This is a genomic window from Spirochaetia bacterium 38H-sp, assembly GCA_039023545.1.
GTDB lineage: Bacteria > Spirochaetota > Spirochaetia > Winmispirales > Winmispiraceae > Rarispira > Rarispira pelagica.
Genome location: JBCHKQ010000001.1, coordinates 576,713 through 634,383 on the forward strand (window position 1 = coordinate 576,713; position 57,671 = coordinate 634,383).

The 57,671-nt window shown below is 40.7% G+C and carries 51 protein-coding genes (2 of these 51 running past the window's edge); 33 read left to right on the forward strand and 18 right to left on the reverse strand.

Going from position 1 to position 57,671, the window contains the following annotated elements; genetic code table 11:
- Together fmt and WKV44_02495 are read left to right on the forward strand one after the other, a co-directional pair.
- Nucleotides 1-502, forward strand: the 3' portion of a protein-coding gene (gene fmt / locus WKV44_02490) for a methionyl-tRNA formyltransferase (protein ID MEM5947403.1). Its footprint begins 452 nt before the window's first position; the window shows 502 of its 954 coding nt (coding positions 453-954); its start codon lies beyond the left edge, outside the window; its stop codon occupies nt 500-502.
- A complete protein-coding gene (locus WKV44_02495; GenBank protein MEM5947404.1) occupies nt 483-1,511 on the forward strand; it encodes a PASTA domain-containing protein in 1,029 nt (342 codons plus the stop codon). Before fmt ends, WKV44_02495 begins: the two co-directional genes overlap by 20 nt.
- Before the next feature lie 143 nt (nt 1,512-1,654).
- Here the strand turns inward: WKV44_02495 and WKV44_02500 are convergent, their stop codons facing one another.
- Nucleotides 1,655-2,362, reverse strand: a complete 708-nt coding sequence (locus WKV44_02500) for a Bax inhibitor-1/YccA family protein (GenBank protein MEM5947405.1) — start codon at nt 2,360-2,362, stop codon at nt 1,655-1,657.
- Between the two features lie 592 nt (nt 2,363-2,954).
- On the opposite strand from WKV44_02500, the gene WKV44_02505 reads away from it, so the two are divergent.
- Genes WKV44_02505 through WKV44_02530 form a run of 6 tightly spaced genes read left to right on the forward strand, consistent with a single transcriptional unit; the run spans nt 2,955 to nt 10,206 of the window.
- A complete protein-coding gene (locus WKV44_02505; protein MEM5947406.1) occupies nt 2,955-5,237 on the forward strand; it encodes a polysaccharide deacetylase family protein in 2,283 nt (760 codons plus the stop codon).
- A 57-nt stretch (nt 5,238-5,294) separates the two neighbouring features.
- Nucleotides 5,295-5,669, forward strand: a complete 375-nt coding sequence (gene fliS, locus WKV44_02510; protein ID MEM5947407.1) for a flagellar export chaperone FliS — start codon at nt 5,295-5,297, stop codon at nt 5,667-5,669.
- Nucleotides 5,670-5,691: 22 nt separating this feature from the next.
- The gene (flgN, locus tag WKV44_02515; GenBank protein ID MEM5947408.1) at nt 5,692-6,165 is read left to right on the forward strand and encodes a flagellar export chaperone FlgN; all 474 of its coding nucleotides are present in this window, start codon (nt 5,692-5,694) and stop codon (nt 6,163-6,165) included.
- Nucleotides 6,165-8,885, forward strand: a complete 2,721-nt coding sequence (gene polA, locus WKV44_02520; protein MEM5947409.1) for a DNA polymerase I — start codon at nt 6,165-6,167, stop codon at nt 8,883-8,885. The genes flgN and polA overlap by 1 nt, the downstream gene beginning before the upstream one ends.
- A complete protein-coding gene (gene coaE / locus WKV44_02525; GenBank protein ID MEM5947410.1) occupies nt 8,885-9,484 on the forward strand; it encodes a dephospho-CoA kinase in 600 nt (199 codons plus the stop codon). Before polA ends, coaE begins: the two co-directional genes overlap by 1 nt.
- Nucleotides 9,485-9,501: 17 nt before the next feature.
- Nucleotides 9,502-10,206 carry an SPOR domain-containing protein gene (locus tag WKV44_02530; GenBank protein ID MEM5947411.1) on the forward strand — a complete coding sequence of 235 codons (705 nt, stop codon included), beginning with the start codon at nt 9,502-9,504 and terminating at the stop codon, nt 10,204-10,206.
- An 85-nt stretch (nt 10,207-10,291) separates the two neighbouring features.
- Here WKV44_02530 and epsC read toward each other — a convergent pair whose 3' ends face one another.
- From epsC to WKV44_02545, 3 genes are all read right to left on the reverse strand, one after another.
- Complete coding sequence (gene epsC / locus WKV44_02535; GenBank protein MEM5947412.1) at nt 10,292-11,218, reverse strand: serine O-acetyltransferase EpsC; 927 nt, start codon at nt 11,216-11,218, stop codon at nt 10,292-10,294.
- Complete coding sequence (locus WKV44_02540; GenBank protein ID MEM5947413.1) at nt 11,194-12,108, reverse strand: patatin-like phospholipase family protein; 915 nt, start codon at nt 12,106-12,108, stop codon at nt 11,194-11,196. The genes epsC and WKV44_02540 overlap by 25 nt, the downstream gene beginning before the upstream one ends.
- Before the next feature lie 262 nt (nt 12,109-12,370).
- Nucleotides 12,371-13,222, reverse strand: a complete 852-nt coding sequence (locus WKV44_02545; GenBank protein ID MEM5947414.1) for an FTR1 family protein — start codon at nt 13,220-13,222, stop codon at nt 12,371-12,373.
- A gap of 239 nt (nt 13,223-13,461) precedes the next feature.
- Here WKV44_02545 and thiS point away from each other — a divergent pair, with 239 nt between their 5' ends.
- The 16 genes from thiS to WKV44_02625 all read left to right on the forward strand — a co-directional run bounded on the left by thiS (nt 13,462) and on the right by WKV44_02625 (nt 28,303).
- Entirely contained in the window at nt 13,462-13,668 is a 207-nt protein-coding gene (gene thiS / locus WKV44_02550; protein ID MEM5947415.1) for a sulfur carrier protein ThiS, read from the forward strand.
- Nucleotides 13,668-14,909: a PLP-dependent transferase gene (locus WKV44_02555; GenBank protein ID MEM5947416.1), complete on the forward strand. Its 1,242-nt coding sequence runs from the start codon at nt 13,668-13,670 to the stop codon at nt 14,907-14,909. The genes thiS and WKV44_02555 overlap by 1 nt, the downstream gene beginning before the upstream one ends.
- A gap of 13 nt (nt 14,910-14,922) precedes the next feature.
- Nucleotides 14,923-15,732, forward strand: a complete 810-nt coding sequence (locus WKV44_02560) for a HesA/MoeB/ThiF family protein (protein ID MEM5947417.1) — start codon at nt 14,923-14,925, stop codon at nt 15,730-15,732.
- Nucleotides 15,733-15,734: 2 nt separating this feature from the next.
- Nucleotides 15,735-16,214, forward strand: coding sequence for a DsrE/DsrF/DrsH-like family protein (locus WKV44_02565; GenBank protein MEM5947418.1), 480 nt, complete (start codon nt 15,735-15,737; stop codon nt 16,212-16,214).
- A complete protein-coding gene (locus WKV44_02570; GenBank protein ID MEM5947419.1) occupies nt 16,211-16,432 on the forward strand; it encodes a sulfurtransferase TusA family protein in 222 nt (73 codons plus the stop codon). The genes WKV44_02565 and WKV44_02570 overlap by 4 nt, the downstream gene beginning before the upstream one ends.
- Before the next feature lie 13 nt (nt 16,433-16,445).
- Entirely contained in the window at nt 16,446-16,841 is a 396-nt protein-coding gene (locus WKV44_02575; GenBank protein MEM5947420.1) for a M67 family metallopeptidase, read from the forward strand.
- 1 nt (nt 16,842) lies between these two features.
- Nucleotides 16,843-19,035 carry a sulfurtransferase TusA family protein gene (locus WKV44_02580; protein ID MEM5947421.1) on the forward strand — a complete coding sequence of 731 codons (2,193 nt, stop codon included), beginning with the start codon at nt 16,843-16,845 and terminating at the stop codon, nt 19,033-19,035.
- Between the two features lies 1 nt (nt 19,036).
- Nucleotides 19,037-19,264, forward strand: coding sequence for a DUF2061 domain-containing protein (locus WKV44_02585; GenBank protein ID MEM5947422.1), 228 nt, complete (start codon nt 19,037-19,039; stop codon nt 19,262-19,264).
- A 92-nt stretch (nt 19,265-19,356) separates the two neighbouring features.
- Complete coding sequence (locus tag WKV44_02590) at nt 19,357-20,100, forward strand: phosphoadenylyl-sulfate reductase (GenBank protein ID MEM5947423.1); 744 nt, start codon at nt 19,357-19,359, stop codon at nt 20,098-20,100.
- Nucleotides 20,072-20,953 (forward strand): sulfate adenylyltransferase subunit CysD, encoded by an 882-nt coding sequence (cysD, locus tag WKV44_02595; GenBank protein MEM5947424.1) that lies wholly within the window; start codon nt 20,072-20,074, stop codon nt 20,951-20,953. Before WKV44_02590 ends, cysD begins: the two co-directional genes overlap by 29 nt.
- An 8-nt stretch (nt 20,954-20,961) precedes the next feature.
- Nucleotides 20,962-22,746: a GTP-binding protein gene (locus tag WKV44_02600; GenBank protein ID MEM5947425.1), complete on the forward strand. Its 1,785-nt coding sequence runs from the start codon at nt 20,962-20,964 to the stop codon at nt 22,744-22,746.
- Nucleotides 22,743-23,198 (forward strand): NAD(P)-dependent oxidoreductase, encoded by a 456-nt coding sequence (locus WKV44_02605; protein ID MEM5947426.1) that lies wholly within the window; start codon nt 22,743-22,745, stop codon nt 23,196-23,198. The genes WKV44_02600 and WKV44_02605 overlap by 4 nt, the downstream gene beginning before the upstream one ends.
- Entirely contained in the window at nt 23,155-24,159 is a 1,005-nt protein-coding gene (locus tag WKV44_02610; GenBank protein MEM5947427.1) for an NAD(P)-binding domain-containing protein, read from the forward strand. The genes WKV44_02605 and WKV44_02610 overlap by 44 nt, the downstream gene beginning before the upstream one ends.
- On the forward strand, nt 24,074-26,122 hold the full coding sequence (gene hemC, locus WKV44_02615; protein ID MEM5947428.1) for a hydroxymethylbilane synthase: 2,049 nt from the start codon (nt 24,074-24,076) through the stop codon (nt 26,120-26,122). Before WKV44_02610 ends, hemC begins: the two co-directional genes overlap by 86 nt.
- Entirely contained in the window at nt 26,094-27,065 is a 972-nt protein-coding gene (hemB, locus tag WKV44_02620; protein ID MEM5947429.1) for a porphobilinogen synthase, read from the forward strand. The genes hemC and hemB overlap by 29 nt, the downstream gene beginning before the upstream one ends.
- Complete coding sequence (locus WKV44_02625; protein MEM5947430.1) at nt 27,062-28,303, forward strand: glutamate-1-semialdehyde 2,1-aminomutase; 1,242 nt, start codon at nt 27,062-27,064, stop codon at nt 28,301-28,303. The genes hemB and WKV44_02625 overlap by 4 nt, the downstream gene beginning before the upstream one ends.
- Nucleotides 28,304-28,455: 152 nt before the next feature.
- Here the strand turns inward: WKV44_02625 and WKV44_02630 are convergent, their stop codons facing one another.
- Nucleotides 28,456-30,570, reverse strand: a complete 2,115-nt coding sequence (locus tag WKV44_02630; protein MEM5947431.1) for a methyl-accepting chemotaxis protein — start codon at nt 30,568-30,570, stop codon at nt 28,456-28,458.
- A 163-nt stretch (nt 30,571-30,733) separates the two neighbouring features.
- Between WKV44_02630 and ugpC the strand changes: the two genes are divergently transcribed.
- Nucleotides 30,734-31,831 carry a sn-glycerol-3-phosphate ABC transporter ATP-binding protein UgpC gene (ugpC, locus tag WKV44_02635; GenBank protein ID MEM5947432.1) on the forward strand — a complete coding sequence of 366 codons (1,098 nt, stop codon included), beginning with the start codon at nt 30,734-30,736 and terminating at the stop codon, nt 31,829-31,831.
- Nucleotides 31,832-31,906: 75 nt separating this feature from the next.
- Here the strand turns inward: ugpC and WKV44_02640 are convergent, their stop codons facing one another.
- From WKV44_02640 to WKV44_02655, 4 genes are all read right to left on the reverse strand, one after another.
- The gene (locus WKV44_02640; GenBank protein ID MEM5947433.1) at nt 31,907-32,968 is read right to left on the reverse strand and encodes a FecR family protein; all 1,062 of its coding nucleotides are present in this window, start codon (nt 32,966-32,968) and stop codon (nt 31,907-31,909) included.
- Nucleotides 32,968-34,056: a radical SAM protein gene (locus tag WKV44_02645; GenBank protein ID MEM5947434.1), complete on the reverse strand. Its 1,089-nt coding sequence runs from the start codon at nt 34,054-34,056 to the stop codon at nt 32,968-32,970. Before WKV44_02645 ends, WKV44_02640 begins: the two co-directional genes overlap by 1 nt.
- Nucleotides 34,031-34,906 (reverse strand): hypothetical protein, encoded by an 876-nt coding sequence (locus WKV44_02650; GenBank protein ID MEM5947435.1) that lies wholly within the window; start codon nt 34,904-34,906, stop codon nt 34,031-34,033. The genes WKV44_02645 and WKV44_02650 overlap by 26 nt, the downstream gene beginning before the upstream one ends.
- Nucleotides 34,907-35,051: 145 nt before the next feature.
- On the reverse strand, nt 35,052-37,124 hold the full coding sequence (locus tag WKV44_02655; GenBank protein MEM5947436.1) for a cache domain-containing protein: 2,073 nt from the start codon (nt 37,122-37,124) through the stop codon (nt 35,052-35,054).
- A gap of 92 nt (nt 37,125-37,216) precedes the next feature.
- On the opposite strand from WKV44_02655, the gene WKV44_02660 reads away from it, so the two are divergent.
- Nucleotides 37,217-39,973: an ATP-binding protein gene (locus tag WKV44_02660; GenBank protein MEM5947437.1), complete on the forward strand. Its 2,757-nt coding sequence runs from the start codon at nt 37,217-37,219 to the stop codon at nt 39,971-39,973.
- A 150-nt stretch (nt 39,974-40,123) separates the two neighbouring features.
- Here WKV44_02660 and WKV44_02665 read toward each other — a convergent pair whose 3' ends face one another.
- The 6 genes from WKV44_02665 to WKV44_02690 form a co-directional block, all read right to left on the reverse strand.
- A complete protein-coding gene (locus WKV44_02665; GenBank protein ID MEM5947438.1) occupies nt 40,124-40,711 on the reverse strand; it encodes a DUF6657 family protein in 588 nt (195 codons plus the stop codon).
- A gap of 43 nt (nt 40,712-40,754) precedes the next feature.
- On the reverse strand, nt 40,755-41,288 hold the full coding sequence (locus WKV44_02670; protein ID MEM5947439.1) for a 5-formyltetrahydrofolate cyclo-ligase: 534 nt from the start codon (nt 41,286-41,288) through the stop codon (nt 40,755-40,757).
- Complete coding sequence (locus WKV44_02675) at nt 41,281-41,658, reverse strand: RidA family protein (GenBank protein ID MEM5947440.1); 378 nt, start codon at nt 41,656-41,658, stop codon at nt 41,281-41,283. Before WKV44_02675 ends, WKV44_02670 begins: the two co-directional genes overlap by 8 nt.
- 30 nt (nt 41,659-41,688) lie before the next feature.
- Nucleotides 41,689-42,324: a lactate utilization protein gene (locus WKV44_02680; GenBank protein MEM5947441.1), complete on the reverse strand. Its 636-nt coding sequence runs from the start codon at nt 42,322-42,324 to the stop codon at nt 41,689-41,691.
- Nucleotides 42,325-42,364: 40 nt separating this feature from the next.
- Nucleotides 42,365-42,889: an STAS domain-containing protein gene (locus WKV44_02685; GenBank protein ID MEM5947442.1), complete on the reverse strand. Its 525-nt coding sequence runs from the start codon at nt 42,887-42,889 to the stop codon at nt 42,365-42,367.
- 174 nt (nt 42,890-43,063) lie between these two features.
- Nucleotides 43,064-43,624 (reverse strand): hypothetical protein, encoded by a 561-nt coding sequence (locus tag WKV44_02690; protein MEM5947443.1) that lies wholly within the window; start codon nt 43,622-43,624, stop codon nt 43,064-43,066.
- Nucleotides 43,625-43,694: 70 nt separating this feature from the next.
- On the opposite strand from WKV44_02690, the gene WKV44_02695 reads away from it, so the two are divergent.
- The 3 genes from WKV44_02695 to WKV44_02705 all read left to right on the forward strand — a co-directional run bounded on the left by WKV44_02695 (nt 43,695) and on the right by WKV44_02705 (nt 46,764).
- Nucleotides 43,695-44,495: a hypothetical protein gene (locus WKV44_02695; protein MEM5947444.1), complete on the forward strand. Its 801-nt coding sequence runs from the start codon at nt 43,695-43,697 to the stop codon at nt 44,493-44,495.
- A gap of 1 nt (nt 44,496) precedes the next feature.
- Nucleotides 44,497-45,609, forward strand: coding sequence for a hypothetical protein (locus WKV44_02700; protein ID MEM5947445.1), 1,113 nt, complete (start codon nt 44,497-44,499; stop codon nt 45,607-45,609).
- Nucleotides 45,610-45,849: 240 nt separating this feature from the next.
- Entirely contained in the window at nt 45,850-46,764 is a 915-nt protein-coding gene (locus WKV44_02705; protein MEM5947446.1) for an AEC family transporter, read from the forward strand.
- Between the two features lie 37 nt (nt 46,765-46,801).
- Here WKV44_02705 and metH read toward each other — a convergent pair whose 3' ends face one another.
- Complete coding sequence (gene metH, locus WKV44_02710) at nt 46,802-50,479, reverse strand: methionine synthase (GenBank protein ID MEM5947447.1); 3,678 nt, start codon at nt 50,477-50,479, stop codon at nt 46,802-46,804.
- Nucleotides 50,480-50,750: 271 nt separating this feature from the next.
- Here metH and WKV44_02715 point away from each other — a divergent pair, with 271 nt between their 5' ends.
- On the forward strand, nt 50,751-51,926 hold the full coding sequence (locus WKV44_02715; GenBank protein MEM5947448.1) for a class I SAM-dependent rRNA methyltransferase: 1,176 nt from the start codon (nt 50,751-50,753) through the stop codon (nt 51,924-51,926).
- A 155-nt stretch (nt 51,927-52,081) separates the two neighbouring features.
- Here the strand turns inward: WKV44_02715 and WKV44_02720 are convergent, their stop codons facing one another.
- Entirely contained in the window at nt 52,082-53,482 is a 1,401-nt protein-coding gene (locus tag WKV44_02720; GenBank protein ID MEM5947449.1) for a sigma-54 dependent transcriptional regulator, read from the reverse strand.
- Between the two features lie 302 nt (nt 53,483-53,784).
- Here WKV44_02720 and WKV44_02725 point away from each other — a divergent pair, with 302 nt between their 5' ends.
- From WKV44_02725 to WKV44_02735, 3 genes are all read left to right on the forward strand, one after another.
- On the forward strand, nt 53,785-55,086 hold the full coding sequence (locus WKV44_02725) for a glutamate-5-semialdehyde dehydrogenase (GenBank protein ID MEM5947450.1): 1,302 nt from the start codon (nt 53,785-53,787) through the stop codon (nt 55,084-55,086).
- A gap of 104 nt (nt 55,087-55,190) precedes the next feature.
- Nucleotides 55,191-56,288, forward strand: a complete 1,098-nt coding sequence (proB, locus tag WKV44_02730) for a glutamate 5-kinase (GenBank protein MEM5947451.1) — start codon at nt 55,191-55,193, stop codon at nt 56,286-56,288.
- 268 nt (nt 56,289-56,556) lie between these two features.
- Nucleotides 56,557-57,573: a LacI family DNA-binding transcriptional regulator gene (locus tag WKV44_02735; protein MEM5947452.1), complete on the forward strand. Its 1,017-nt coding sequence runs from the start codon at nt 56,557-56,559 to the stop codon at nt 57,571-57,573.
- 91 nt (nt 57,574-57,664) lie between these two features.
- Here the strand turns inward: WKV44_02735 and acnA are convergent, their stop codons facing one another.
- A protein-coding gene (gene acnA, locus WKV44_02740) for an aconitate hydratase AcnA (protein MEM5947453.1) crosses the window boundary here: on the reverse strand, nt 57,665-57,671 show its final stretch. 2,606 nt of this gene lie beyond the right edge of the window; only the last 7 of its 2,613 coding nucleotides appear in the window; its start codon lies off the right edge, out of view — the gene reads right to left on this strand; the stop codon is at nt 57,665-57,667.

The window sequence follows — 57,671 nt, forward strand, 5'->3', positions numbered from 1 at the left end:
AAAGCTTGATTTTACTGAGACTACGGCTGAGCTTACTGAGTGGGCATCATTCAGGGGAGCAGAGCTTCTTGCGGATGCTTTGAGGCTTATGGAAGATGGCAAGGCAAAGAGTGTTGCTCAGGACGAGAGCAAGGCTACATATTGCAGGCTGCTTAGCAAAGAGGATGGCCTAATAGATTGGAATGAGTCTTCTCTCATGATAGATGCCATGGTTAGAGCCTTTATTCCCTGGCCACGAGCCTATACTTTTTTGGATAAAGAAGAACTCCAGATACTTGAGGCTAGACCTCTTCCAGAAGAAGATACGGATTATGAGCCTGGCACCATAGTGGGTATGGACAGAAAACAGGGAATTCTGGTACAAACCGGAAAAGGCCTTTTATCTCTTCTTAAGCTGCAGCGCAGAGCAAAAAAACCGCTGGTATATAAGGACTTTATAAACGGCATGCCTGACCTTACAGGGAAAAAACTTGGAGGCCCCGATGAAACAAATAATAGATAAAGTAAAAAACTCTATTCCAAAATCTGCAGATGAGCCTGCAAAAAAATGGTTCTCTTTTTTTATTTATGGTAGTTTATTTCTCGTGTTCCTTATGGGAATAGTTGCTCTTTCTGTTTTTTTTCTTCTTATACAATCCCCGGAGGAAATACTGGTTCCAGAACTGGAAGGAAAAGATTTTATAGAAGCAGTTGTCACGCTTCAGAAATATCAGCTTTATCCGCATGTGGAGCTCAGATACTCTTCTGATCCCGAAACAAAAGGCAAAGTTCTAGAACAATCACCTGCTCCCGGGGCTACTGTGCAGGCAAAGAAGGAAATAAGGCTTGTTGTCAGCCTTGGAGCTGTTGTCGATAAAGTTAAGGATTTTAGGGGCAAAACCTTGGATGAGGTGGCTCTGGAGTTAAAGAGCATGTTTGCTCCGTATGAGCCTCTCATAAGCATAAAAGAACCTATTACCTATGTTTATAGCGACCAACCTCCTGATACCGTAATAGAGCAGAAGCCGGAGCCTGGTACTCCCGTAACAGGCAAAATGGAACTCGAGCTTGTACTGAGCCGGGGCAATGCTCCACAAACAGTAGAGATTCCCAATCTTGTGGGAAAAAGCTACAGTTATGCCATATCTGAGCTTTCAGTGCTCAACCTTCCTTTTATATTTACTGAGGCTGAGTCCGGAGGTGAGGCTGATGTGGAGCCTGGAATAATAACGGAGCAAAGCCCTGAGCCGGGTAAAAAACTTGCAGTTGGAAGCAGAGTTAATCTCAAGTTTGTCATGCCAAAGAGAAAAGGCTCGCTGTATCCCGGATTTTTTGACTACACACTACCTTCCTATCCTGTAGCTGTGGATTTGCGGGTAGATGTGGAATCCTCCAACGGACTTGTAAGCACACTATTTGAACTCAAACATCCGGGAGGAAGAATATCCTTTCCATATCTGTTAAAAGCAGGGGACAAAATTATCCTGTATGTCTACGAACAGAAAATGACAGAGCAAGTAGTAACAAAATAAAAACATTATACCGAACGCGCAGTGCCAAGGCACTGCGCTTTTTTATAAGCAAAAATGTTATACTGAGTTTCTGCTGTAAGGGGAAAGTAAAAAGGTATGGAATATAGCTCCGTACCTCGATTATATTGCAATAATTGCAATTCTTATCTGCGTCTTCCCATTATTCTTAGAAGCATAAGAAACAAGTTGATAAAATCAAGATAAAGTTTGAGTGCTCCAATTATGGAGAACTTAACAAAGGTGGATTCATCAGACATATCCATTTCTTCTGCCATTCGTTTGAGAGCCTGTGTGTCATATGCTGTGAGTGCAACAAAAATTACAACACCCACATAGGAAGTTATAAGCATCAATGTAGAGCTTCTGAGAAAAAGGTTGACAATGCTGGCAAGTATCAGCCCCCATAGAGCCATACCAGCAATTGCTCCCACACCTGTAAGATCTTTTTTGGTAACATAACCGAATAGACTTACACCGGCAAATGTGCCTGCTGTGACAAAGAATGTAGTTGCTATACTCTCTCCTGTGTATATCAGAAATATGGGGCTGAGAGTGATACCATTGAGCACGGAATATGCTGCAAAAGCTATGGTTGCTCCCATAGGGGTCATTTTATGTATGCTTGTGCTAAGTATCACTACCACTGCAAGTTCTGCAATAATCAGTCCAAAGAAAAGAAACTGGTTGGTTAATATGGTTCTTAATAGAGGCTCATTGTTGAGTACTGCAAAGGAAACCACACCGGTAAGCGCAAGTCCTGCTGCCATAAACAGGTATATGTTGGACATAGTCTTTGACAGCATATTGCCTTTTGCTTCACTTGTCGTTAGCAAATTATTGTTTTCTATCATAGTTCCTCCTGTACTATTTTTTTATATAATATACATATTTTTTGAAAAAAGTTACATAGTGCTGTAACCTTTATAGTGTAAGGTGGTTTTTTATATAGACATAAAAAAAGGAGAGCTGTTTGCTCTCCTACCCTCCTTGCTCTTTTGGAAGCTTCCGGTAGGTTACCTCCTCTCTATCGGAAGCTTTTTTTATTGTATCCCTGTTTTGTCCTCAGGTCAAATGTTTTTTAAGAAAAGTATTGGTTTTTTTATAAAAAAAAATGGTTTTGTATTTATATGGCATGTTTTTTTATCTATTTTATACAGTTTTTTTGTTTTATATAAAAACCATTGTTGATTTCATTTTTATTTTTGCAAAAATAGAGATATTAGAGTTTTTTGACTTTGTTTGTGCCGTAGGCAGGCAAAACTGCATCTGCTATAGTTTGGCTTTGTAATTGCAGTTTTGCCGTTCAGTTTTTAATCTGTTGTTTTGCTTTATTGTGTTGTAATATGTTTTTATTGTTTTTATGTTAGGGGTGTTTTTATGGCTTGCAAAAACTATCTGTCCTCCTGCTCAATCTCTGAGTCTGTTTTGCCGAAACTAGGACTGATGCGCAAATTATTGTCTTTTTTTGTATTGTTTGGGCTCACTTTTTTTGTTTTTGCGGGTGAGGTTGAGTTTTCTGAGCTTTTGCTCTCTCCGGTTAATACTGTCCTTTTTACTGCTATTCTGGATGTTCCATCTTATGGTACTTATAGGACTGCTTTTTATGCAGAGCTTGATAGTAAAAAGCTGACTCAGCTTACTTTTTTTCCTGAGTCACTGCTGTATCTAAAAGAAGCAGGTATGCTGCAGGTTTATAATCGTTTTGGTATGTTTAGGACGCGCTTGGACAGTCCTGATATGCAGCCTGTTCCCGGTTTTGATTCCTTTGTTAGCGGTGCTGATATTTATACGACGGCTGTTCTGCCTGTGTCGGTATCTCCCGATGGTAAGTTTCTTGTGCGTTTTCGGCCTATCAGTCCTGCTTTTGCCAATCTTGTTCTTCTTGATGTTTCCTCAGGTAGTGAGCTTGTTGTTGCAGAAAAGGTTGAGCTTTCTTATAAGGAGATTCCGGTTGTATGGTCACCGGACAGCTCCATGTTTATATATCATGCGGATAATAATCTTTATTATTTCCCCATATCACAGTGGAAGGATGGTAGGCTCCTTGATACTGCCAGAAGACGTATAGGCAAGGGGACTATCAGAAATATTTTTTGGGGTTCTAACGGGCTTTTATATTATGTGGAAGGAACTGTTGTGACTTCTTTTCTGCCAGAAGAGCTTTATACTCATGCTTTTTATTACGGAGTTGTCAAGGTTGGCAGAATAGCAGGCAAAATCCCTTTTCACTTTGACGGTAATTTTGATCGTTTTTGGATTGGTCCTGAGCAAAAATATATTCTCATATCAAGAAGTGGAAGGAATATTTTTATGTATCCGCTTAGTGACGAGGATTTTTCTTCTTCCGAGTTGCAGCAGCCATATCTTCTCCTTCCCAGGAGTGAGTATCTAGCAGATATTATCTGGGGGGATGATGGTAAGTTGAGTATATTTATAAGGGGTATATCGGACGGTAAGATTAATACGCGTATTATGTGGATGCTTGCAGGGACAGATTCTGCTTTTAAGAGCAGGGAGGAACAGCCTGATGTGTGGGCGGTTTCTTCTGATGATAAATATCTAGCTTATTCCACGGGGTCTATTGTGCATATTCTCTCTTATGATGAATGGCGGGAGCTTGCTTCTTTTGAACATGATTCTCCTGTATCAATGGTATGGGCCGGTGATGAGCTTGTTGTAGGTGGCGCTTATACTACCGTACTTTATGATAGAAAAGGCAATCTTAAGCAGGTGTTATGTTTTTCTCAACCGGAGAAAATGGGTTTTTACATAAGCGATTACAGGCCTCTTCTTTCTTCTTCCGATTATGTTTGGGGTTGGGACAAGGCGACTTCTACCTGGCGTTCTTTTTCTGCCTTTGATACTGCTTTGCCTGTAAAGTCTACAGATGCATACAGAGTATATTTGGAAGATTTGCCGGCGGGTCCGTATAAAAATATTATAAAGATGAGAAATATGAGAGGGGTGGGGACTGAGCTTCTTTTCTCCGGGCCTTCCGGAGAATATGAGGATTTTCCGTCTCAAGACGAGCCTATAGATTTTTCTCACTTTACTCATGGGTCTAGATTGAGAGGAGGCAGGGAGGTTGCTCTTGTGTTTAATGCAGTATCTTCTGCGGAGGGCCTCACGGAGATTCTTGAAGTTTTAAAGAAGTATAATATAACGGCTACTTTTTTTGTTAACGGCGATTTTATCAGGGAAAATCCCGGAGCTTGCAGAGAGATTGCGGCAGCTTCTGTGGAGGTTGGGTCTCTTTTTTATACCAACTTTGATATGTCCGATACTAGGTTCTCCGTATCGGAGGGGTTTATACAGCAAGGGCTTGCCAGAAATGAGGATGAATATTTTTCTGTAACAGGCAAAGAGCTTGCCTTATTGTGGCATGCACCTTATTATTTTGTTAGAGAGGATATTCTCTCTGCTGCTTCTGAGATGAATTATACTTATGTTGGAGCTGATGTTGATAGTCTGGACTGGGTGCCGCGTTTTAGTTCTGATGGGATTTCCAGATTGTATGCTCCGGCTGCAAATCTTGTAGAGAGGATAATACGTATAAAAAGGCCTGGTTCCATAATTGCTATGACAGTAGGAAGACCAGATGAGAAGGATATAATGAGGCGGAGGGAAGATTTTCTTTTTACACGACTTGAGGTGCTTATCAATGCACTTATTGAGCGTGGCTACCGTTTTGCTACTGTTTCTGAATTGCTGGAACATGCACGCTGATTTTTCTTTAGAAAAATCAGTTGGATACCGATATTTTATTAATAGAGGGGTGTTGCCTTGAAAGCCAATAACGCTATTAATGCGTATAAGCAGACATCAATCAAGACTGCAAGTCAGGGAAAACTGATTATTATGCTCTATGATGGGGCCATAAGAAATATTGATAGTGCCATAGAGCTTCTTGAGCAGAAGACACGACAGCTTGATAAGGTTCATAATGCTATTATCAAGGCACAGGATATTGTAACCGAGCTTGCTGCTTCTTTGGATATGGAGAAGGGCGGTGAGCTGGCGAGTAATCTCCTGAGCCTGTATCTGTTTTTTGACGAGCAACTTACAGATGCCAATGTCAGAAAAGATATTGAGCCGCTAAGAAAGGTGCGTGATATGCTTGCATCTCTCAGAGGAGCTTGGGCGCAGGTTATAAAGTAATACTTGGTTACAGGAGTTTGAGGTGAATACGGCTTATGTTCCAGTATCTGATGAAGAAATAAAACACAGAGTTGCAGTTCTAAAGAAATTGCGATCTTATCTTGTAAAGCAGAGAGAGCATTTTATGGCTTATCTCAGTTTGCTTGACAGAGAAGAGGATGCCATAACTTCTGGTGATGTTGAAAGACTAGAGCTGCATGTTGAAATGGAACATAAGCTTCTGAAAGATATTTTTGCATTTCAAAAGGTGATAAGTCCTCTTAAGGATATGTATAAGGCTGCTTTCCCTGCGGGCAATATGGAGATAGAGCAGCTTGATGAGTCCATAGAAAGTCTCAAGGAAAAGGCTCTTGCACATAACCATGAGAACAGAAGATTGCTTAGATTACAGATGGATGTTCTCAAGGAAAAAATAGCAAATCTTAATATTCCTAGGTTTAGAAAGAATGTTTTCAGTGCTTCACAAAAGAGCGGAATGGTTGATATTCTTACTTGATGAAAAAAGAACCGGTTTTTCTTATAGATGCCTACGGGCTTATATATCGTGCTTATTTTGCGTTTATACGCAATCCGCTTAGGACCAGAGACGGTAGAAATACTTCTGCTATCTTTGGTTTCTTTAAGATGTTATTTCGGTTTATCAGAGAATATTCTCCTGTGTATTGCGGTATCATACTTGATTCTAAAACGCCTACTTTCAGAGAACAGATTTTTGCTCAATATAAGGCCACAAGACAGAAGACTCCCGAGGATTTGCATGCTCAGATTCCTCTGATAGAGGATATTTTGGCAGAGATGGGTTTCTCCTGTGTACGTCTTGATGGCTATGAAGCTGATGATATAATGGGAACTCTGTCCGTGAGAGCAGAAGAAGCGGGGCACGATTGTTATGTGGTTTCCAGTGATAAAGACCTTGCACAGCTTGTTACAAGAGGTGTCAGGATTATCCGCATGGAAAAAGATAATTTTAGGCTTATGGATTCAGATGCTGTCAAAGAAAAATGGGGAGTAAGTCCTGAGCAGATTATAGATTATCTTGCACTTGTTGGGGATGTTTCTGATAATATCCCCGGAGTGGAAGGGATAGGAGAGAAAGGGGCTGCAAGGCTTTTGTCTTTATACAGGGACATGGATGATATATATGCGCATCTTGATGAGATGAGTCCCTCAATAGAAAAAAAGCTTTCTCAGGGTAAGGAACGAGCATATCTTAGCAGGGAGTTGGCTACCATAAAAACGGATGTTGATATAGATGTTGGAATAGAAGATCTTAAGATAGGTAAAGGCAGGCCTGATAGGGTTGAGGCTCTTTTTGAGTCTCATGAGCTTAAGAGTCTTATTCTTGATTACAGAGAGCTTTTTGGGGTTTCTTCCGGTACAGATAAGGCTGATAAGGAAACTGCTTCTTTAATTTCCAATGAAGAAGATGTAAGAGGTTCTTATGTCTCTGTTATAAGCGGGGTGGAGTTTGATACACTTTGTGAGAAGATAAAGTCAGTCTCTTTGCTGGCTCTTGATACCGAGACAGATTCTGCCGATCCTTTTTCTGCCAATATCGTGGGTATTTCTTTTGCGTTTTCTCCAGGGGATGCCTATTATCTTCCTATTGTTTCACCCGATACGGATTGTCTTGATAATTCTTTTGTGCTTGCCGGCTTGAGGAAGGCTTTTTCCTCTTGTGATGCACTTATTATAGGCCAAAATATCAAGTTTGATCTGCATGTTTTAAGAAGATGGGGGTTGGATTTGTCCGGGCCTTTTTTTGATACTATGGTTGCTGCATGGGTGCTTGATGCGGAGAGCGGAAATTTTGGCATGGATTTCCTTGCAGAACGTTATCTCGGTTGGAAAACGCTTCATTATACGGATGTTGTGGAGAAAGGAAGCGATTTCTCTTCTGTACCACTTGATATTGCTACATCTTATGCCGCGGAGGATGCGGATGTAACTTTTAGGCTGTATGAGGTACTGGAAAAGGAGCTGCTCAAGGAAGGTCTTGTTGACATCTTTTATGATATAGAGATGCCTATCCTCAAGTTGCTCACAGATATGGAGAGTAGAGGTATACGTCTTGATGCGGACAGCTTGAGAAAATTTTCTGTAGAATTGGATGAAAAGCTAAAGGATATTGAGAAAACTATATATGCTTGTGCTGGCCATGAGTTTAATATCAACTCCACAAAACAACTCCAGATTGTGCTTTTTGAGGAAAGAGGACTTACTCCTACCAAAAAAACTAAGACCGGTTATTCTACGGATATATCGGTGTTGGAAGAACTGGCAGGCATTGATGAGCTCCCACGTCTTATTCTGGAATACAGGAGTCTGTTTAAGCTTAAGAATACTTATGTTGATGTTCTTCCTTCTCTGATAAATCCTGTTACTGGTCGCATACATACCTGGTATGGCCAGACAGGTACTGCCACAGGGCGTATATCAAGTAAGGATCCCAATTTACAGAATATTCCAATCAAGACGGAGGAGGGACGTAGGATACGTGAGGCTTTTGTTCCCGATGATGGTTTTGTTTTTATAAGTGCTGATTATTCTCAAATAGAGCTTGTTATACTTGCTCATCTGTCACAGGATCAAGGATTATGCAGGTCTTTTATTGATGGGGAGGATGTCCACAGGGCAACGGCTTCTCTACTTTTTTCTGTTCCTGTAGAGGAAGTCAGTGTGGAACAGCGTCGTATAGCCAAGAGTATAAATTTTGGTGTTATGTATGGGATGTCTGCTTTTCGCTTGGCACGGGAGCTTGGGATTCCTAGAAAGGATGCTGCTGATTTTATAAGTGCATATTTTGAAAAATACAGCGGTATCAAGGCTTTTATAGAAAAGGTTATCAGAGAGGCAGAGGAACAGGGGTATTCTCAAACCATAATGGGTAGAAGAAGAAGAATCCCATATATCAATAGCAAGAATAAGACACAGAAGATGGCAGCAGAGAGAATGGCTGTAAATACTGCCATACAGGGGTCCGGTGCGGATATCATAAAAAAAGCCATGATAGAGATAGAGAAGCTCCTAAAGGAGAAGGGTTTGTCTGCCAGAATGCTTTTGCAGGTGCATGACGAACTAGTTTTTGAGGTCCCAGAAGAAGAGTGCGATGTCACAATGAGGGCTATAAAATCCTGTATGGAGTCCGTAGTAAAGCTGTCGGTGCCTCTTAGGGTTAATGTAGAATCAGGTAAAAATTGGGGACAGATGCACTAATGAAGTCTGTATTTACCCGTCCTGTAATAGGTATCACGGGACCTGCCGGATGCGGGAAGAGCACTATAGCACGCTTTTTGGCAGAGAGGCTTGGATATGTCTATATCGATGTGGACGGTCTGGGGCATGAGGCTCTTGAAAAGAAAGCAAAGGATATAGAGAATGCTTTTGGAAATGGTGTTGTCTGCGATGGCATTGTAGACAGAAGAAAATTGGGTAAAATTGTTTTTTCTTCTGTTCATGAACTTGCCAAACTGGAATCCATTGTACATCCCTATATAAGTAAAAGAGCTATAGCTATTGTTTCTAAAAATAACGGTGGGGTCGTTTTGGATGCTGCGCTTTTAATCAAACTGGGGCTTGCTGATGTTTGTTCTCATCTTCTGATCGTAAAAGCTGTAGTTCCGATTCGTTTTTTTAGGCTTATAAGGCGAGATGGTTTTTCTCTATCCCGAATATTGGGGATTTTTAAATCTCAGCGAAATTTATATTCTCAATTTTTTTTACCTGATGTCGATACAAAGTATATAAGCAATAACTGGGGTAAAAAGAGGCTGGTTGAAAAGCTTGATAGGGTTATTGCTCTATGGGGATTGTAAGTTAGGAGCTTGGTTTTATGGATAAAGAGAAGATTCTTGTTGTACTTGTCGGTGTCAGTGTTTTTTTGCTTGTGATAGTTGTTGTTGCTGTGTTATGGCTTTATCCTGCAAAAGACGATTCTTCTGTAAGTGTTGTTTCTGCGGGTGCTAAGGCAGAGGATAGTAGGGCTAGTGTTGACTTGTTTTCTACTATAAAGAAGGGTGAGGAACTGCCTGGGCTTTTGGAAGGAGAAGAGCCTGTTGGTGATGGTTTTATTGCTGTGGATACTATATACGGTGAGACAGCTGATAATAAGACCGGCATTTCTTCCGATGTTAAGGTTTCTGCGGATTCTGCTTCTTCTTCCGAAAGGGAAAAGCCAAGCAACAATGTGGATGGTAATAAGGCTGTTGCGTCCAAGCCATCTCCTACTCCCCGTCCTACGGTAAAGGCTGCAGTAAAGCCTGCTCCTACCGTTGCTCCGGCAACTGTATCCAAGGAATATTGGATACAGATCGCATCTTTCACTTCTCGCTCCAAAGCTGAGACTGTTGTGGAAGAGTTGCGGGCAAAGGGTATAGTTTGCAGGATTCTTACTAAAACCGTGGATAATACGGTTTATTATAGAGTAAGACTGGGGCCTTACAGCAATAAGAGTGAGGCAGAAAAGTTTCTTGCTGTTGTTCATAATATAAAGGGATATGAAAAGAGTTATGTTTCTCTTGTTTACAAGAAATCATAGTTTCTGATTGTTTTGGGGGTTACAGGGCCGCTAGAGTCCTGTTTTAAAAAGGGCTGTCCAGTAGGACAGCCCGTTCGGTTTGTTGTTATATTTGAAAATCGTGTGGATCTTCTTTTCCCGGTTTTATGATATATTTTGATGGCTGGTTGTATATCTTACTGTGAGGCGGAACGGAGCTTGTAAGCCAGACGTTTCCTCCTATTATCGAGTCATGGCCTATTACTGTGGTTCCTCCTAGTATGGTTGCTCCTGCATATATTGTTACGTTGTCTTCTATTGTAGGGTGTCTCTTGGTGTCTGCTTCTGTTTTTTTTACGCTGAGTGCACCAAGTGTTACACCCTGGTAAATCTTTACGTTATCTCCTATTATTGTTGTTTCTCCTATTACTACGCCTGTCCCGTGGTCTATGCAGAGCCTTTTTCCTATTGTGGCTCCTGGATGTATGTCTATACCGGTTTTTCCGTGTATGTATTCTGACATCATCCTGGGAATGAGCGGGATTTGTCTGTTCCATAGATAGTTGGCTACTCTATGAACCGCAAGGGCTTCTACTCCCGGATACGACAGGATTACTTCTTCTTGTGACTTGGCGGCTGGGTCTCCTTCCTGTGTTGCAGCGACATCTTCTAGTATGAGCTGTCTTATTTCTGGCAGAGCTTCCAGAAAAGCGTATGCCAGTTCTTCTGCTTTCTCCATGTGTTCTGCAGGACTTGTACATATATTATCCGATTGGTTTTCAAGTCTTTCTTTAAAGGCGAGGCTTTTTGCTGTTTCTGTTATGAGGTTTTTTAATAGCCTTGCTGAGTGTTCCTGTATGGAAAAACGCAGACTTCTGTGTTCTATTTCTGACTCCAGTCGAAACCCGGGAAAAATGAGATTTTCTATATCCTGTAAAATCCTTATGACACTACTTCTAGATGGAAGATTACAGTCATCTTTGTAGTTTATACCTCTCTGATTTTTATAGCTTTCTCTCAGTTTATTTATTATTTTTTCCAGTCTGGTTCCCATAGTTTCTTCCTTATATATCTTGTGATGGTATTAGGTCCGCTTAGGAGTCTACCCAACCCTGGTCTTACAAGCATCCTGATTTCCTTTTTCTTCTCCATTGTTTTCTCGTAACCAAGCTTTATAAGCTTATCGGGATTACCAAAGTCAAATTGAGAAGTCGCATCAGAAGCAACGATCTCAAGATCCGCGACATTAAAAATATGTCTAGGTATGCGCGTACTTACAAGTACCAGGGAGCGCATTATGACATCAAGCCCCTTTTTTATATGTTCTCTGTCTATTCCTTCGTGAGGAGAAACATTTACACCGATGACATGTGTGTGCCCCTTTTTACGGGCAGCCCAGACAGGCATATTATCCACAATACCTCCATCCACAAAAAGCCCGCCATCTATCTCCCATGGAGAAAAAATTCCCGGGAAAGACATACTTGCCCTCATTGCATCCGCAAGAGAGCCGGAGTCAAAAATTCTCTGCTCACCTGAAACAAGGTCCAGAGCATTACAGCAGAAAGAAGGCTTAAGCTCCTCAATTTTTGCATCATGCGTAAGCTTTTTAAAAAGCTCATAGAGCTTTCTGCCACCATCCATACCAGTGGAAGTCATAAGATTCTTGATTGCTTCACCGGCACGCACAATATTGATAAAGGGTATAGTGTCCGGCACATGGTATGCAAAACCCTCCAGATAAGCATCTATATCAAAGTTCCGTGCAAACTCCTCAAGCTCATTTACACTCATGCCGCTGCAATACAACCCCCCTACAATAGCTCCCATAGATGTTCCCACAATCAAGTTGGGACGCATACCAAGTTCTTCTAGAGCCTTAAGCACGCCAATATGTGCAAACCCCTTTGCGCCACCGCCGGATAAAACAAGAGCCCATCTCATAAAGCCTCCTTCTACTAAGCTAGTTAAGAAGAAAAATACTGTCAAGCAATCCTCTGAAACAAAAGTCCCTTATACCGAACGCCTGATACGCAAAGCGTATCAGGCTGCCTCTGGCACAAAAAGTACTAAACTCTGACTATAAAAATACCACGGTTGGATATGGATACAGAACAAAAAATAATAAAAACTGGCAAAGTGCGATTTCTCATACATTACCGGTATATTATCCATTGGCTTACAAGTATAAAAATAATATAAACACCTAGTTTGCAGTCACCTTCTTATTATCATTTTTTTCGTGGGTACTTCTCTTCCAGTAAAATCCTACGGAAATAAGATAGATTACATATGTCAGACTTTCTATTAAGGACGGATTACCATTATAACCAAAGAGACTTTTTGCAATGCTTCCCAAAGCCCCTTTCTCATGCAATAACGGATATACCCCCTCTGTAACTACAGGAGGATTGATATCATACACATGCTCTATTACCGTAGGAATAATTCCAGCTTCCTGTAACTCATGAACGCCGTAAGACAGCATACCTGCTGCAAAAAGAATTAGTATAATGTTGGTTACCATAAAAAAGCCGTAAAGACCGATTCTTTTACCAGCTATATTTATAATTATTCCTGCTGCTATTGCAAGAATCGTACCCAAAACAGCTCCGATAATCATACCACCTTGGGCTTTTGCTGCAACACCGTACATAAAGAAAACAATTTCTATGCCCTCCCTAAGTACAGCAATAAGGGTTATAGAAAATATCCCCATAACAGCCTTTTTATCAATTGCCCTCTCTATCTGCGATGTAAGTTTTTTTGCATAATTCCCTTCCCTGATCATCCAGAGAATCAGACTTGTTACGAGTATAGCACCTGCTATCATTAAAATGCCCTCATAAATCTGCTCTGATTTACCTGTAAAACCACCCGCAAGAACATCAAACCCCATGGCAAGCAGTATGCTCAGTGCTATTCCCATTGCTATTGCAGACCAGACTAGATTTTTATACTGCCCTGCACCCTTTCTATCCAGATATGTGATTAGGATACCAGAAAGAAGAGCAATTTCCAGAACCTCTCTAAACATGACAATAAAAGAAGCTAACATGATTCCTCCATGATATGTATATTATGTTTGTATTATGTTTGTATTATGTTTGTATTATGTTTAATATATAAAACATTGTTTTTTATATCAATATTTATGGCTAATTATGATAAAAATTCCCGATATATTTTGATGTTTTTTTCTGTTAAAAGATTACTTTTTTGCTTGACAAAAAGGGTAAGTCTTAGTATTATTTTTTTAAATAAATCCTATATGTTTAATAGGTTTAAGAGGTGCATATGACAGTAAAAATAAATGGCAAGGATGAGTCTTTCTCCGTGGCACATATGACAGTGGAGGAGCTTCTTGAGGCTCATAATGTCAAAATGCCTGACACGGTTACAGTAGAACTCAATGGTACAATCATAAGACGTAATCTTTATTCTGAGACCAGTGTACAGGATGGTGATTCTGTTGAGTTTTTGTACTTTATGGGAGGCGGTTGATGCGCTTTTTGACCAGAGCTGTGAGGAGTCTTAGAGATGCAGATCCTGCATGGGGAGCTAGTGTTCCACCTGTATATTTTTCTGCTGGTTTTGAAAAAGAAGATCCGGAAGAACTTGCAAGACTTTTTGCTGGAAAAGATGCAGGGTTTATCTATTCTCGAATTGGCAACCCTACAGTTTCTGCCTTTGAGAGAGCATTTTCTTCTTTTGTTTCTGCACGAGGTGCTGTGGCCGTATCCTCTGGAATGGCAGCCATAACAGCTCTGGTCTTTGCCCTTTCTTCTTCTGGAAGTAAAGTTGCTCTATCGCGTGGCCTTTTTAGTGGTACCATTGCTCTTTTTAGGGGTGTACTTAGAAGAGCAGGAATTGTACCGGTGTTCTTTGATCCCCTTGATTTTCCTTCTGTAGAAAAAGCATTGTCAGAGGGTGTGGACTTTGTTTTTCTTGAGGTTATAAGTAACCCTGGCATGGGGGTTCCCCATATGGATTCTATAGCTGTTCTTTCTCATGAGAAGGGCGTGCCTCTTGTTGCAGACTGTACTCTTACTCCTCCTGGAGTATTTTCTCCGCAAAAGCATGGAGTTGATATAGCAGTGCATTCTCTTACCAAGTATATAAGTGGTAATGGAACCGTTGTTGGAGGTCTTATAGTTGATACAGGGCTTTTTGATTGGACTAAGTATAAGTCTGAGCCAATTGTCTCTGCTGCCTCTAAAGCTGGGGAGTTTGCATTGCTGTATGTTTTGAGAAAAGATGTTGTACAGAATATGGGTTTTTCTATTTCTCCCATGCATGCGTTTTTGCATTATTTGGGAATGGAAACTCTGCCTCTCAGAATCAAGCAGCACTGCCATAATGCCCTGGCATTGGCCGAGTTTCTTGCCGAGCGTGATGAGATAGTTTCTGTAAGATATCCTGGGCTTAAAAGTGATCCATCGTATTCTCATGCTTGCAACACTCTGGATGGCCTTTTTGGCGGACTTTTTACTTTTGAGCTTAAAAGCAAAGAAGAGTGTTATGCCTTTGTTGGGGCTCTTAAGCTAGCTAGAAATATTGTCAATATTGGGGATTCTTCGACACTTATTATTCATCCTGCTTCTACAATATATGCAGATGCCTCTGAGGAGGAAAAGCGTGGAGCAGGAATTACCGAGGGGCTATTAAGAGTTTCCGTAGGTATTGAAGACTCAGAGGATTTAATAGAAGATTTTGAAAATGCATTTATAAAAATTTATGGATAAAAGAGGTGTTAATATGAGTTTACGAGAAGATCAGATATACAGATACAGTAGGCATATCCTTCTTCCGGAGGTAGGGGGGGATGGACAAAAAAAAATACTCAATGCCAGAGTTCTTGTTATAGGTACTGGTGGGTTGGGTTCTCCTGTTGCTTATTATCTTGCTGCTGCCGGAGTAGGAACAATAGGAATAGCAGATGGAGATAATGTTGATTTATCCAATCTGCAGCGGCAAATACTGCATTTTACAGAAGATCTGGGGAAACCCAAGGTAGAATCAGCAAAGAAAAAACTTATGGCGCTCAACCCCGATGTCAACATAGATGTGCTTAATTACAGAATAACAGAGGATAACATCCGGTCGATTATAAAGGATTATGACTTTATAATCGATGCTACCGATAATTTCCCTGCAAAATTTCTCATCAATGATGCTTGTGTTCTTGAGAAAAAACCCTTTTCTCATGCTGGTGTTTTGAGATTTGATGGTCAGACCTTTACACATATCCCTGGTCACATGTGTTATCGCTGTATTTTTAGAGAACTCCCACCGGCAGGAGCAGTCCCAACATGCTCGGAGGCCGGGGTTTTGGGTGCTGTGGTAGGTGTGTTGGGAACAATACAAGCTACTGAAGCAATAAAATATATCTTGGGGGTAGGAGAGCTTCTCAAGGACAGGTTGCTTGTATTTGATGCACTTGCAATGCGTTTCAGAGAAGTTTCTCTATCAAGGCAAAAAGATTGTCCTGTGTGTGGGGATAATCCGGTAATTACAGAAATAAAAGAATACGAGCAGCCTGTGTGTGACATTAGAGAAAGGAGATAGGTATGAGTGATAATAAAAAGCTTTCGTTGATTGTTTTTAACGGCAATTTTGACAATGCTGTTGCAGCTTTCACACTGGCATCGGGTGCTGCAGCCTCCGGTTATGATGTAAAGATGTTTTTTACATTCTGGGGGCTTAATGTAATCAAGAAAAAAAGAGGAAGAGCTTTTATAGGACGGGGAATCCTTGCCAGGATATTTGGATTTTTACAAGGAGGCAGAAAAAATCTTCCTCTCAGTAGGCTCAATTTTCTGGGAGTAAGTCCAAAACTGATGACGAGCATGATGAAGAAAAGAAATGTTGCAACCTTAGAAGAGCTTTTACAAGCTTCCATAGAGCTAGGGGTCGAATTTTATGCCTGTGAGATGTCCATGCATATTCTTGGGCTTAAAAAAGAAGATTTTATATTACAGGTTAAAAAAGTACTGGGTGTTCCCGGCTTTTTGGACTTATCTGATGGAGGGGAGGTCCTGTTTATATGAGAAAAATAGACATAACAAGGGAGCATTGTCCTATGACATTTGTAAAGGCAAAACTTGAGTTGGAAAAGCTGTCTCATGGAGAAGAGCTTGAGATACTTCTTACGGACGGAGAGCCTCTGGATAATGTTCCAAGAAATGCAGAGCAACAGGGATATATAGTCGTCAGCAAAGAGCAGATAGAAGGCAGTGTTTATAAAGTGGTCATAAAGAGACCGTAACAGGGAAGTTTATATGAAGATTAGTAGAGAGATATACCAAGGTATAGCAGAACATTCCATATCAGAGCTTCCTAATGAGGCTTGCGGATATATTGCAGGCAAGGGTGATACTGCAGAAAAGCAATATAGATTGACCAATGCGGATGCATCTTGCGAACACTTTTCTTTTATACCAGAAGAGCAGTTTGCAACTCTAAAGGATGCAAGAAAACACGGCCTGGCACTCATTGCCGTATACCACTCACATCCTAGTACCCCTGCTAGAATGTCAGATGAGGACATAAGATTGGCAAACGATACGGAAATGCGATATCTCATATACTCTGTTAAAGAAAAAAGTCTCAAGTGCTTTAGAATAGACGACAACAAAAATGTAACAGAGGAAGAACTTATTATTTTGGAGATGTAATATGCCTGTGACATTGCCTAAAACAGTAGTAGAAGACATAGCTACATATAAAGTCAGGGTAGATGCATATCTCAAGGGAAAACTTGGGGAAGAAGAATTTAAAACCATCCGAGTCCCCATGGGGGTGTATGAGCAGAGGAAATCAGGCTCATACATGGTAAGAATAAGAGTCCCTGCAGGTGATATAACTCCGGACCAGCTTATTGCTGTATCAGATATTTCCTCCAGATATACTCTGGGACCAATACATATAACTACTAGGCAGGAACTGCAGATCCATAATGTTTCGATAGAATCAACACCTAATATCATGGAAGAGTTGATTCCTAATGGATTATCTTCTAGGGGTGGTGGTGGAAATACGGTTAGGAACATAATAGCCGATCCGTTCTCTTGGGCATATGCTGCCTTTGATATATTACCATATGCAAATAGTCTTTCAGAAAGGCTTCTGTCAGAAAAAGATTCATGGACTTTGCCAAGGAAATTTAAGATATGTTTTGGCTCTTCTCTGGAGAGGCCCTTTTTGAGTCTTATAGCAGATATCGGAATTATACCTGTTATAAGGGATTCTAAAAAAGGCTTTGCAATATATTTGGCAGGTGGATTGGGAACAGGTGCCAGAATAGCAACAAAGTTTTCGGATTTTATACCAACAGATAATCTTTATGCTATTGTCAGAGCTGTTAAAGAAATATTCGATCAGTATGGCAATAGAAGAAACAAACATAGAGCTAGATTGAGATTTCTTGTGAAAGAATGGGGAGAATCGAAATTTATAAAGAAAATTGAGAAAAAGTATGAAGAGCTGCTTGCAAATAATTTACAACCTCTTTCTGTAGAATCCACAACATCTATGTATACTGATGCATTTTTGGAGTTAAACGTAGACCACGGATATCTCAAACCAGAGGATTTGTTCTTACTAGGTACGACAATTAAAAAATACGAAGGTAGCAGGATACGGTTATCTCATAGGCAAAATGTTATTCTGTATAACATAAAAAAGACTGATTTAAATAATCTTCTATTAGATCTAAAGGATGTTGGGTTTAAGCCCTTATCAGGTTCTGTTTGGGAGTCTGCTGTTGCATGTGCCGGAGCTAGTACCTGCCGACTAGGTGTGTGCTTGTCTGGGAATTTGCTCACATTATTGCAAAGAAGACTCAGAGAGCAAGGGCGTTGGGATAAGATAAAAGATCTTGTTATCAATATATCGGGGTGTCCCAACAACTGTGCACATACCTTGGTTGCTGATATAGGGCTTGCCGGTGCTGTCAAGAGAAAGAATGATGTTGTGCTCCCGGCCTATACTGTTTATGCAGGAGCTAATTTGAGCCCTGATGAAGCCGTATTGGCTGATAGATTGGGGACTGTCCCTGCGGAAAGCTTACCGGATTTACTTGAGGAAGTTTTTGTAGAGACAAATAAAAATAGAAAAAATGAAACATTTTATGCCTATTACATTAGGGAAGGTAGAAATACTATAAAAAAACTTGTGGAAAAGTATGAGAGCATGGATGCACAAGTCTATACAGGTAGAGATATATATGAGACTTCTAAGTTTTCCTTATTAGAAAAGCTGGAAGGAGAATGTTCTGCTGGTCTTTTTGATCTTATCGAGATGGATATAAGAGAAGCAGAAGAAAAATATAAAACAGGAGACTATGAGTCCGCTGTCGTATCGGCATCACGTGCCCTATTGATTACAAAAGGAATAGAAGAAAGGGACAGGGAATCTGCTCTCAAGCTGTTTCTCAAGTATTTTGCTGGAAAACATGTGGATTCATATGTATCAAAAAGTGTAGAAAAAGTGTTGAATGGTTGTGAAGTAGGTGAAAAAGAAGCAAAAGTCCTAATAGATGATATAAAAAGATTATATAATAGCATGGATAACAGTTTAAAATTACCGGAACTCACAGAAAAACAGTTTAGGAGTTCAAAAGAAGAGGGCTCGGAAGATAGGGCAGGAGGAGTCCCTCTTTATGACTACAGAGGAGTTCCCTGTCCTATAAATTTTGTAAAAGCTAAGCTTGCTTTAGACCCCCTTGAACCCAATACTATCGTAGAATTCTTGCTTGATGATGGGCAGCCCATAGAAAATGTACCGGCCTCTCTAATCCAGGAAGGACATCAAGTATTGAGCAAGGAAAATAATATAACTTATTGGAAAATAAGAGTTAAGAGAGGATGATATGGGTAGAGATTCGCACCTTCGGTCACTTATAAAAGCTCTATCTTGGCGTATTATTGCTACTCTTACTACGACACTAATAGCTTACATTATAACTAGAAGGGTAGATACAGCCTTATTTATTGGCGGTTGGGAAGCTATCATAAAAATAGGAGTGTATACACTTCATGAGCGTATATGGGAAAGAATAAAATTTGGGAGAAAGACCGAACCCGAATACTACATCTAAACAGCATACAGCTTGCAAAATAAATATATTTTTAGCCAAACACTTGGCGATTATATCGCCAAGTGTTCGAAAATAAAGCACAGGACATAAATATGGACATATGCAAAAAAACAAAATATGAAGAAAAACTGAAAAATGCATCGCCTAAGGAAATAATCAAAACAGCTATGGAAGAATGGGGTGATTCTCTTACTTTTGCTTCTAGTCTTGGAGCAGAAGACCAGGTTATAACTCATATATTATGTCAGCTGACAGATGACCCTGATATTTTTATTATAGATACCGGCAGATTGCATCCTCAGACATATGCTTTGATTGATAAAACCAGAGAATACTATAATATCTCTCTTAAAATATATTTTCCTGATTATAGCATGTTACAGGGATTCTATAACAAAAATGGTGTTAACTCTTTTTACAAAAGCGTAGAGATGAGAAAGGCTTGTTGTCTCATAAGAAAGGTGGAACCCCTATCCAGAGCATTAGCTGGAAAAAAAGCATGGATTACCGGATTACGAAGAGAACAAAGCAGCGATAGAAAAAGTATAAGTATAATAGAATGGGATGAACTCCATTCGATATACAAAATTAATCCTCTTGCCAACATGAGTACCAAAGATCTTTGGCTTTATATAAAAGAGAATAATATCCCTTATAATCCTCTGCACGACAGAGGATATGCCAGCATAGGTTGCGAACCATGTACCAGAGCAATAGTGGAAGGAGAATCTCCCAGAGCCGGTAGATGGTGGTGGGAAGATGGCAAAAAAGAATGCGGTCTTCACACAGAAAGATTAGGAGGAGACAATGGACAGGCTGCAGAAACTGGAATCTAATGGAATATATATTCTTAGAGAAGCATACAAAAGTTTTGGGAGTTTATGTATGCTGTGGTCCATTGGAAAAGACAGTACTGTGCTTTTGCATCTTGCACGTAAGGCTTTTTTCGGCCATGTTCCATTTCCTCTTGTTCATATAGATACCAGCTTTAAAATTCCAGAGATGATAAGTTATAGGGATAAAATGGTAAAAGAATGGCACCTCGACATGATAGTTGGTCAGAATAAAGAGGCCATCAGAGAAAAAGAAACATACCCTGATGGAAAGCTAAATAGAATTCAATGTTGTATGAAATTAAAGAGTGAAGCTTTAAGGCATACAATATCAGGGGATTGGCCAAGGTTAAGATTTGATCATAAACAGAGCAAATATATAGAAGAAAAGGATGCAAAACCTTTCTCAGGAGTTATTGTAGGAGTGAGGGCAGATGAAGAAGGGACACGTTCCAAAGAGAGAGTATTCTCTCCCAGAAATACTGAGGGTAATTGGAATATCGTAGGACAACCGCCAGAACTCTGGAACTACTATAATACTGATTTTGCTCCAGGTACGCATGTAAGAATACATCCGATATTGGAATGGACAGAATTGGATATATGGGAATATATAGAAAGAGAAAAAATACCTGTTGTTTCCCTCTATTTTGATAATGGTTGTGGTAAACGTTATCGTTCTCTAGGCTGTGCCCCGTGTACTTCTCCTATTATTTCTTCTGCAAAAAATGTATCAGAAATAGTAAAGGAACTTTCCTCCGGTTCCCTTAAGGGGATTGCCGAAAGAACTGGCAGGGAACAGGACAAAGAAGACGGAGGAACATTGGAAACCTTAAGAAAAGATGGATATATGTAGGGGCTAAGATGAAAAAGGACATGAAAAACAATAAACAAAGGTTATCCATAGTTATGGTTGGCCATGTGGACCATGGAAAAAGCACTATTCTGGGTAGGCTCCTTTCTGAAGCAGGAGCGTTACCAAAGGGTAAGTTAGAACAAATAAAAGAGTATTGCAGAACCAATGCAAGAGAATTCGAATATGCATATCTTCTGGATGCTTTAAAAGAAGAACAAGCACAGGGAATAACAATAGATAGTGCCAGAATTTTTTTTAAGCTAGAAGATAAAGAGTTTATATGCATAGATGCTCCAGGGCATGTCGAATTTATCAAAAACATGGTAACCGGAGCATCCAGAGCCGATGCTGCCTTTATAGTAATAGATGCCAAGGAAGGAATAAAGGAAAATTCCAGAAGACACGGATACCTGTTGTCATTTCTAGGAGTAAAACAGGTCGTTGTTCTTATCAATAAAATGGATATTATTGACTACAGTGAAGAACAGTACAGGAATATAGCAGAAAATTTTGATAGTTTTCTTTCTGGATTAGGAATAAAACCCTTGGAATATATACCTGTATCAGGAAGGAACGGAGATAATCTTGTAAGTCTTTCGGATATGACTCCATGGTATTCCGGACCTTCTGTAAAAGAAGCTTTTCTTGCTTTTTCCAATTATTCTACGAGGTTGGAATATCCTTTTAGGCTCCCTGTCCAAGATGTATATAAGTTTACTAGGCTGGGAGATAACAGACGTATAATAGCAGGAACCGTTGAAACGGGAACACTTAAGAAAGGAGACCATGTAAAAGTATTTCCTTCTGGGGCAGAAAGTACAGTAGCTAATATCGAGACCTTGTATCCTCCTGGTCCTGATGAGGTATCTGCAGGGATAGCGACAGGTATAACTCTTACTGACAGTATTTATGTAAAAAGAGGGGAGTTGCTAGCAAAAGAAGAAGATCCCCCTTCTGTTGCATATTCCTTTAGAGTTTCTCTTTTTTGGCTTGCCCCGCAGCCGCTGATCAAAGAAAAAAAATATATCTTAAGATTAAATGCTTCCAGGGAAGCAGTATATCTCACCGATATAATTTCTGTAGTGGATTCGTCGGAACTTTCTACGGAGTCCAATAGGGATTATATAGGGCAATATGATATATCGGAATGTATTCTTTCTACGGTAAAACCAGTTGCTTTTGACCTTTATTCTTCCAATCCCTATACAGGGCGATTTGTTATAATTGATCAATATGAGATATCAGGTGGAGGTGTTATTCTTGAGACTATAGGCAGCTCACATATTGATAAACATGTAGATATGAGAGAGTCTGCATGGAGAAAGAATCAGATATCTCCCATATGCAGAGGTCAGCGTTTTTCTCAAAAACCACAGGTAATCTTGTTTACAGGAAAAAATTTAGAAGAGCTTGATAGATATGCAAAGGAGCTTGGGAAAAGGCTTTTTAACAAAGGCTGGAATTCTTATTATCTGGCTATGGATAATTTGTTGAGAGGTATTGATTATGATATACTTTCATCCGACAGAGAAGAACATCTTCTGAGACTGGGAGAACTGTTAAGACTGTTATATGATACGGGATTGGTTGTCCTTACCGTGATAGTAGACGCTGATATATATGAGATAGAGTTACTTAAAAAAATATCTCAACCTGCAAAATTAATGATTATAGATACTGATTCCAATTTACCCGCAAATATGAGTGACTTTAAGCTGGAAAGAAATGCTGATATCTCTGTCTTGGATGGATTATTACGTAAGAAGAGCATAATAGAGGAATATAATATATGATTCTTCCTTTTGCCATTGATGTAAAAGATATTCCAATACTTATAGTAGGAGCTGGCTGTGTTGGAATGAGAAAAATAAAAACTCTATATAGGGCAGGAGCCAGCCTCACTGTAGTAGACCCTGTGGTAAGAGTACCAGAATGGTTCACCGGAGTATGGGAAGAATTGGAATATAATCCGTCTTTTTTAAAAGACAAGGTTTTAGTTTTTGCATGTACGGATAATCCTGATATAAATGCATTGATATGCAAACAAGCATACAAAAAAGGAATCTTGTCCTGCAATGTCAGCGACAGCAGATATAGAACATTATCCTCCATGGGTTACTTTATACATGATTCTGTTATGGTTGCTACGTTAGCAATCAACTCTTCTGTGAAGCAGTCTATAAAAATAAAGGAAAGGCTTAATGATTGTATTAAGAAGTTTCCATCTTCTGAGGGATGGGCGTGATACTCTTTCCTCACTGTATATATCTCCCCAGAGGCAGGATGAATTTATCAAGAGTATTTTTGCCGACGAAGTCCTTCTTCTTCAAACCTGCAATAGATGGGAGTTGTTGCAGATAAACTCACATAAGGACATAGATTTTCTACCTGGAGGTGGACTAGAGCTTTATGATTATGATGCTTTTTTACATCTTGCCCGGGTTTGTGCGGGGTTGGATTCCGCTATTCCTGGTGATACTGAGATAGTGCATCAGGTAAAACAATCTTTTTTGCTTTCTGAAAGGTTGGGTAAAGCTGGGCCTGTGCTAAAAAACATCTTTCCCAAGATAATGCATATATCAAAGAAAATAAGAAGTTCTTATAGAATTTCGGAAGGATATCGCTCTATTGCTGGTCTTTCTGCTTTTTATCTTATGAAAAGAAGAACTGATAGAAATATAAAAAATATTGCTATACTGGGAGCAGGTGCAATGGCTGCTAAATTTGCTTCTTACACAAGTGATATGGATCTTGATATATCTATTATAGCAAATCGGACAATTGATAAGGCACGTGTGCTCGCTCAAAAATATAATGCTGAGGTCTTGAATTATAAAGAACTGTCCAAGTATATCTGCTGTATGGACGTACTATTCTGTGCAACTTCTGCGCCTCATCCCATTATCACTAAAGATCTTTATGAGGATATACTAGAAAGACTGGATAAAAAGTTAGTAATAATAGACGTTGCTATTCCTCCGGATGTAGATAAAGCCTTATACTCCAATAAAAATGTGGATTATTTGGATATCAACAGGCTTGCTCGATGGCAGGCTTCTATTTTTTCTCAAAGAATTAAATATAAAAATGAAGCAGAAAAAGATATAAAGGAATTGGCAAATGAATGCTATAAAAAGATTAAAGCTTGGTACAAGAGAAAGCAAATTAGCTGTTTTACAGGCTCAAGAATGGATACAACTTTTTAAAAAAAATACAAAAGCAGCCCATGGTATCATTTTCGAGATAGTAACATATAAAACTAGCGGTGATATAGACAAGACCACGCCTCTTGCTGACATGGAGAATTCTGATTTTTTTACTGATTCTCTGGATAAAGCTCTGCTTTTGGGAGAAGTAGACCTTGTTGTTCATAGTGCAAAGGATTTGCCTCAAAATATAAATGCTGACATAGAAATTGCTGCCATAACAAGACCAGGAGGCAGACAGGGTGATGTTCTTGTTCTTTCTAAAGAATATAAGGCATCTTTGATAGATGAGCTTCCTTCCGGTATGATAATAGGAACTAGCAGTATCAGGCGTAAGAAGCAAATAAGCTCAATCAGGCCGGATTGGATTCTCAGAGATATCCGAGGAAACATAGAAGAAAGGCTTGCTGCTCTTCATGATGGTTATTACGATGCCATTGTAATGGCTGATATAGCATTGTATCGGCTGAAATTAAAAGAACATTGTATTCCATTAGACTTCCCTCATCATCCTCTGCAGGCGAGGCTTGCTGTTACATGCAGAAAAAGCAACAAAGAAATAATAGAACTGTGTTCTTCTACTGATGACAGAAAAAATTGGGGAGAGCTGATAATTGCAGGGGCTGGTGCGGGTACAAAAGACTTGCTTCCGGTAATCACACTCAGAGAATTGGAAAGATGCGATAGTGTGTTTTATGATCAGCTAATATCTCCTGATATCCTTACCGGGCTAGAAGCAGAACTTATCCCCTGTGGCAGAAGAAAAGGCAAGGAAATTCTGTCTACTGACATTATGGCAGACAAGATCCTAAAAAGAGTGTTTTCTGGAAAAAAAGTAGTAAGATTAAAAGGTGGAGATCCTATGCTTTTTTCTAGGATTGCAGATGAGTTAGATATTCTAAGAGAAGCTCGGATAAGTTATAAAATAATACCAGGGATAAGTGCATACCAAGCAGCAAGTGCCTTTGCAGAATTACCTCTTACTTCCAGATATTCTTCCGCAGGGCTTTTTATTTCTACTGCGTATCCTATAGATAGAGCTATAATTCCCAATTACAACAGCAGGTTGCTCCTTGTATATTATATGGTTACAGATGTTTATAAAAGTATAGCTATTAGACTTTTGGAGCAAGGGTGGCCATCCTCTACGCCTTTTTTATTTGTATCCAATGCAGGAAGAGTCGGTCAGAAGTTGTGGCAAGGAAAATTGCAAGAACTCATATCTTCTGATAGAAAAGTATTGCAACCGGCTGTTCTGTTTGTAGGTCAATCTCTGCTTGACGGTTATAAATCTTGGTGGGATAAAGAAAAAAAGATTTTAGTAACAGGTACTGATCCTGATAAGTGGAGAGATACAGGAACTGTTGTTCATATTCCATGTATTAATTTAAAAAAAATTGAAAGTTCTGAGGTAAACAAGGCTTATGAAAAACTTAAGTCCTATGACACTATAATCTTTACTTCCAAGCATGCAGTATGCTTTTTTATGGAAGGTCTTCTGGAAAGGGGGAAAGACAGTAGGGCATTATACGATAAAAAAATAATAGCCATAGGAAAAGTTACAGAAAAAGAATTGTTAAAGTATGCTTTGCTTTCTGATTTTATTCCTGATAAAGATAGTGCGGAGGGGCTCCTTCTTATGGCAAAAACAAAAAAATGGAAAGGTAAAAATATTCTTATCCCTTCATCCACTCTATCGTATCCTACTCTGAGAGATGGGTTGTTAAATCTTGGCAATATAGTTGATGCTCCTGCTTTTTATGATAATGTAAAAAGCCCTTATCCAGAGGGATTACTGCTAAATGTGGAAGATTTTGATATGTTGGTTTTTACTTCTCCATCATGTGTATACAGGTTTATAGAAAGGTTTAAGGCTATCCCGCCGGGAAAAGATATTCTTACTCCGGGGGAAACGACTAGGAGGGCTGTGCAAGATGCTACCGCTAAGACAATACAGGATTGATAGTAGGACCAGGGATAAATTTGCTGATACCAAGGTTACTGCTGCAAATTTTATAGAAGCTCTTTTTATAACTGATAGCAAAAATGAAAAAACAGAAATAACAGGTTTTCCCGATGTGTATAGATATGGATATGACACGGTTATAGACAGGATAGATTCTCTTCTTGATAGAGGAATAGATAAGGTTCTTCTTTTTGCAGTTCCTGATAAAAATAAGAAAGATGATAGTGCGAGTTATGCTATGTCTTCCGATTCTATAATTCCCAGAGCAATAAAAAAAATAAAGAAGATTTTTCCTTCTCTTACCATCTTTACTGATATCTGTGTATGTTCTTATACAAGACACGGGCATTGCGGTATTGTTATGGATAGAGACGTAGACAATAATGCTACTTTAACTATACTTGCCAGAATGGCAAGGCTTCATGCTGAGGCCGGAGCGGACTGGGTTTGTCCGTCTGCTATGATGGATGGTCAGGTAGAGGCAATAAGAAAAGAACTGGATAGCAGGAACCTACAGAAGACTTCTATTCTATCTTATTCCGCAAAATATGCTTCTGGATTATATGGGCCGTTTAGAAATGCAGCCGACTCTTCTCCTTCCTTTGGAGACAGAAAGACGTACCAGATGGATATAAGAAACTCAGGAGAAGCTATTATCGAATGTTGGTCTGATATCAAAGAAGGTGCGGATGCAATAATGGTAAAACCTGCTCTTTTTTATCTGGATATAATAGCAAAAATAAGAAGAGAGTTTTATAACACTGTACTTGCCGCTTACCTCGTCTCGGGAGAATATAGTATGCTAAGTCAAGCCATAAGGGAAAACACAGTTCCCTCTGCTTATCGGGAAGCTGTTATTGCTATAGCGCGTGCAGGTGCGGATTGGATAATAAGCTACAATACCGATATATTGCTGATGCACATGGAGAAAGAGCTATGAAAAGAACTCTTCTTGTAGGAGGTGTTAATTCTCCTGTTAGAACCTTTGCAGCTGTTTCAGAACCTCCCTTGATATGCTCTTATGCTCGAGGATCTTTCCTGTATGATACGCAAGGAAACAAGTATCTGGACTTTATTGGAGGATGGGGTGCATTAATACACGGTCATTCTAATCCACGAATACGAAGAGCGTTGAAAAAGGTACAGACATCAGGGATATTGTATGGACTTACTCATGACGGGGAAGAAAAACTAGCAAATAAAATAAAATCATTTATACCGTTTATAGAAAAAATAAGATTTCTCAATTCTGGTACAGAGGCTGCTATGACTGCGATAAGAGTAGCAAGGGCAGCTACAAAAAGAGAGAAAATATTGATGTTTTCTGGTTGCTACCATGGCCATGCAGATAGTTTTTTGACTAAGATGGGGTCAGGAGGAGCAACTCTTTCTTTGCCTTTATCAGAAGGTATTCCCCATGGTGTTTTGAATAAGACGATAGTTATCAGGTACAATGATACAGAAGGTCTCAGAAAAGCCTTTCATGATAACCCTGATATAGCTGCTCTTATAATCGAGCCTGTAGCCGGCAATATGGGACTTGTCCCTGCAAAAAAGGATTTTCTTACTGAAGCAAGAAAGCTTTGTGATAAGTTTGGTACTATTCTTATATTTGATGAGATAATGTGTGGATTCAGAGCTTCTTATGGTTCTGTTGCAGAACTGTATAACATATTCCCTGATATTATTCTCCTTGGGAAAGTCATAGGAGGTGGTGCTCCAGTAGGTGCCATAGCCGGAAAAGAAAATCTAATGTCTCTACTGTCTCCAGAAGGACCTGTGTATCAAGCAGGCACTTTTTCTGGTAATCCTCTTACCTGTAATCTGGGACTTGCTGCCCTCATAGAGATTGAGAAGAACAGAAACATAAATCACCTGGAAAATCTCGGATTCATTATGGACAGTATACTCTCCGATACAAAAAGAATCACTTTTGTTAGGCTAGGCAGTATGTGTTGCCTGTTTTTTCTTTCGGAAGCACCGGAGAATAGGGAAGATGTGGACAGGCAAAACCGTGATGTCTTTTCTAATTTTCATAAAAAACTCAGAGCAAAAGGGATACTTATTCCACCTTCTCCATATGAGACTTGGTTTTTAAACACAGCTATGAAAGAACGAGATATCAAAAATGCTGCATTGATCATAAGGAATACAGCAGAAGAAGTGTTAAACACATGATACCGAACGCACAGCAGCTGCCGCTGTCTGTGCTGCCTCTGGCGGTATAGAAAACAGTGAATGTTCTCCGCTTTTGTCTGCCGAAGGCAGGAGGGACTGCGTCGTCTTATTTATTCTTCTTTGCAGACGCAGTCCCGACGTTCGGTATATTGTTATTCTCTTATTTTAAAGAGCTTTACTTCATTGTAGAGAAATTTTGTCACTTCCTGATTTTTGTCGGTAAGCTCGGATACATTGAGCATTGCGTTTCTTATCTCTGTAGCACCTTGCGACATCTCCTGGATGCTTTGTCTAATCTCAATCATGGCATTTCTTAGGGCTTCCATCTCCGTGAGCACCTGCTTGCTGCTCGTGTTGATTTCATTGCCGCTCGTCTGGACAATACTGGTTATGTTGCGCATGCTCTCCAATGCTGTAAGCACTTCTGAGCCACCAGCTGCTTGCTCGTCCATGGCCTGCTGGATTTCTGATTCTCTGTTGCTTACAACGTTGACGGTCTCTACAATCTGGGCAAAAATTTCCTGAGAAGAGTTGGATGCCTGTTTTATGCTCTGGATGCTTTCCAGAACTTCCTTTAGGTTATTTCCTATGCTCTTGGATTGTTCTGCTGAGCTTTCTGCTAATTTCCTTATCTCATCTGCAACCACGGCAAATCCGCGACCATGTTCTCCTGCATGTGCAGCTTCTATTGCTGCGTTCATAGCCAGAAGGTTTGTCTGGCTGGCTATTGTCTGTATTATCCTATTGGCTTCCAACAGGCTTTGAGAACGGCCCACTATACTGTCGACCTTATCCGCAACACCTGCTATGCTACTTTGGCCCTGATTTATCACCTGGAGAAGCATGTTTACGTTGTTTGTATTTTGATCAAGATTTTTGGATACAGATTGTATATTGGAAACCATTTCTTCTATTGCAGCGGAGGACTCTGCCACACTTGCGGCTTGCTCATCTATTGCCTTTTTTAATTCTTCTATGCTCTTTGAAATTTGTTCTACAGCAGCTGTAGATTCTTCCACACCGCTAGACTGTTCCACTACCTGGTTTTCTATGTTTTCTATATTGCCTGCTATTTGCACTATTGCAGAGGATGTCTCGGTAGCATTTGCTCTGAGATCTATACTAAGAGCATCCAGTTTGCCTGCATAATCCCTTATGTTTTTTACGATACTTTCCAGTTTATCCACAAAGGAGTCAAAACTCTTTGCCATCTGTCCCAGCTCATCGTTTCTTTTTATCTTGAGCCTCATTGTGAGATCACCTTCTCCTTTGGCTATTTCTTCCAGGAGATTTCTCACTCTTTTTAAGGGTCTTACTATTATCCTGGCATTAAAGAATGCAATTGCAGTAAATATTATAAGCCCAAGCACGGACCAGAATATAAATGCTGCTATAATACCTGTCAAAAAACCGTAGAGCTTCTTGTCTGGTATTTGTGCGATAAGATTCCAGCCTGGAGAGCCAGGAATTCTTGTAAAAAGCATAGTATGAGGGATATTATTTATCCGCATTTTTACTGTTCCAGAATCTTTGCTTGTTATACTGTTTCTTAAAGTTTTAAGCTCTTTATCCGGATAGCCTTTTGCTGTCAAATCCACCAGAAACTTGGCATATATCATATCTTTATCTGGGTAAGCTATAAGTCTGCCTATCTCATCCGTAGCAAAATGGAAAATTTCTTTGTCTGTTTCCAGTTTTTCTATGAGATTATAAAAACTTTCCAGTGCAATACTTGCAGCAATTATTCCTTTTTTATTGCCATTTTTGTCCAGAACCTCGTGTGCTGCAACAAAAATAGGCTTACCCGTAGAGCGGGATACTATAGGTGAGCTTATCACTTCTTTTTTCCCGTCCTCCATAATGGCTTTAAAATATTCTCTGTCTCCTATATATCCCTGTGTTTCTCCCTTTGTGTTAGTGTTCCAGTAATTACCGCTACTATCCGCATAAAAAAGTAAAAGCCAGTGTTCACTTTTCCTATCTGCCCACCAGTCCATCTGTTTTCTTATATCATCCGTTGTGCCTTCTATAAAAATCTGACTCTTTGCTATCACAGAAAGAGTTTCCAGTTCTTCTTCCAGAAGAGACCCTGCTCTTTCTGAAATAGCAGAAAGTATTTGTCCCTCTTTTTCCAGAACAGTATTTGATACTTTCGATGTTATCCTTTGCATGAGGATGCCTGCTACTGTCAATAAAATCACAGCAAACGATATACCAAAAAGCAGGCTTATCTTTGTTATGAGACTTGTCTTTTTTATATCCAGCATATTTCTCTCCGTGGCTTATAACATAATACAATTATAGTTATATGTTACCTGTATTTCAAACTCTTTTCCATATCATCGATATATTGTGAGAGATATTTTTATTTGACAAATACTGGATTATACCGTATCATGTGCACATAAGATAATATTTTTGGAGGTCTCTATGGCAACTGTAGAGCTTAAAAACATTAACAAAATCTATGGAGGTAAGGTGCATGCTGTAAAGAATGCTAATATCTCCATAGAAGACGGCGAGTTTGTAGTGCTCGTAGGTCCTTCCGGTTGTGGTAAGACAACCACTCTTAGAATGATTGCCGGTCTTGAAGATATCACAGAGGGTGATCTCTTTATCGACGGCGTGAGGATGAACGATGTTCCTCCCAAGGACAGGGACATAGCAATGGTTTTCCAGAACTATGCTCTTTATCCTCACATGACAGTTTATGATAACATGGCATTCGGTCTTAAGATCCGTAAGTTCCCTAAGGAAGAAATCGATGAACGAGTACAGAAGGCTGCCAAGATCCTTGACATAGAAGAGCTTCTCAACAGAAAGCCCAAGGAGCTATCCGGTGGTCAGAGACAGCGTGTCGCTGTAGGTCGTGCTATAGTTAGAGAACCCAAGGTATTCCTCTTTGACGAGCCTCTTTCCAACCTTGATGCCAAGCTCAGAGTACAGATGAGAGCCGAGCTTTCTGCTCTCCACAACCGCCTGGGCAAAACTATGATTTACGTTACACACGACCAGGTAGAAGCCATGACAATGGCAGATAAGATTGTTGTAATGAGAGACGGTATAATCCAGCAGATTGGTTCTCCTCTCCATCTTTACAATAATCCTGCCAATCTCTTTGTTGCAGGATTCATAGGTTCTCCGCCGATGAACTTCCTCTCTTCCACTCTTTCTGAGGAAAACGGTCGTCTTGTTGCAGATGAGGGTGATTTTAAGGTTATGGTTCCTGCTGAGTTTGAGTCTGTTCTTAAAGAATATGTTGGTAAGCCTGTAGTATTTGGTATACGTCCGGAGGATATGGAATTTGACGAGTCTGGAAAAGGTGAGATACAGGCAACTGTTGATGTTGTTGAGCCTTTGGGTGCAGAAATCCATCTCTATCTTTCTACTGGTAACAACCAGATAATAGTAAGAACTCCTCCTCAGCATGATTTTAAGGTTGGTGAAAAGGTTACTTTTAGACCTAACCTTGAGAGAGCTCATTTCTTTGATCCCGAGACAGAGCGCTGTCTTACTGTAAAAGAATAAGAGAATGAAATCACATACAGGAAGAGGCTGCATGCATTAGCATGCAGCCTCTTTTTTATTCTTGATACACATGTCTTAAAAAAGCGATTCTCCCAGGAAACCTGCTCCTTTTTGCTTAAAAAGAAACATAGCACGGTGTACGTATTTTAGATTCTCCTTTAGGATTTTAGAATCTTTTTCCACCTCTTTTATAAAGTTTTCTGCTCTTTCTCCACCTTCAATCACGCCTACTTTTACTCCCTTATAGTAATAGTTTCTAAGCTCAAGTACGCGGTAATAAACACGAGAAAAAAGAAACATCTCCTTCTTGAGCTTTAGAATAACTGGCACAAGCTCTTTTTTCTCTTTGAGAGTTTCTACCCCCCCACCTTTAATGGTGCCCTGCTTGTATTCCCTTGCCCATTTTTCTATTATGTCATGTTTTTTTACAAGCTCTTTATATGCTTCAAGAAATGCTTTTTTCCTTTCTCGATATAGTTTTGCATAGTGTCCAAATGCCTTGGCTGCATTTGCCTTAAATGCTTCCATTCTACCTGTCATCCACTCTTCTTTAAAACGTTTTGCATCCGCAAGCTTAAAAAAAGTTGTTCTTAGTCTTTCTTCCAGTCTCTTTTCCACGGCCTTCCCAGGTTCTGCAAATGCCTTTTCCCCCTCGTCATCCACGCACTCCACCTTTCCTTCCGTACATACCACCAGTATATCACCTGCCGGGCTTGTGCTTACTGTAAACTGCGTACCTCTTACACCCATTGCAGCCGATTGCGTATGCACGCTCAAGTCTTGGCTTCCGGCAAGCTTGTTTATCTTAAGAAATATCTCCCCTGATAACAGCTCCATACTTGCAAGTTCTTTGTTATCTTCTTTGTCAATCACTATCTGAGATATTGTGGACGGCTCAAGCTGTATCTCTCCTGAAAATCCGCTTTCTTCTGTAAACTCCCATATAAGATACCCATCCTCTCCCGTGCTTATCACATCATACTCTTCCAAAAAAAGGCCAAAATCCGCTTTTTCTTCTGTACCATCAGCTCTGCTCACATAGGCCTCTCCCTCCACATAGGTTATTATGCCAACGGTCTGTGCCGTGAGCGAGCTTGCAATTATCAACAAAAGAAAAAGCATAGAAGTTTTTTTCATCAGTGTTCCTCCCTGTATATATCTGTTTTTACCCTTTTAAATATATTGCAAAGTTCCTGCTGTTTCTGTGGCAAACTGCCAAAAACTTTTTTCCATACAGCAGAACTCTCCATACACATATATACAGGTGCACCTGGCAGAGCCTTATTAAGTTCCTCTTTTATGCGGCTATATATCTCCACTCTTCTTTTCTGTAAGTACCTAAACTTACCATCCTTTGATGGAATAAACTCGTCATACAGATACGGCCTGTCTGCCATTTTTTTTCTGAGGGCAGCAGGATAACGTATAGTACCCATACTTATCCAGGCAATCCTGCTTGCGTCAAATCTGCCAAGCATATCTATAACCTGCCCGTACTCTTTTTGCCATTCGCCTATTGCTATAATAGGATCAAAATGAAAAGCCAACCTATAACCAGCCTTTATTGCTTTTTCTGCTGCAGTAAGACGTTCTTCCAGACCTGCGGCATCACCATCCTCTTCATCTATTACCCTCTGAGGATTAACAGAAAAAGCAATAACAGCCCTACCCTTGGGCTCGATATCCAGAAGATGGTCTATCCATGCTGTCTTGGTCTTAACCTCAAAGGAAATATTATTATAAGGAGCAAGAGCTCTGATAAACTCCTCTGAAAGCCTAAAAACCGGATCAAGATAATTGGAATCTCCTACCTCACCTGTCCCCACACGTATCTCAGCATCCGGATTATCTTTTGCGAGCTTTATAAGTTCTGATATAGGTCTTTTTGTATCCACATTGATAATCATAGGAGCAAAATTGAGATAACTCTGCATAATGCAGTAAGAGCAACCAAGAGGACAACCTTCGTATAAATCTATTGTAAGATAATTACAGCAGACATGCCCTCTTGTTCCCGGACAGGGATGAAGCATTCTGCCGCTGTGGCAGGTTATAAGCAGAGTTTCTCTGTTGAGATGCTCTGCAGGAATATCATTCTTGGTTTTGACAAGATGCCAGGTAGCAGATAAATGGGCATTTTTTGCCCTCTGTGTTGCAGGAAAATCCAGAGCATCCTCTGTCACATAAATATGCCTAATATTATCCAAGAAAGGAAAAGAGTTCATCCGCATTCTCCGCAATCTTTTTTAGCACCTCAATACGTCTCTCAAGTTGGCTTTTGGATTCAAACTTGAAAGACACAGAAAAAGCAGCCCCCTCAAAAAAATCAGGAGCCTCCAGGGCGACCCCACTCTTTGCCGTAAGATTTTTCCGTAACCTGGCAAAATCCCTCTGCATATCGGAAAGCATAGGAAATCGCATCCTCTTAACAGCCTCAAAAGGAGTAGAGGATGCAAGAATTTCGGTCATCTTCTCTATGGCAGACTCCTCGTCCCAGCCCTCTCTTACAAAACAATCCTTAAACCAGATTAAAATCTGCCTCCGCTCAGAAAAACTCAACCTCCCATCATAGAACCGAATAAGCCCAAGAACAGAATCCGGCAAGGAAGAAACATAAGATGCAGTTTTAATATCCACAAGATTATCTGCAACCATAGCCTTAAGAGAAGGCATAAGTTGAGAAAAAACCCCTATATGAGAAAAATCCTTCTTCCCAGGCTCTACAAGAGGTATTATTCTATCTACATACTCAAGAATCCCGGCATCCCTGCAAAAAAAGAACAGTCTTTCCCGCTCTTCCCAAGAATATCTGCCAGCCCTTCCTTCGCAGGACAAAGCAAAAACAAGCAAATCAGCCGTATCCCCATCAATATCTATAGCTTCATGCTTCTCTGCACCCGCATTTACAAGCGCAGAAAAAAGCCCGTATCCCCATACAAGCTCATCGCCATGACACACAAGAGGCGGTGCAAACCCCTTTTTCAAAAGAACATCGCTGACAGGCACATTACAAAAAAGCCTGGCAATAGGCGTATCACTTACAATATCACGCAAAAAAACAAGCTTCTTACTCATATGCAGATGATAACACAGCAGAAAAAATTATATAATAGCTCAGAAATAAAAAAATACCGAACGGCCTTCCCGCGGCAAAATTATAGAAATACAGGCAAGAATGCCGCGGCAAGACCTGCCTGCGGCACAAAAAAGAAACAAGCCCTCACAACAAAGAAACAATCTTATCCCTTAATCCCTTAAGAGAATCAGCAAGCTTGGAAAGGTAAGAAGAATCAATAGCTGATAAACTATGACACATACTCAGCATATCGGAAACTGATTGCCTTATCTCTCCTACAATCTCTTTGATCTTAGACACACTAGTATCGGATGGTCGTTCAGATCTCCTTTGTTCTTCAAGAGAAGAAATAGCCTGAGATATAAGCCTTGCTGGTCTTGTTGTATCTATCTTGAGCCTAGAACTAAAACTTGTTCTGCTGCGGATAACATTGTTAAGCTCGCCTATACTAGTAGAAATCTTCTTAGTATTCTCTGCTGTTGCAGCAGCAAGCTTTTTAACCTCGGAAGCAACCACAGCAAACCCTCTGCCGGCATCTCCAGCATGAGCCGCCTCTATGGCAGCATTGAGAGCAAGAATATTAATCCTCTCCGATATATCCTCAATTGCATGAAGAAAATCATTGATATTGACAGTAGTAGAATATATTGTCTCTACCGTAGAAAAAGTCTCTTTACTATGAGCAGAAAGACTTTCCAGAAGATTGGAAGCCTCTTTTAATCTTGCAATACTCTCATCTGCAGAATTGATAAGCGGAATATCAAAAAAAACATCGCTGGACAGACTTTCCATAAGCTTGTTTATCTTCTCAATCTGTAAACCAAGCCTAGTTTGTTCTGTTTTTACTGCAGTAATGGCAGACTCTATCTCCTCTATATCCTTTATCCTTTGCGATACAAAAGTAAGAGCCTCCTCTATCCCTTTTTTATGCTCTTCTGACAGCATACTGGTATGTTTATCCTCAGTATAGTCTATCTTATTTTGGACAATTGACTCCCTATATGTTGTTAATTCGGCTATACTTCCTTGCTGTTGCGTCTTTGAGTGAGTACTATCAAAGACATCAGTTTTCTTATCACCGTTTTCATCTTCTCTGTTTCCTTGAACCTGGTCATATTGAGTCTGTATAGAACTACTTTTTATTGTTTCCTTATTTTCTTCTTTATATCCTAGCTCTGTTTTTTCTGTTGGCATTTTATATTCTTTTTGATTCTTCCTGTCTGATATCAAAAGCATAAGAATAGCCATTATTATACTTGATAGAACAAGCAGTATAGGAACATATGTAGGCACTGCGACCGAGCTTACATTTATCAGCCTTGTTTTCTCAATACTAAGAACAGTGTATCCGTTTTTTGTATTTGCCTTTGCTATAACATAGACATCAGAATCCTTTTTATAGACTGTACTTTCCTCCCTTGTAGAAAGGAAAGAAGAAACCTCTGACTCTGGTATGTTTTTTAACAATCCCTTATTATTAGCTTGTATAGTGTTATCTGGATTGACGATATAAAGATTGTTGGCAGAAGTCTGTTTGAGAATAGCTTCCATTGCCTTTTTTCTTCTTTCTGCCCATCTTTTTTCTTGTACATCCATATACTCCGATGTACCTATTGCCCAGCCCCAGTCTTCAAAAACACCTGCAATACCCAGTTTTTTTACCGGGTCACCACCTGACAAATGAGGAAAATAGTATTCCACATAATAAGGATATTTATCCCTTGCTCCGTCTATGAGCTCCTTTATATATTTTTTTCCTTTTATGTCGGTAAGCTTTTCTCTGTTGAGACCTTCCTGCTCAGGATTAGGCGGATTTACCAGAGAAATATAGGAAAGAGAATCCGCAAAAAAATAGCCTTCTGAGTTGTATCTTAGGTTCCTAAGCCTGTCTTTTGCAATCTTCTGAGCCTGAGCTTTGCTTATATACCCGTTTTTTGCAAGCTCGGAATACGCTTTTAGAAATTCCAGAGCTATATCAAGTCTGTTTTCAAGTTCCTTTTTTATGATATTAAAATTTTCCTTTTCTTCTTCTATGGCAAAGTATTCAGCCGTATCTATGAGTGTGGCAGCTTTTTTTGCGGAAGACACAGCCAATTCTTCCGCTTCCTTTACCATACTGATATCATGAGAAGAAGAGCCTGTTCCAAGGTTTAAACTTATAAATATAACTACGCCAAGGTATATAATTAGCAAAAACAATCTCGGAAGCTGTTTCATATCTCCCCCTATGTGTACTATACGGCAAGAAGAAGATGCCTGCAACAATATTTTTGTTGAATAATCCTTCCGGCTAAACTAAACTGAATACGATGTTACATGTGATTTTAAAAAAATTGCTTGTTGTTTTTATTTTTTTATCTGGATTTTCCATTCTATATGCTGATACAGAACATTTTCTTATCAATCTTAGCGGACAATGGCAGATAGAAGGCATGGATTTTAAGGTGGATAAACATTTTGTGGATATGCCAATTAGATATAAAATGCCCGTAGAAAAGGGCACCGTGATATTGAGAAAAAAGTTTATCGTTCCTTATGAGCTTGGCATTGAGAAACTATATCTTATGGTTGAGCGCCTTCCCGGTGCATATAAGTATTATTTTAACGGATATTATATAGGAGAAGAAGGAGGTTTCCCTCCTAAGTTTTTTCATTCTTACAGAGAGATATTTGTAAGATATATTCCTGTTGATTTTATAAATTGGGGCAGAGAGAATGAGCTTGTAATTATAGCTGCACAGGAGAAAAGTGAGATAAGAATATTCGATGTAGGTTTTATAAACTCTGATAATGCCAAGTTTATAAAAAACATAAAAAACTTTCTTAATGTGAGGATTTACGGCTACTTTGGCTTTCTTACATTTTTTGTGGCTATATACTTTTTTGCCCATTACAGAAGCCCCGTAAAAATAACAGAAAAGAGAAGTTATCTGTTCTATTCTCTAAGCAATATTTTTATGAGTTACTATTTTTTTAGAATGTCCTATCCGTTTCCTTTTTTGCCACCTGTTTTCTCCTATACTTTGTCTAAGGCTGCGATTGTTCTTGCCTTTGCATATTTGCAGCTTTTCTATTTTGATTTTTTTTCTTTGAGAATAAACCCGAGGCTCAAACGCTTTATACTGTATTTTGCATGGTCAATTGTGGGAATTATGTTTTTTATAGCAAAGGATTATCAGCTTGCAGAGAGGGCATTTGCATTGGGGCTTGTGGCTTCCATGGCTTTTCTTATAGGGTATATTGCTGTATCCGTACATGCTGTACGCAGAAGACTGAGTGAGGCTACGGGGATGCTGCTAGGCACATCTGTGCTTGTTCTTTCTGCCATCCATGATATCGGCTATAAGGTTGCCGGAGTTCTGCCCGTATTATGGCTACAGGGGATAGGAGCCTTTGTCTTTGAGGTCTTTATCTTTTCCAACCTTGCTCTCAAAACAATGAGAATGAGAGCAGAAGTTGAGAACTTCTCCAGAAAAATAGAGCAGGAAGTTTCCCAGAGGACAGCGGATTTAAATAAGCTCAATGCTAAGCTCCAGCAGATAAGCCGCGAGAAGAGCCTGTTTATTGCCAACATAAGTCATGAGATGCGTACTCCTCTCACATCCATTGTAGGCTATGCTGAGATGCTCAAGGACAAGGCGGATGGAGAAATCTCAAAAATAGCTGATATTGTTTTTAGAGAAGGTATTAAGCTTAGAGACCTTATCAATCAAGTGATGGATATTTCCAAGATAGAACAGGGGAGAATGGAGGTTGAGAAGAAAGTATTTTCTCCCAAGGAAACCGCAAATATGATTAAAGAATCGCTTGATATTGCAGCCAGAAAGAAGCATGTGGAGCTCAGGTTACAACTGCCTGATTCCTGTCCGGATTGGATAAAAGGAGACGAAGTAAAATTTGAGCATGTCCTCAGAAACCTTGTTTCCAATGCTGTAAAGTTTACAGAAAACGGTCATGTTGATATTAAAATGTTTGTAAAAGATAATACCGAGAACATCCTCTTTGTCGAGGTAGAGGATACGGGCTACGGTATACCAGAAGATAAGCTGGAAAAGATTTTTCTGCCTTTTGAACAGGCTGACAATTCTACCACACGACGCTTTGGCGGGTCAGGCCTGGGCCTATATATTGTAAAAGAATACGTCAAGCTTATGGGGGGAGATGTTTCCATAGAAAGTACTGTTGGTAAGGGAACGAGGGCCGTTTTCTATATCCCGTATGCTGAGGCAGACTATGCCGAGCATCCTCATACTACTGAAGAAACTATTGATATCAATGATGTAAATCTGGATGGAGTCTCTGTCCTCTTTGCAGATGACTATCCTCAGAATCAGGAGCTTGTGAGTACATTTTTGACCGACGCGGGCGCAAGGGTTGATATTGCTTCCGACGGTGCAAAAGCAGTCAACATGGTTTTGGCACAACAGTATGATATTGTTCTTATGGATATACATATGCCTACTATGGATGGACTTGAGGCCACAAGGCGGATAAGAGCCAGAGGTCTAGTATCCATACCCATCATTGCTATCACTGCTGATACCTATAAAGAAGATGTTGACAGGTTTATGGCAGCAGGGATGTCTGGAGTTCTTCCAAAACCTATAAGGAAAAAAGAGCTTCTGAGCCTTGTAAACGATATTGTAAAAAACAGAAAACTGTCACAGGAAGAAACACGCTTCTCTGATAGCAGTATTAGTGATTATGGAGATGATATTTATGGCGGCCTTGTATCTTTTGTAGAGGAATTTGGCGAGATGAAGCAGAAAGCACTAGAAATCCTGTCTGGATTTATTGATGAGTGCGATAATCAATGGAAGAGAATAGATGCCGCATGGGAAAAACGCGATTGGACTAGCTTTCACAGAGAGGTTCACTCCTTAAAAGGCGGAGCTGCCAATGTTTATGCCGAGGCTCTAAGAAGAGCGGCTCTTGAGGTGGAAAAAGCCGCAAAGGCACATCTTGAGGATGGAATGGAAAGCCGACTGGATTCTCTCAGAAGCGTCTATGCAGAATTTAAAGCTGCTGTTACGGATTTTCTTGATATGAGGGGATACAACAAATAGTGTAATATTTTATACCGAACGCACAGCCCGCTGCGCGGGCTGTGCTGCCATCCGGCGGAGAATGACTGGGCTAATTATTTCCTTGATGATGCCTTGTGCCGAGGCAGGCCTTGCTGTGGCAAGGCCGTTCGATATAATTTATTTTATTATTTATATTCCAAGTAGTTGTTTTAGTTCTTTTCTAATTTGCTGCATATGCTGCTGATATTGTTCTTCTATAGGTGCTAGATTTTGCCTGATTATTGCCTGGTATTCTGGATCTGCTTCTGGTGAGATTTTTACTTCTCTACCAAGTTGTTGGGATAACTGGGCTTCTTTTTCTCTTAGTCTGCCTGAATATTGTTGTTTTATTGCTTGTCTGTATTGCTCTACTGTTTTTAAATATTGCGTGAAGAATTGTGTTAGTTGTTGTTCTACTGCAGGAATCATATCGGCTTGTGCTGCTATTGGTTTTAAGGCTTTGAGCAGTGTGGAGAGTTGTTGCAGGTCTTCTTTTTCTTGTGGTAGCTTGAGGTTGCCAATAATTGTGTCTGCAAATCCTTTTTTTACCCAATTAGATTGTTTCCCTTTATATTTTTTTAGTTCTTTTTTTATGTCCGCTTCTTCTCCGGAGAGTATTTTTGCCGCAAGTTGTTTGCCTTCTGTTATGTATTGGCTTTCTTCTAGTTTTTCTTTGTCGGGTTTTATTGATGCAGCCCGCTCCAGGGCTTTTTCTAATGCTGATTTTATTTCTCCCATGTACATAAAAATGATGCTTTTCTATGCTTGTGTCAATACCTGCTTATGCTGTGATTATAATGTCCATTGCTATGTCGTGTTTTTCTGATGGGATTTCTTTTGTTAGCTGAGTGCTGTAGCATACTCCTATTTTTATGCAGTCTGGAGGAAGGGAGGAGAGTAGTCTGTCATAGTAGCCTCCTCCCCTGCCGAGTCTTTTTTTATTGTTGTCAAATGCTACGCCGGGGACTAGTATTAGCTCTGGCAGAATGGATTCTTTTGCAGTATTTTTTGGCTGCAGAAATCCCAAGCTGTGACGTACAAGGGGTACATCCTGCTTGTAAAGAACAAGTTCTATCGTGTTGTTTTCTATTACAGGAAGTAGAATTCTTTTTTTTGTTTTTACTGCTTCTTCCATAAGAAGCCGTATGTCAGGTTCTGTTTTCAGTGGCATGTATAGCGCTATTGTTTTTGCTTTTTTCCAGATATTGCTTTGTTTTATTTTGTTGCAGATTATGAGACTCTGTCTTTTTTTTTCCTCTGTGGCAAGAGCTTTTGTTTCTGATAATATTATACCTCTTAGTTCTTGCTTAGTCATTTTTTACTGCTATGCAGTCTATCTCTACTCTTGCACCGGCAGGCAACTCCTTTACAGCGACAGTTGATCTTGCTGGTTTGTGAGAAAAATAGCTTGCATATATCTCATTGATTTTTGAAAAATCCGACATATTTGTCAGGTATATTGTGCATTTTACTGTATCTGTAATAGCGAATCCTGCGGCTTCTATCACGGTTTTGAGATTTTCTAGAGTTTGTGTTGCTTCTTCTTCTATGGTTGTGTTTTTTATCTTGCCTGTTTCTGGGGATATCCCTATCTGTCCGGAGCAGTAGAGCGTGTTACCTATTTTTATTGCTTGGCTATAAGGTCCTATCGCTTCTGGTGCATTTTTTGTATGTATTTTTCTCATGCTTACTCCTTAATTATTTATATTATTTTATTAGAGGCCTGATTCTTCTCCCAGCATTACTATGTGGATGCGTCCTTCTGGTACGGATCTTCTTGTTATGACCGTATGACTGCATATGCTATCCTGACCGAGGCAGTCCCTGCATATAGTTTCCTTTGTACAGGGTGTTTTTTTGTGAAGCCTTATTGCATTGAGTGGAGCTGCCGTGTTTTTAAGCCTTGCCATTGCTTCTTCTAAAGTAGATGTTATCTTGTTGTATCCTGTTATTATTATCACCTTGCGGGGACCGTAGATGAGTGCTGCAAGCCTGTTGCCTCTGCCGTCTATGTTTACAAGTTGTCCGTCCAGGCTTATTGCACTTGTACTCATAAGATAGAAATCTGCAGATAGTGCTTTGTGGTATATTTCTTCTATTTCTTCCGGACTTTCTGCCTGCTCTCTGTCCAGAATATTGTAGTTTCCATTCCTCAGCAGCTCTTTTATCCCTGTTTCTTCCAGTGTTACAGATCCACCCCAAGAAACAATACTGTTTTCTTCTATTATTTCTTTTATATGTATGTGCAATTCTTCTGTTGTGCTGGCAAAGAAAAAGCCAAATCCTCGTTTTCTAAGATTTTTTTCCAGGATTTTTATCCTGTTATTAATGAAACTCGCATATATTTTCATATGAGAAATGATAGCAGAGCTTTTTTTTTATGCCAATGGCTTAGTGTTTATGCGCTACGTTTTCTTGGGAAGCTGCAATCTTTGATTGGAGTGCTTTGAGAAGAGGCAGAAAGCTTTCTTTTAGCTGGGGTGCTGCCTTGATTAAGCACTCATGGGCGTCTTTTATATACCATGCTGCAAGCTTGTTCTTATCTATCTGAGGAAGATTATTGCACACATGCTTCTTAATTTGTGCAAGTAAATCGTTGGTAAAGTGGTTAAAGTAGTCGTAAAGATGCATTTCCCTGAGTATACGGGCAGATTCTTTATTGATGTTGGCAATAAAAAAGCTTCCTCCATGGGCTTTCATCCATGAACGAAGCTTTAAAAAGGTTCCTATTGTTGTGCTGTCCATATACTCTGTTGAACTTAAGTCAACAAGCAGCATTCTGGGCTGTTTTTCTTGCAGAAGTTTTTCTGCGTATTTATACATGGAGTAGGCATCTTGTGCTCTTATTGTTTTTGGCAGAAAAAATATCAGTTCTTCATCTTCCAGTATATACTGGATTATCTCTAATTTCTCCATAATCTCTACTAAAAATATACTACTGTTTTTTGGAAAAATCCATTATCAATATTTATACGTGAAACATGATTTTTATGCAATCATTTTGCATATAAAAATGTAACATTTGTCTTTAAAATTTGTTTATTTTATTATACCTCCTCTACGGATCCCTCCTTGTGATTATGGGCAGTCTTAGCAAGCAGGCTGCCCTTTGTTTTGTCTGAGCCCTTTGTGTTTGTGAGCGGTTTTTTGCCATTCTATTCTCCAGCTTATGGAGGAAAAAGGTCTTGCAGGATTATATATCTCTATTGTGGCAAGAAAAAGAAGAGGGGCTTTTGTTCTTATTTGTGTTATTAGCTCTTCTTCTTTAAGTTTTTTTACAGCTTCTTCTGCTTGAGTTTCTGTCTCTGCCTCGGCGAGAAATAAAGATGAGCAGGGTATCTTGAAAAAAAGAGAGGAGGTTTCTGGCTGATCTATGGTAAAGTTTATCCAGGCATCCTGTGGCGAGCCTGTTAGAACTATTGTTTTGCCGATATTTATAATCTCTTCTGCTTTCCACTCGTAATAAGGACAATCTCTAAGTTCTTCTAGCCTGTGTTTCTCTATGATGTCTGTTTTGGAATATATCGGGAAAAATGGAAAAAACAGTCTGGCTGTTGTTATTTTTGTTTTTTTGTATAATTTTTCTCTTAGTTTTTCTGTTTTTGCTTCTATATTACCGGGTAGCCGTATGCCCGCAAGCTGTATTTTCATGGTAACTCCATTTTAAAATACTGGTTTTTATGGTAATATTGTTTTATAATCTTGGCAATGAGGAGGATGTGTGGATAGTATTGCTGTTCTTCCGGCTTCCATATATAGAACTCTTACTATGCTAGAGGAAAAGCTCTCCGTATGGGATTGTGTGGATACTCTATGTTTTTTAAACAACGATCGTTCCGATGTATATGATCCGTATTTTTATATAAGTCTTGATGTCTATTATGATGGAGAATTGCCTCCTAGCGAAGAAAGGCTCGCTCAGTTTGACTTTGCCGGTGCCTTTGAGACTTCTCCGGGTAGAAACAAGGACCGTTTTCTTGTCAGGGATATCCCTGTAAGGTTGGAATATAAGTGTATGTCCGACATAGAGGCCATGCTAAATAGCGAACCTGGTGCACTCCTTAGATATGATGAGCGTATAAGTTATATGTGTTACAGGCTTAAGAATGCGGATGTGCTTTATAAAAAGAGTAATTGGATTGATGGTATAAGAGAAAAACTGGACAGTTTACCGGATTCTTTTTGGCATGCTCTTGTAGATGAGGCTCGTGCCAAGATGGAGCACTACCTGTCAGACTTATGCGCCGCAAGTGAGTTGGAAGATGAGTATTATTTTCTCATATCTTCTGCCGGCTTTATAAGAAGTGCCTGTTCTGCTCTTTTTGCTATCAACAAGACTTTTGAGCCGTGGGGCAGGGAAATGCGTAAGCATGTTTTTAGGCTCAAAGAGCTTCCGTATTCCTTTAGAGGTTATTTTGATCAGTTTGTCAGATATGAGCACGATATGCCTATGGCTGTAAGACGTGAGATAGCAGAGCATCTTGCAAGCCATATAGTAAAAATGTGCATGTCAAATATATAGCATGTATACATCAAAAAAGTTTTTTGTCTTATTCTTTTTTATTCTTGGCTGTTTTTTTGTTTATACACAGGAAGAATCGCAGGATGATACCTGGATAAGGCTAAGTTACGAGACAAGTAGCCCTGCAGATACTATAAGCATACTGAGTAGCGACAGAAGCAAAATGCTTTATAAGGTCATAATGTATGAGGGCAGTCATAACATTGACTTGCCTATACCTCATGGGCTTGCAAAAGATATCTCTTCTTTTGTTATAGATTCTTCTGACTATGGGCTTGTAAAGGCTTTTATTACAGATAGCCCCGATGATATCAGGCTCACTGATCTCTCAGTGATACTTGATTATGATAACTCATCTCCTGTTTTTATCTGCAGGTGGGCGGCTCTTCCTGATTTTCTTGTGTTTAATTTTAAAACCTATGCTGTACAATCCTCTTATCTCAGGCGGATTGCTTTTTTTGTGGAAAAACCGGGTTTTAGAGGCCGAATTGCTTCTCCTGGGGAGGTAGCAAATCTCCATGACTGGAATGCTCATGATTATCCTGCAAGAGCACTGGCTGCTTTTTTTGATACTGCTTACAGAAACAGCATTTCTCTTCTTCCTGCGGAAGAGGAACTCCTTTCTATTCTTCTTGCCAACAAAATTATAACAAAGGCTCCGGATGGATATCTCCCTGTAAGCGGAGGACTTATCAGCATATCCCGAGAGAGTCCGCCTGTATTGCGCCGTACGCTTCTTATTCACGAGTCGCTACATGCCCTATATTTTTCCTTGCCTTCATTGAGAGCTGATGTGTATGACACGTGGGAAAACCTGCTTCCCGAGGCTAGAAAGACCTTTTATGGCTTTATGCAGTGGATGAGCTACGATACTAAGCACTATCCCCTTGTTGCAACAGAGTTTTTTGCCTATATGCTTCAGCAGGATATAGAGCAGCTGCGGTGGTATATCAATGCGCGCATATTACCGAGAGCAGCGAGTGCACTGGGAAGTATCCCTGCCGAGCCGGAAGAAATAGAAAACGCTTTTCTTCTTGCAGCGGAGAAGATGGAAAAAGACTTGCAAAAACATTTTCCTTTTTCTGCAGGAAATACAATCCTTGTTAGCCGTTAATATGCTATACCGAACGTCGACTCTGGGTCATATGTAGTAAAGTGGCAAAATGGACGCAGAGACTCCTGCCTGCGGTATATATTTAGACTGTCTTCTTTGTTGGTTCTCCGCCAGGAGGCAGCGCAGGCCGCGTAGCGGGTTGTGCGTTCGGTGTAAAAATATATTGCTGTCAAAAGTGACGGAACTTGTAAAAAGCTTTTATATATTATATTCTGTATACAGAATATAATAGGAGATATCATGGAAAACAGCATACACTATCCATTTTTGTTATCGCTTTTTGTAATACTCACAGGTTATGTTCTTACCAGACTCAAGGTTTTGTCGCTTGAGCTTGGCAAGGATATATCCAGACTGATAGTCAATGTCACATTACCGGCAGTGATTCTAAATACATTAACAACTATGGAGCTGGTAGGGTCTCTTTTTTTCTTTCCTCTTATATGCATAGCTGCATCGGTGATAATATTGCCTTTTGCAAAGCTTTTTTTTAATAGGCTTTCTCTGGCGGATAGGGGAAATGCTTATCTTACGGTTATTGGCTACAATATAGGTTTGTTTGCCTATCCTCTGATAGAAGGGCTGTATGGTAAGGATGGACTTGCTGGTGTTGCCATGTTTGATGTGGGAAACGCTTTTGTAGCTTTTGGTCTTCTTTATCTGGTGGCAAGACATTTCTCACCACAGGAGGATAAGAAGATAACTCCTGTGCGGATTTTAAAAGCTCTGCTTTACTCCATACCGTTTATGAGTTATGTGATAGGACTTTCTCTTAATATTGCCGGGCTTTCTTTTCCATCTATAATTGGTGATGCCATAGCTCTAATCGCACGGGCAAATAATGCTCTTGTTCTTTTAGTGCTTGGGATGACTCTCAGATTTACGTTTCCCAAAAAGACGGCAAAGGTTTTTGCAAGGGCTCTTGCTGTAAGATACGGTCTTGGGCTTGTTCTGGGTTTTGCTGCTTTCTTTCTTCTACCTTTTGATATCTTTTACAGAAGGATATTGCTCATAGGTCTTCTTCTGCCTGCTCCTCTTGTTATAATCCCCTATGCGGCAGAAAACGAGCTGGATATGGAGTTTGCAGGAACTTATGCTAATGCTTCTGTTGTGATAAGTTTTGCTATCATGTGGCTTATAGCAAGCATCACATAGAAGGCTGCCTATAGCAGCCTTCTATATCCTGTTGTAATCAGCTTTCTGGTAGAATACTTCGCAGCCATTTTTCTGCTTCCGTAGTGCTCATATTGCGTCTTGTTGCGTAGTCAGCAAGCTGTTCTTCTGTTATGCGGCCTACTGCAAAATAATGGGAATCGGGATGGGCAAAGTAAAATCCGCTGACAGATGAAGAGGGCATCATCATATAGCTTTCTGTGAGTCTTATGCCCGTACGCTTCTGAGCATCCGTGATTTTCCATATATCTGCTTTGAGCGTATGGTCGGGACAGGGGGGGTAACCTGGAGCAGGTCTTATGCCTTGATAGCTTTCTGCCAGAGTTTCCTGAGGACTGAGTTTTTCATCCGGAGCATATCCCCAGAGCTTTTTTCTCACGAGCTGATGCAAAGCTTCTGCTGCGGCTTCCGCGAGTCTGTCTCCAAGGATGTTTACGAGTATATCCGAGTATTGGTCTGCATCTGTGTGCTCCTTTATAAAGGATTCTAGGTCTCTCCCGGCACCTGTTACAAAAAAGCCCATATAATCCCTCATACCGCTTTTTTCCTGTGGAAGAAAGTCCGACAGGCTAAGGTAATAAGGGGTTTTTTTCTTTTCTCTCTGTTGTCTGAGCATAGGAATTCTGTAGAATTCTTTATCTGTTTCCCAGTCATAGAGAAGGATATCATCGTTTTCTGTAGAGCATGCAGGATAGAAGGCAACAGCTGCATCTATTCTTATGTTTTCTTCCATTATATCCAGCATTCTGTTGGCATCGTCGTACAGTTTCTTTGCTTCTTCCCCCTTTTCTGCATCAGATAGGATGTCGGGAAACTTTCCCGGCATTTCCCATGCAATGTAAAAGAATCTCCAGTCTATGTATGGCCGCACTTCTTTTACAGAGAGCCTCACTGTCTGTGCTCCTTTTATCACAGGTTCTACAGGCTTATAATCCTTCCAATTCGGGATAAAGCGCTTTTTTCTTGCTTCCGACAAAGAAATATAGTTAAAATTTTTTATCTGTCCCAGTTTTTGTTCTCTTATTTTTTTCTGCTTTTCTCTATTTTCTGCGATAAAGCTTTCTTTCTTGTCCGAGCTTAGGGCGCTCATAACCTTTACTGCATCTGATGCATCGGTAGAATGTATGACAGGTCCAGAGTATTCTGGTGCTATCTTGAGTGCAGTATGCGTGGGACTGGTTGCAGCTCCACCTACCATGAGGGGCAGCTTCTTGCCCCTCCTTTCCATCTCTTCTGCTACTATTCTCATCTCTTCCAAAGAAGGTGTAATGAGTCCGGAAAGCCCTATGACATCCGCACCTTCTTTGTCTGCAGTTTCAAGGATATCCTGCATTGGTACCATAACTCCCAAGTCTATTACCCTATAATTGTTGCACTCAAGGACCACTTTTACTATGTTCTTTCCTATATCGTGCACATCACCTTTTACTGTTGCTATCACCATGCTTGCTTTATGCTGCCCGCCTGTTTTTGCATTTTCTTTCTTTATAAGGGGGGTGAGAAAGTCAACTGCATTTTTCATAACCCGTGCGGTCTTTACGACCTGAGGCAAAAACATTTTGCCTTCGCCAAAAAGCCTTCCAACTTCGTTCATTCCTTTCATAAGAGGGCCTTCTATCACGGCAAGTGCTGAGCCTAGTCTTTTGTGTGCTTCCGGGAGGTCTTCTTCTAGATGACTGCTTATTCCCTTGAGAAGTGCATATGTCAAGCGTTCTTCTACGTCCAGCTCTCTCCACTTATTGGCATCTCCTCCAGAAGAGGACGCTCCTGATAAACCTTCGGCAGCCTCGAGCAGAAGTTCTGTTGCTTCTGGATTCCTGTTAAAAAGCAGGTCTTCTATTAGCTTGCGCACGTTTTCCGGCACCTCTTCATATGGAAGCATGCGTGCTGGGTTTACTATGCCCATATCAAGTCCTGCTTTTACCGCATGGTAGAGAAATACAGAATGCATTGCATCTCTAAGCGGATTGTTGCCTCTGAAGGAAAAAGATATATTGCTTACTCCGCCGGATGTCTTTGCATAGGGAAGATTTTCTTTAATCCACTTTACGGCTTCAAGGAAATCCACACCATAATTGGCGTGTTCTGCCATGCCTGTTCCTATTGCAAATATGTTAGCATCTATAACAATATCTTCTGGTGCTATTCCTGCCTTAGTTGTAAGCAGTCTGTAAGAACGTTCTGCAATCTCCATGCGTCTCTCCAGGCTGTCTGCCTGTCCGTTCTCGTCAAAGCACATAACAAGAACAGCTGCTCCCATACGCTTTACAAAGCGTGCTTTCCTTATAAACTCTTCCTCGCCGTCTTTGAGACTTATGGAGTTTACTATACCTTTACCCTGTAAGCACATAAGACCTGCTTCTATCACCTTCCAGTTGGAAGAATCCAGCATGATAGGTACTCTGCTTATCTCAGGCTCTGAGGCAATCAGGTTGAGAAAGTGCTTCATTGCAGAGGGTGCATCTATAAGCGGATCATCAACGTTGATATCTATTATCTGAGCCCCTGCCTCTACCTGTGCCCTTGCAATCTCAAGAGCTGTATCCCAGTCAGAATTTGCAATGCATTTTTTAAAACGTGCAGAACCTGCCACATTGGTTCTCTCCCCCACGTTGACAAAGAGGCTCTCCCTGCTTACACGCAAAACCTCAAGCCCGGTAAAGACAGTCTCATGTTTTTTGTCAGGAATCCTGCGTGGATTTATGTCCGATAGAGCATCAACAATTGCCTTTATATGCTCCGGTGTTGTACCGCAACAACCACCTACTATGTTGAGAAGCCCTTCCCTGGCATACATAGCTAGTGTTTTTGCCATGATTTCCGGTCCCTGGTCGTACTCTCCCATAGCATTGGGAAGCCCGGCATTGGGATGCACGCTTACTGCGCATGGTGCATGCGGGGTTATGGACATAAGATGTGGCCTCATCATATCCGGGCCAAAGGCGCAGTTAAAACCTACGGATACAGGCTCTGCATGGAGCACAGAAAAAAGAAAAGCTTCTGCTGTTTGTCCTGCCAGCAGCCTGCCTGCAGCATCCGTGATAGTTGCAGAGAGCATAACAGGCACATCCTTTCCAGACTCCTCGCGGTATCTCATAAGAGCGGATAATGCTGCCTTTGCATTGAGTGTATCAAATATTGTTTCGACCAGTATGATATCAGCGCCACCATCTATGAGCCCGCATATGGAATTATGGTAGTCCTCTTCCAGTGTCTCAAAATCCAGAGCCCTAAAAGCCGGATCCTGAACATTGGGGGACAGAGAAAGGGTTTTATTGGTTGGGCCCAGCACTCCTGCCACAAAACGCGGTTTATCCGGTGTCTTTTTGCAGAACTCGTCGGCCACGCGTCTTGCAAGACGTGCAGCCTCAAGGTTGAGCCTATAGGCAAGCTCCTCTGTTGCATAATCTGCCTGGCTAGTACGGGTAGAATTAAAGGTATTGGTCTCTATTATATCCGCTCCGGCCTCAAGATAAGCCCTGTGAACACCCTCGATTATATCCGGTCGCGTCAGAGTGAGCATATCGTGATTGCCCTTGAGATTGATGGGCCTTCCTTTTGCATCCTTTTTATCAAAACCGGCAAACTCCTCGCCGCGGTAGTCGGCTTCTTCCAGCTTATGCCTCTGGAGCATAGTCCCCATGGCGCCGTCCAGAAAAAGAATCCGCTCGCTGAGAAGCTCTTTTATGTCAGCCATCCTTCCTCCAAAACATTAGCAATTTTATATAGTATACATATTAAAAGCGGGATAGAACAGTATTTTATAAAATGTGCCGAACGCAGTAATAGCGTCCGTCCTTTGTAAAGCAGGGCAGAATGGCGCTCTTACTGCTGCCTGCGGCTCATATGGTGTAGAGTTTTCTTGTGCTTCTTCTTTTGGCCGGAGGCAGTGCGATGGCGCTTGCGTCATCGCACGTTCGGTATGACAAATTGACCTATAGCCTTGGCATCTGTATACTCGTACGATTATGTATAAAGATGTGATTATCAAGGATAAGGGGCGTTCCTCTGTTATGAGGCAGCATCCCTGGATTTTTTCTGGTGCGATTTCTGACAACGGCGGTGCCGTGCCGGGCGATATTGTAACCGTGCGCAGCTTGTCCGGTGAGTTCCTTGCACGCGGGGTTTTTGACAGCGGAACTATCGCAGTGAGGATTCTTTCTTTTTCTGATAGACCCATAGACAGCGATTTTTGGAGAGACAGGCTCTATGCTGCTCTTTTCTACAGACAGGCTCTGGGTATTACAGAGTCTTCCAATTGTTATAGGTTGATTCATGGAGCAGGGGATGGTATTCCCGGACTTGTTCTGGATTTTTATAATGGGGTTGTGGTTTTTCAGGCACATTGTGTGGGAATTTATGCAAGAAGAGAGGATATCACCGCAGCTCTTGCAGATGTCTACGGAGAAAATCTGCTTGCTGTCTATGATAAGAGCAGCCAGAGTGTGCATACAGAGGAGAAACCCAAGGATTCTTACCTCTATATTGCCTCCAAACCTGTTCTTCCGCACAACATAGTGGAAAATAAGCTTTCTTTTTTTGTGGATTGGGAATCCGGACAGAAAACAGGCTTTTTCCTTGACCAGAGGGACAATAGGGCTCTTATCGCATCTATAGCAAAAGAAAGGCGTGTTATAAACGCATTTTCCTACACCGGAGGTTTCTCGGTATATGCGTTTTGGGGAGGTGCAAGGGAGGTCATATCTGTTGACAGTTCTGCCTCAGCCTGCGAACTTGCTGAGAGAAACGTAAAGCACAATTATTCTGAGGCAAAGCACAGCACTGTGTGCTCCGATGTTTCTGATTTTCTTGCAGATCAGAAAAAAGATCTATATGACCTTATCATCCTTGACCCGCCTGCTTTTGCCAAGCACATAAAGCACCGTCACAAAGCATTGATTGCATACAAAAACCTCAATAAGAAGGCAATAAGGATAGTAAAAAGTGGTGGTTTTATAGCGACCTTTTCCTGTAGTCAGGCCATAGATCTTGGCCTTTTTACCGGTGCTGTCCGCGCTGCAGCCATAGAAGAAAAGAGGACTGTTAGGATTGTAAAAACACTCCATCAGCCTGTCGACCATCCTGTCAACATTTATCAGCCTGAGGGAGAGTATCTCAAGGGACTCCTGCTCTATATAGAATAAATTCTGACACAATAATCATAGACAGATTTGTCCCTGTGCATGTTTTAAACGATACACAGATTGCGCAGGGACGCTTGCCTGCGCAATAGTGAGCAGGATAGACTCTTCTCCATTAGGTTTTCAATAAAAAAGGGATTCTTTAGTGTAATATAAAACTATGAGGTTTTTTTTAGCCTTCTACTCAGGGTTGACTGAGAAACTCCCAAAATTTGCGCTGCTGCAGACTGATTATTACCTGTTCTCTTAAGTGCTTCTTTTATAAGAATATTTTCCATTTCTTCTATGGTTGGGAAATGGCCAAAACAGGAAACAATGCTGTCATAGTCAAGCTCTGCCGGAAGTCTCAGTTTTCTCATTGTCGGGACAGATGTGGATTTTTCGTAAACAGCAAAACTCTCAAGAGAGAGCATCTGCTCAGTTGTTCTTGATACCGCATCAAAAATCATAGCCTGGAGCTCACGCACATTTCCAGGAAACTCGTATACTGTCAGGATATCAAAAAGTCTGGGAGGAACGAGAGGTTCTTCCTTTTTGAGCTCTTTTGCAGCCTGTTTGACAAAGGCATCCACAAGCAGTGGGATATCCGTCTGCCTTTCTCTAAGCGGTGGAAGATGTATGTGATGAGTCATCAATCTGTAGTATAAATCCTTTCTAAAAGAACCTTCTTCCTGCTTTTTTGTAAGATCTGCGCAGGTTGCCGTTATTATACGCGCGTTGCTTTTTCTTGGCCTGTCTTCTCCCAGAGGATAGTACTCACCTTCCTGGAGAAGTCTAAGCAGCTTTATCTGCGACTGAATACTCAGCTCTCCTATCTCGTCCAGAAAAAGTGTGCCACCCTGAGCGCGTTCTATAAGTCCTGCTCTGTCTGTCTCTGCACCAGTATATGCGCCCCGCTTATGACCGAATAGAGTATCGGAAAAAAGCGTATCGTCAAGACCGGCAACATTTACAGTTACAAGTTCGCCCTCTAGTTTGCTTGCTTTATGTATTGCTTGTGCAAGAAGTTCTTTTCCCGTACCGCTCTCGCCTGTTATTAGTACGGGTCTGGGACTCGGAGCAATCGCCTTGGCATAAGAAAATATGGAAAGCATTTTCTTATCGCGGGTTATTATATGAGAGAACTCGCTTTCTACCTCAAAACCTTTTTGTGCGTGGGAGGAAAGGCTCTCTACTTCTTTGTTTAGCTGGCGCATCTCCAGCGCATTTTTTAGCGAGGTAAAAAACCTGGTAGGATTTATGGGCTTGTTTATATAGTCAAGAGCTCCCAGTTTCATAGCCTTGACTACGTTTTGCGCGCCTTCTTCTGCTGTTGCAATTATTACAGGAATTTCCGGATGGCTTTCTTTTATTTCTTTTAATAATGTAAAGCCGTCTTTCTTGGGCATCACAAGGTCTAAGACAACTACTTGTATATTGTTTTCTTTGAGAATATTTTCTACTTCTTCTGGTCTGCTGCACAATATGTAGTTGGTATAGCCTTCATGTTCCAGCATAAGCTGGTATCTTGTGAGAATAGTCTCGTCATCATCTACAAGCAGTATGTATTCTTTTTCCATAGTATTTTTATCGTCTTATTATGCATTTTGCATAATAAATAATAGGCTAATATTGTCTTGTTTTCAAGAGATTGTATATATATTTAAAGAAAATATGCGGGAATGGTAGAGCCTTTTGTCATATGTTTTTTTCTGTTAAAATATTGCGACAGGTAAATAAATAATTCTTTGGCATAGCCGTATATGTTTTTGATTTGCTCCATGTCGCAAGCTATATGAAGGCAATCATTTTATTTTTTCTGATATATTGAATAAGTTTTACAGCTTGTTTATTCTTGTTACATACTTTGACGGGGGTTTGTATGAAGGTAAAGGCTCAGGCTGTTTCTGCGCGTAATGCTTCCAGGTTTTTGAGTGCGCTTTCTACTGATAAGAAGAATTCTGCTCTTAAAGCCATACGTGATGCTCTTATGGCAAGGAGCGATGAGATTGTCAGGGCTAATGAGATGGATTTACAGATTGCTGAGGAGACTAATCTTGCCGCACCTCTTAAAAAGCGTCTTTCTTTTCCCTTTTCTAAGATTGAGGATGTTTGTAAGGGGATAGACAGCCTTATTTCTCTTGATGACCCTGTAGGCAAAACGCTTTCTGCTACGGAGTTGGATAAGAATCTCGAGCTTTTTAAGGTATCATGTCCCATAGGGGTTATAGGTGTTATATTTGAATCCAGGCCAGATGCACTTGTGCAGATTTCTACCCTCTGTCTTAAGAGCGGAAATGCTGTACTGCTCAAGGGCGGGAGTGAGGCTGAGAATACTAATACTATTCTTGCTGAGATTATTGCAGATGTCTCATCCAGAGCCGGTATTCCGGATGGATGGATTCAGCTGCTTCATACTCGTGAGGATGTCGGACAGATGTTGTCCATGGATGAGTATATTGACCTCATAATACCTCGAGGTTCCAACGAGTTTGTAAAATATATTATGAACAATACAGCTATTCCTGTCATGGGACATGCGGACGGAATCTGTCATGCCTATGTGCATGAGGCTGCTGATATCGATATGGCTGCCTCCCTTGTTACGGATTCTAAGACGCAGTATGTTGCTGTCTGTAATGCAGTAGAGACACTTCTTGTGGATGCAGCTTGCGCGGATAAGGCTCTGCCTGTTATAGCTGCATCTCTTACCCAAAGAGGGGTTGAGATACGCGGCTGTGAGAGAACTCGCAGAATTATAGATTGCAAAGAGGCTAGAGAGGAAGATTGGGCTACTGAATATCTGGATTATATTATTTCTGTAAAGGTTGTAGATGGGATTGAGCAGGCTATAGAACATATCAATACTTATGGTTCTGGGCACACTGACCTCATAATCACCTCTGATAAAAAGGCTGCTGCACTTTTTATGTCTCTTGTGGATTCTGCAGATGTCTTTTGGAACTGCAGCACAAGGTTTGCTGATGGCTATAGATATGGTCTTGGAGCAGAGGTGGGGATAAGCACCAACAAGATTCATGCAAGAGGTCCTGTGGGACTGGAAGGGCTTGTTATATATAAGTATATGCTTATGGGTAACGGACAGGTTGTAGCGGATTATGTGGAGGGACGTGCTGAGTTTACTCATAAAAAACTTGCTAAGGACTTTCCCCTAAGCAACTGAGAAATTGCCGGATTTGTATTCTGTCTTTTATAATGCAGAATATTTTACATTTTTGAGCCGGTTGTTTTTTTAAGTTGGTAAAAGCGGTTATCAGAGGATATGCAATGCGAGATTTTTCGGGTATCAAGAAGATTGTCATCAAGGTTGGCACCAATACTCTTTCTGGCCCTGATGGTATAGATGTTTTTTATATAGAAGAACTTGCGTCACAGATAAACGATATAAGGAAGCATGGCTTTATCCCCTTGCTTGTTTCTTCCGGTGCCATAGGTATGGGGTCTCGTGAGCTCGGTATAAAGCACAAAGTAAAGAAGATAGACATGAGGCAGGCTCTTGCTGCTATAGGTCAGCCTGTTCTCATGCATACGTACAGACAGGCTTTTTTGCGCTATGATATTCCTGTAGCTCAGATACTTCTTACCCGAGATACCTTTGATAATCGTAAAGCCTATGTCAATCTCAAAAATGCAGTAGATAGCCTTCTGCACATGGGAGCTCTTCCTGTTTTTAACGAGAATGATTGTATATCTACGGATGAGATTGGAACTGCGTTTGGAGATAATGACACGCTAAGTGCCTACATAGCGAGCAAAACAGATGCTGATCTGCTTATTCTGCTTACGGATATAGACGGACTTTATACCGATGATCCCAAAAAAGACAAAAACGCAAGGATTATACGTACTGTTATCGAGATAAGTGATGAAATGCTGAATAAAGCAGGTGGTGCAGGTAGCACTCACTCAACGGGTGGAATGAAAACCAAGCTCATGGCCGCACGGATAGCAGGACAGGCAGGCTGCCGCGTGGTAATTGCCCATGGCAGAGAAAAGAACATTCTTCCCAGAATTCTAGCTGGAGAAGAGATTGGCACATTGTTTTTGCCTTCTGGCAGACTCAAAAATCGCGAGAGGTGGATACTCCAAGCGCAGCCGCACGGCAATATCGTTGTGGATGACGGGGCTTTTCGTGCAGTAGGCAAGAAAAAAAGCCTTCTTCCTTCTGGTGTGTTAAGAGTGGAGGGAAGCTTTGAGGCAGGCGATGTTATCACTATAAACGGCACAATCAAGGCAGTATCAGCTCTCTCAAGCAAGGACATAGAGAAAGTTGCCGGGCGGCACACAAGCGAGCTTGTCGCTATACTTGGAAAAGATAAACCGGATGTTGTAGTCCGGGCCGACGACATAGTTATAGAAAAATAGCTTATTATACCGAACGCACAGCCCGCTGCGCGGTCAGTGCTGCCTCCAGGCAAAGTGGGGCAGAGGATTTCCCGCTTTTTTGCTTAGTGTGTGCCGCAGGCAGGAGGGAGCGCGCCTTCTTACTGCTTTGCCGTATAGGTGCGCTCCTGACGTTCGGTATAAATATAAATGGAAGGTCTTTGTCTTGATAAGTTTCTGCAGGGAGTATTCTGTTCTTGGAATTTTTATAACCCTTGCAAAAACTGGTTTTGTTAGTATACCATAAAATATGGCAAAAAGAGCTAGACTGGTGGATGTTGCAAAACTGGCCGGGGTTTCTCACACTACTGTTTCATGGGCACTCAAAGGTGATCCCAGAATAAGCCCAGAGACCAGAAAAAAGGTGATGGATGCAGCCAGGAAGCTCAATTATCATCCCAACTTGCTTGCAAGGGCGCTTGTCAACGGCAGGACCAATACTCTTGCTATTGTTGCGTCATTCTTTTCTTCTCATTTTGAGATGGAGGTTTTGAAAGGTATAGAGCAGCAGCTTATGGATACCGGCAGCGAGCTTGGTGTTCTGCTTTTTACCACGCGTGGCTCCAAAAAAAGAGAAGAAGATATCATAGCTGATGTGATAAAAAGCGGAAGAGCGGATGGTCTTATCACGCTCAATATATCTTTATCAGTCAATCTCAGCAGCCTTGCATGTGAGTACGCTTTTCCTGTTGTGCTTATAGAGGGTAAGGGACGTTGTGCGGATACCATAAGGATTGATAATCCGGGCGGCTCTTATGCTGCTGTTTCTGCTCTTGTGAAGGCAGGTGCAAAGAATATAGCAATAGTGTCGGGAGAGATACATACGGAGGAGCCCGGAAGAAGCCCTATGGAAAGGCTAATAGGTGCACGACGTTCTCTAAGGGCTCACGGTTATGGATTTGATAAAAGCCAAGTTTTCTTTATAGAGCGTTATTATTTTGAAGAAGGGTATACGCTTTTCCCGCGTATTCTGGATGCAATGCCGAATGTGGACGGCATTTTTTGTGCTGCCGGTGATATGGTTGCTCTTGGCCTCCTTGCTGCCATGAGGGACAGGGGTATATCTGTGCCGGAGGATGTAAGATTGGTGGGGTATGATGATATCCCTGCTTCTTCTCTTGTGTCTCCCACTCTTACGACAGTGCGCTACAATATGCCGCGTATGGGCGCAACTGCAGTGGATTTTATAAGTGCGGCTCTTTCTGGAGAAAAAGAAAAAAAGCATTATATAGAGCCATCCGTGCTTATAGGAAGACAGAGTTGTTAGTGTCCGTTTTGATTTTTATGTTGCTATAATATTTTTCTTACGCCAGGAGGCAGGGGATGGGCGCACAGCGCCATCCCCGTTCGGTATAAAATTATGAG

Coding starts and splice junctions, on each gene's coding strand:
- WKV44_02685 (MEM5947442.1), bottom strand. CDS start 42,889: ATGGAGAAATTAGAGATAATCCAGTATATACTGGAAGATGAAGAACTG.
- proB (MEM5947451.1), top strand. CDS start 55,191: ATGCGAGATTTTTCGGGTATCAAGAAGATTGTCATCAAGGTTGGCACC.
- coaE (MEM5947410.1), top strand. CDS start 8,885: ATGAAGTCTGTATTTACCCGTCCTGTAATAGGTATCACGGGACCTGCC.
- WKV44_02575 (MEM5947420.1), top strand. CDS start 16,446: ATGAAGATTAGTAGAGAGATATACCAAGGTATAGCAGAACATTCCATA.
- WKV44_02670 (MEM5947439.1), bottom strand. CDS start 41,288: ATGACTAAGCAAGAACTAAGAGGTATAATATTATCAGAAACAAAAGCT.
- hemB (MEM5947429.1), top strand. CDS start 26,094: ATGCTACCGCTAAGACAATACAGGATTGATAGTAGGACCAGGGATAAA.
- cysD (MEM5947424.1), top strand. CDS start 20,072: ATGGACAGGCTGCAGAAACTGGAATCTAATGGAATATATATTCTTAGA.
- WKV44_02680 (MEM5947441.1), bottom strand. CDS start 42,324: ATGAAAATATATGCGAGTTTCATTAATAACAGGATAAAAATCCTGGAA.
- WKV44_02585 (MEM5947422.1), top strand. CDS start 19,037: ATGGGTAGAGATTCGCACCTTCGGTCACTTATAAAAGCTCTATCTTGG.
- WKV44_02555 (MEM5947416.1), top strand. CDS start 13,668: ATGCGCTTTTTGACCAGAGCTGTGAGGAGTCTTAGAGATGCAGATCCT.
- ugpC (MEM5947432.1), top strand. CDS start 30,734: ATGGCAACTGTAGAGCTTAAAAACATTAACAAAATCTATGGAGGTAAG.
- WKV44_02565 (MEM5947418.1), top strand. CDS start 15,735: ATGAGTGATAATAAAAAGCTTTCGTTGATTGTTTTTAACGGCAATTTT.
- WKV44_02505 (MEM5947406.1), top strand. CDS start 2,955: ATGCGCAAATTATTGTCTTTTTTTGTATTGTTTGGGCTCACTTTTTTT.
- WKV44_02690 (MEM5947443.1), bottom strand. CDS start 43,624: ATGAAAATACAGCTTGCGGGCATACGGCTACCCGGTAATATAGAAGCA.
- WKV44_02600 (MEM5947425.1), top strand. CDS start 20,962: ATGAAAAAGGACATGAAAAACAATAAACAAAGGTTATCCATAGTTATG.
- WKV44_02580 (MEM5947421.1), top strand. CDS start 16,843: ATGCCTGTGACATTGCCTAAAACAGTAGTAGAAGACATAGCTACATAT.
- WKV44_02500 (MEM5947405.1), bottom strand. CDS start 2,362: ATGATAGAAAACAATAATTTGCTAACGACAAGTGAAGCAAAAGGCAAT.
- WKV44_02630 (MEM5947431.1), bottom strand. CDS start 30,570: ATGCTGGATATAAAAAAGACAAGTCTCATAACAAAGATAAGCCTGCTT.
- WKV44_02675 (MEM5947440.1), bottom strand. CDS start 41,658: ATGAGAAAAATACATACAAAAAATGCACCAGAAGCGATAGGACCTTAT.
- epsC (MEM5947412.1), bottom strand. CDS start 11,218: ATGGGAACCAGACTGGAAAAAATAATAAATAAACTGAGAGAAAGCTAT.
- WKV44_02655 (MEM5947436.1), bottom strand. CDS start 37,124: ATGAAACAGCTTCCGAGATTGTTTTTGCTAATTATATACCTTGGCGTA.
- WKV44_02715 (MEM5947448.1), top strand. CDS start 50,751: ATGTATAAAGATGTGATTATCAAGGATAAGGGGCGTTCCTCTGTTATG.
- WKV44_02735 (MEM5947452.1), top strand. CDS start 56,557: ATGGCAAAAAGAGCTAGACTGGTGGATGTTGCAAAACTGGCCGGGGTT.
- WKV44_02640 (MEM5947433.1), bottom strand. CDS start 32,968: ATGAAAAAAACTTCTATGCTTTTTCTTTTGTTGATAATTGCAAGCTCG.
- metH (MEM5947447.1), bottom strand. CDS start 50,479: ATGGCTGACATAAAAGAGCTTCTCAGCGAGCGGATTCTTTTTCTGGAC.
- WKV44_02700 (MEM5947445.1), top strand. CDS start 44,497: ATGTATACATCAAAAAAGTTTTTTGTCTTATTCTTTTTTATTCTTGGC.
- WKV44_02725 (MEM5947450.1), top strand. CDS start 53,785: ATGAAGGTAAAGGCTCAGGCTGTTTCTGCGCGTAATGCTTCCAGGTTT.
- WKV44_02625 (MEM5947430.1), top strand. CDS start 27,062: ATGAAAAGAACTCTTCTTGTAGGAGGTGTTAATTCTCCTGTTAGAACC.
- WKV44_02660 (MEM5947437.1), top strand. CDS start 37,217: ATGTTACATGTGATTTTAAAAAAATTGCTTGTTGTTTTTATTTTTTTA.
- WKV44_02545 (MEM5947414.1), bottom strand. CDS start 13,222: ATGTTAGCTTCTTTTATTGTCATGTTTAGAGAGGTTCTGGAAATTGCT.
- WKV44_02530 (MEM5947411.1), top strand. CDS start 9,502: ATGGATAAAGAGAAGATTCTTGTTGTACTTGTCGGTGTCAGTGTTTTT.
- WKV44_02720 (MEM5947449.1), bottom strand. CDS start 53,482: ATGGAAAAAGAATACATACTGCTTGTAGATGATGACGAGACTATTCTC.
- hemC (MEM5947428.1), top strand. CDS start 24,074: ATGAATGCTATAAAAAGATTAAAGCTTGGTACAAGAGAAAGCAAATTA.
- WKV44_02540 (MEM5947413.1), bottom strand. CDS start 12,108: ATGAGATGGGCTCTTGTTTTATCCGGCGGTGGCGCAAAGGGGTTTGCA.
- WKV44_02705 (MEM5947446.1), top strand. CDS start 45,850: ATGGAAAACAGCATACACTATCCATTTTTGTTATCGCTTTTTGTAATA.
- WKV44_02665 (MEM5947438.1), bottom strand. CDS start 40,711: ATGGGAGAAATAAAATCAGCATTAGAAAAAGCCCTGGAGCGGGCTGCA.
- WKV44_02560 (MEM5947417.1), top strand. CDS start 14,923: ATGAGTTTACGAGAAGATCAGATATACAGATACAGTAGGCATATCCTT.
- WKV44_02570 (MEM5947419.1), top strand. CDS start 16,211: ATGAGAAAAATAGACATAACAAGGGAGCATTGTCCTATGACATTTGTA.
- WKV44_02645 (MEM5947434.1), bottom strand. CDS start 34,056: ATGAACTCTTTTCCTTTCTTGGATAATATTAGGCATATTTATGTGACA.
- WKV44_02605 (MEM5947426.1), top strand. CDS start 22,743: ATGATTCTTCCTTTTGCCATTGATGTAAAAGATATTCCAATACTTATA.
- WKV44_02495 (MEM5947404.1), top strand. CDS start 483: ATGAAACAAATAATAGATAAAGTAAAAAACTCTATTCCAAAATCTGCA.
- polA (MEM5947409.1), top strand. CDS start 6,165: ATGAAAAAAGAACCGGTTTTTCTTATAGATGCCTACGGGCTTATATAT.
- WKV44_02610 (MEM5947427.1), top strand. CDS start 23,155: ATGATTGTATTAAGAAGTTTCCATCTTCTGAGGGATGGGCGTGATACT.
- WKV44_02590 (MEM5947423.1), top strand. CDS start 19,357: ATGGACATATGCAAAAAAACAAAATATGAAGAAAAACTGAAAAATGCA.
- WKV44_02650 (MEM5947435.1), bottom strand. CDS start 34,906: ATGAGTAAGAAGCTTGTTTTTTTGCGTGATATTGTAAGTGATACGCCT.
- thiS (MEM5947415.1), top strand. CDS start 13,462: ATGACAGTAAAAATAAATGGCAAGGATGAGTCTTTCTCCGTGGCACAT.